53 protein-coding genes, 1 tRNA gene and 2 pseudogenes (2 of these 56 only partly in view) are annotated in these 57,671 nt (G+C 50.2%); 28 read left to right on the forward strand and 28 right to left on the reverse strand.

Annotation, left to right across the window (positions count from 1 at the left end):
- Window positions 1–42 carry the end of a c-type cytochrome gene (locus tag FHS77_RS05450; protein ID WP_184221095.1) on the forward strand. 870 nt of this gene lie to the left of the window's left edge, so only the last 42 of its 912 coding nucleotides appear in the window; its start codon lies beyond the left edge, outside the window; it ends in the stop codon at window positions 40–42.
- Between the two features lie 51 nt (window positions 43–93).
- On the opposite strand, the gene FHS77_RS05455 is transcribed toward FHS77_RS05450, so the two are convergent.
- The 4 genes and pseudogenes from FHS77_RS05455 to FHS77_RS05465 all read right to left on the reverse strand — a co-directional run.
- Window positions 94–1,368, reverse strand: a complete 1,275-nt coding sequence (locus tag FHS77_RS05455) for a DUF4147 domain-containing protein (RefSeq protein ID WP_184221097.1) — start codon at window positions 1,366–1,368, stop codon at window positions 94–96.
- A 37-nt stretch (window positions 1,369–1,405) separates the two neighbouring features.
- The gene (gene guaD, locus FHS77_RS05460; protein ID WP_184221099.1) at window positions 1,406–2,734 is read right to left on the reverse strand and encodes a guanine deaminase; all 1,329 of its coding nucleotides are present in this window, start codon (window positions 2,732–2,734) and stop codon (window positions 1,406–1,408) included.
- A pseudogene (locus FHS77_RS16475) lies at window positions 2,731–2,994 on the reverse strand (urate hydroxylase PuuD); the annotation flags it as partial. The gene guaD and the pseudogene FHS77_RS16475, both read right to left, overlap by 4 nt.
- 68 nt (window positions 2,995–3,062) lie before the next feature.
- Window positions 3,063–3,972 (reverse strand): annotated as a pseudogene (locus FHS77_RS05465) (urate hydroxylase PuuD); the annotation flags it as partial.
- Between the two features lie 134 nt (window positions 3,973–4,106).
- On the opposite strand from FHS77_RS05465, the gene FHS77_RS05470 reads away from it, so the two are divergent.
- Entirely contained in the window at window positions 4,107–5,024 is a 918-nt protein-coding gene (locus FHS77_RS05470; protein WP_184221103.1) for a LysR family transcriptional regulator, read from the forward strand.
- Here the strand turns inward: FHS77_RS05470 and xdhC are convergent.
- Genes xdhC through uraH form a run of 4 tightly spaced genes read right to left on the reverse strand, consistent with a single transcriptional unit; the run spans window position 5,014 to window position 10,114 of the window.
- Window positions 5,014–5,892, reverse strand: coding sequence for a xanthine dehydrogenase accessory protein XdhC (xdhC, locus tag FHS77_RS05475; protein ID WP_184221105.1), 879 nt, complete (start codon window positions 5,890–5,892; stop codon window positions 5,014–5,016). The two genes, FHS77_RS05470 and xdhC, sit on opposite strands and share 11 nt — an antisense overlap.
- Before the next feature lie 12 nt (window positions 5,893–5,904).
- Window positions 5,905–8,238, reverse strand: a complete 2,334-nt coding sequence (xdhB, locus tag FHS77_RS05480; protein ID WP_184221107.1) for a xanthine dehydrogenase molybdopterin binding subunit — start codon at window positions 8,236–8,238, stop codon at window positions 5,905–5,907.
- A gap of 23 nt (window positions 8,239–8,261) precedes the next feature.
- Window positions 8,262–9,737, reverse strand: a complete 1,476-nt coding sequence (gene xdhA / locus FHS77_RS05485) for a xanthine dehydrogenase small subunit (RefSeq protein ID WP_184221109.1) — start codon at window positions 9,735–9,737, stop codon at window positions 8,262–8,264.
- 5 nt (window positions 9,738–9,742) lie between these two features.
- Window positions 9,743–10,114 (reverse strand): hydroxyisourate hydrolase, encoded by a 372-nt coding sequence (uraH, locus tag FHS77_RS05490; RefSeq protein ID WP_184221111.1) that lies wholly within the window; start codon window positions 10,112–10,114, stop codon window positions 9,743–9,745.
- Between the two features lie 166 nt (window positions 10,115–10,280).
- Here uraH and puuE point away from each other — a divergent pair, with 166 nt between their 5' ends.
- From puuE to FHS77_RS05505, 3 genes are read left to right on the forward strand one after another with little or no spacing between them, the layout of a single operon-like run.
- Window positions 10,281–11,708 carry an allantoinase PuuE gene (gene puuE, locus FHS77_RS05495; RefSeq protein ID WP_184221113.1) on the forward strand — a complete coding sequence of 476 codons (1,428 nt, stop codon included), beginning with the start codon at window positions 10,281–10,283 and terminating at the stop codon, window positions 11,706–11,708.
- A gap of 5 nt (window positions 11,709–11,713) precedes the next feature.
- Window positions 11,714–12,565, forward strand: a complete 852-nt coding sequence (locus tag FHS77_RS05500) for a bifunctional allantoicase/(S)-ureidoglycine aminohydrolase (protein WP_184221115.1) — start codon at window positions 11,714–11,716, stop codon at window positions 12,563–12,565.
- Between the two features lie 6 nt (window positions 12,566–12,571).
- On the forward strand, window positions 12,572–13,063 hold the full coding sequence (locus FHS77_RS05505) for an ureidoglycolate lyase (protein WP_184221117.1): 492 nt from the start codon (window positions 12,572–12,574) through the stop codon (window positions 13,061–13,063).
- 95 nt (window positions 13,064–13,158) lie between these two features.
- Here FHS77_RS05505 and FHS77_RS05510 read toward each other — a convergent pair whose 3' ends face one another.
- The gene (locus tag FHS77_RS05510) at window positions 13,159–14,451 is read right to left on the reverse strand and encodes an NCS2 family permease (RefSeq protein WP_184221119.1); all 1,293 of its coding nucleotides are present in this window, start codon (window positions 14,449–14,451) and stop codon (window positions 13,159–13,161) included.
- Window positions 14,452–15,100: 649 nt separating this feature from the next.
- Here FHS77_RS05510 and FHS77_RS05515 point away from each other — a divergent pair.
- Complete coding sequence (locus FHS77_RS05515) at window positions 15,101–15,550, forward strand: YcgN family cysteine cluster protein (protein ID WP_184221121.1); 450 nt, start codon at window positions 15,101–15,103, stop codon at window positions 15,548–15,550.
- Between the two features lie 127 nt (window positions 15,551–15,677).
- On the opposite strand, the gene FHS77_RS05520 is transcribed toward FHS77_RS05515, so the two are convergent.
- Window positions 15,678–16,448 carry an SIMPL domain-containing protein gene (locus tag FHS77_RS05520; RefSeq protein WP_184221123.1) on the reverse strand — a complete coding sequence of 257 codons (771 nt, stop codon included), beginning with the start codon at window positions 16,446–16,448 and terminating at the stop codon, window positions 15,678–15,680.
- 126 nt (window positions 16,449–16,574) lie between these two features.
- Between FHS77_RS05520 and FHS77_RS05525 the strand changes: the two genes are divergently transcribed.
- From FHS77_RS05525 to FHS77_RS05535, 3 genes are all read left to right on the forward strand, one after another.
- Window positions 16,575–16,651: transfer RNA gene (locus tag FHS77_RS05525), tRNA-Ile, on the forward strand.
- Between the two features lie 88 nt (window positions 16,652–16,739).
- Window positions 16,740–17,447, forward strand: coding sequence for a pentapeptide repeat-containing protein (locus FHS77_RS05530; RefSeq protein WP_184221125.1), 708 nt, complete (start codon window positions 16,740–16,742; stop codon window positions 17,445–17,447).
- An 81-nt stretch (window positions 17,448–17,528) separates the two neighbouring features.
- Window positions 17,529–17,921, forward strand: coding sequence for a VOC family protein (locus tag FHS77_RS05535; RefSeq protein ID WP_184221127.1), 393 nt, complete (start codon window positions 17,529–17,531; stop codon window positions 17,919–17,921).
- Window positions 17,922–17,930: 9 nt separating this feature from the next.
- On the opposite strand, the gene FHS77_RS05540 is transcribed toward FHS77_RS05535, so the two are convergent.
- A complete protein-coding gene (locus tag FHS77_RS05540) occupies window positions 17,931–18,272 on the reverse strand; it encodes a two pore domain potassium channel family protein (protein WP_184221129.1) in 342 nt (113 codons plus the stop codon).
- Between the two features lie 213 nt (window positions 18,273–18,485).
- Here FHS77_RS05540 and FHS77_RS05545 point away from each other — a divergent pair, with 213 nt between their 5' ends.
- From FHS77_RS05545 to FHS77_RS05575, 7 genes are all read left to right on the forward strand, one after another.
- Window positions 18,486–19,487 (forward strand): LacI family DNA-binding transcriptional regulator, encoded by a 1,002-nt coding sequence (locus FHS77_RS05545; RefSeq protein ID WP_246431234.1) that lies wholly within the window; start codon window positions 18,486–18,488, stop codon window positions 19,485–19,487.
- A 122-nt stretch (window positions 19,488–19,609) separates the two neighbouring features.
- Complete coding sequence (gene ada, locus FHS77_RS05550) at window positions 19,610–20,710, forward strand: bifunctional DNA-binding transcriptional regulator/O6-methylguanine-DNA methyltransferase Ada (RefSeq protein WP_184221131.1); 1,101 nt, start codon at window positions 19,610–19,612, stop codon at window positions 20,708–20,710.
- A gap of 182 nt (window positions 20,711–20,892) precedes the next feature.
- Window positions 20,893–21,966 (forward strand): ABC transporter substrate-binding protein, encoded by a 1,074-nt coding sequence (locus tag FHS77_RS05555; RefSeq protein WP_184221273.1) that lies wholly within the window; start codon window positions 20,893–20,895, stop codon window positions 21,964–21,966.
- 1 nt (window position 21,967) lies between these two features.
- A complete protein-coding gene (locus FHS77_RS05560) occupies window positions 21,968–23,032 on the forward strand; it encodes a FecCD family ABC transporter permease (protein WP_184221133.1) in 1,065 nt (354 codons plus the stop codon).
- Window positions 23,029–23,787, forward strand: a complete 759-nt coding sequence (locus FHS77_RS05565; protein WP_184221135.1) for an ABC transporter ATP-binding protein — start codon at window positions 23,029–23,031, stop codon at window positions 23,785–23,787. Before FHS77_RS05560 ends, FHS77_RS05565 begins: the two co-directional genes overlap by 4 nt.
- A complete protein-coding gene (locus FHS77_RS16100) occupies window positions 23,784–25,091 on the forward strand; it encodes a hypothetical protein (RefSeq protein ID WP_210307038.1) in 1,308 nt (435 codons plus the stop codon). The genes FHS77_RS05565 and FHS77_RS16100 overlap by 4 nt, the downstream gene beginning before the upstream one ends.
- Window positions 25,084–25,590: a hypothetical protein gene (locus FHS77_RS05575; RefSeq protein ID WP_184221137.1), complete on the forward strand. Its 507-nt coding sequence runs from the start codon at window positions 25,084–25,086 to the stop codon at window positions 25,588–25,590. The genes FHS77_RS16100 and FHS77_RS05575 overlap by 8 nt, the downstream gene beginning before the upstream one ends.
- Window positions 25,591–25,653: 63 nt before the next feature.
- Here the strand turns inward: FHS77_RS05575 and FHS77_RS05580 are convergent, their stop codons facing one another.
- From FHS77_RS05580 to katA, 8 genes are all read right to left on the reverse strand, one after another.
- Window positions 25,654–26,478, reverse strand: a complete 825-nt coding sequence (locus tag FHS77_RS05580) for an aspartate dehydrogenase (protein WP_184221139.1) — start codon at window positions 26,476–26,478, stop codon at window positions 25,654–25,656.
- A 206-nt stretch (window positions 26,479–26,684) separates the two neighbouring features.
- Window positions 26,685–27,395, reverse strand: a complete 711-nt coding sequence (locus FHS77_RS05585) for a phosphoribosylaminoimidazolesuccinocarboxamide synthase (RefSeq protein ID WP_184221141.1) — start codon at window positions 27,393–27,395, stop codon at window positions 26,685–26,687.
- Window positions 27,396–27,472: 77 nt separating this feature from the next.
- Window positions 27,473–29,032 carry a glutamine-hydrolyzing GMP synthase gene (gene guaA, locus FHS77_RS05590; RefSeq protein WP_184221143.1) on the reverse strand — a complete coding sequence of 520 codons (1,560 nt, stop codon included), beginning with the start codon at window positions 29,030–29,032 and terminating at the stop codon, window positions 27,473–27,475.
- A 134-nt stretch (window positions 29,033–29,166) separates the two neighbouring features.
- Window positions 29,167–29,622: a PaaI family thioesterase gene (locus tag FHS77_RS05595; RefSeq protein WP_184221145.1), complete on the reverse strand. Its 456-nt coding sequence runs from the start codon at window positions 29,620–29,622 to the stop codon at window positions 29,167–29,169.
- Window positions 29,623–29,741: 119 nt separating this feature from the next.
- Entirely contained in the window at window positions 29,742–31,028 is a 1,287-nt protein-coding gene (locus tag FHS77_RS05600; protein ID WP_184221147.1) for an RsmB/NOP family class I SAM-dependent RNA methyltransferase, read from the reverse strand.
- 144 nt (window positions 31,029–31,172) lie between these two features.
- Window positions 31,173–31,778 (reverse strand): disulfide bond formation protein B, encoded by a 606-nt coding sequence (locus FHS77_RS05605; RefSeq protein ID WP_246431235.1) that lies wholly within the window; start codon window positions 31,776–31,778, stop codon window positions 31,173–31,175.
- Window positions 31,779–31,795: 17 nt separating this feature from the next.
- Window positions 31,796–31,969, reverse strand: coding sequence for a hypothetical protein (locus FHS77_RS05610; protein WP_184221149.1), 174 nt, complete (start codon window positions 31,967–31,969; stop codon window positions 31,796–31,798).
- 254 nt (window positions 31,970–32,223) lie between these two features.
- Entirely contained in the window at window positions 32,224–33,723 is a 1,500-nt protein-coding gene (gene katA, locus FHS77_RS05615; protein WP_184221151.1) for a catalase KatA, read from the reverse strand.
- A 173-nt stretch (window positions 33,724–33,896) separates the two neighbouring features.
- On the opposite strand from katA, the gene FHS77_RS05620 reads away from it, so the two are divergent.
- Window positions 33,897–34,832: a hydrogen peroxide-inducible genes activator gene (locus FHS77_RS05620; RefSeq protein ID WP_184221153.1), complete on the forward strand. Its 936-nt coding sequence runs from the start codon at window positions 33,897–33,899 to the stop codon at window positions 34,830–34,832.
- Window positions 34,833–34,897: 65 nt separating this feature from the next.
- Here the strand turns inward: FHS77_RS05620 and guaB are convergent, their stop codons facing one another.
- On the reverse strand, window positions 34,898–36,388 hold the full coding sequence (gene guaB / locus FHS77_RS05625) for an IMP dehydrogenase (protein WP_184221155.1): 1,491 nt from the start codon (window positions 36,386–36,388) through the stop codon (window positions 34,898–34,900).
- A gap of 364 nt (window positions 36,389–36,752) precedes the next feature.
- Between guaB and FHS77_RS05630 the strand changes: the two genes are divergently transcribed.
- The 7 genes from FHS77_RS05630 (at window position 36,753) to FHS77_RS05660 (ending at window position 45,174) form a co-directional block, all read left to right on the forward strand.
- Window positions 36,753–39,062: a bifunctional salicylyl-CoA 5-hydroxylase/oxidoreductase gene (locus FHS77_RS05630; protein ID WP_184221157.1), complete on the forward strand. Its 2,310-nt coding sequence runs from the start codon at window positions 36,753–36,755 to the stop codon at window positions 39,060–39,062.
- Between the two features lie 14 nt (window positions 39,063–39,076).
- Window positions 39,077–39,859, forward strand: coding sequence for an SDR family NAD(P)-dependent oxidoreductase (locus tag FHS77_RS05635; RefSeq protein ID WP_184221159.1), 783 nt, complete (start codon window positions 39,077–39,079; stop codon window positions 39,857–39,859).
- A gap of 2 nt (window positions 39,860–39,861) precedes the next feature.
- Window positions 39,862–40,725, forward strand: a complete 864-nt coding sequence (locus FHS77_RS05640) for an enoyl-CoA hydratase family protein (RefSeq protein WP_374786205.1) — start codon at window positions 39,862–39,864, stop codon at window positions 40,723–40,725.
- A gap of 4 nt (window positions 40,726–40,729) precedes the next feature.
- On the forward strand, window positions 40,730–41,899 hold the full coding sequence (locus FHS77_RS05645) for an acyl-CoA dehydrogenase family protein (RefSeq protein ID WP_184221161.1): 1,170 nt from the start codon (window positions 40,730–40,732) through the stop codon (window positions 41,897–41,899).
- 72 nt (window positions 41,900–41,971) lie between these two features.
- Window positions 41,972–42,367, forward strand: a complete 396-nt coding sequence (locus tag FHS77_RS05650) for a RidA family protein (protein ID WP_184221163.1) — start codon at window positions 41,972–41,974, stop codon at window positions 42,365–42,367.
- 24 nt (window positions 42,368–42,391) lie between these two features.
- A complete protein-coding gene (locus FHS77_RS05655; RefSeq protein WP_184221165.1) occupies window positions 42,392–44,356 on the forward strand; it encodes a 3-hydroxyacyl-CoA dehydrogenase NAD-binding domain-containing protein in 1,965 nt (654 codons plus the stop codon).
- A 113-nt stretch (window positions 44,357–44,469) separates the two neighbouring features.
- Complete coding sequence (locus tag FHS77_RS05660; protein ID WP_184221167.1) at window positions 44,470–45,174, forward strand: class I SAM-dependent methyltransferase; 705 nt, start codon at window positions 44,470–44,472, stop codon at window positions 45,172–45,174.
- A gap of 63 nt (window positions 45,175–45,237) precedes the next feature.
- Here FHS77_RS05660 and FHS77_RS05665 read toward each other — a convergent pair whose 3' ends face one another.
- Window positions 45,238–46,641 carry an MATE family efflux transporter gene (locus FHS77_RS05665; protein ID WP_184221169.1) on the reverse strand — a complete coding sequence of 468 codons (1,404 nt, stop codon included), beginning with the start codon at window positions 46,639–46,641 and terminating at the stop codon, window positions 45,238–45,240.
- Between the two features lie 151 nt (window positions 46,642–46,792).
- On the opposite strand from FHS77_RS05665, the gene FHS77_RS05670 reads away from it, so the two are divergent.
- The gene (locus FHS77_RS05670) at window positions 46,793–47,047 is read left to right on the forward strand and encodes a tautomerase family protein (protein WP_184221171.1); all 255 of its coding nucleotides are present in this window, start codon (window positions 46,793–46,795) and stop codon (window positions 47,045–47,047) included.
- Window positions 47,048–47,115: 68 nt separating this feature from the next.
- On the opposite strand, the gene FHS77_RS05675 is transcribed toward FHS77_RS05670, so the two are convergent.
- Window positions 47,116–47,889 carry a ferredoxin--NADP reductase gene (locus FHS77_RS05675; protein ID WP_184221173.1) on the reverse strand — a complete coding sequence of 258 codons (774 nt, stop codon included), beginning with the start codon at window positions 47,887–47,889 and terminating at the stop codon, window positions 47,116–47,118.
- A 478-nt stretch (window positions 47,890–48,367) separates the two neighbouring features.
- Between FHS77_RS05675 and FHS77_RS05680 the strand changes: the two genes are divergently transcribed.
- On the forward strand, window positions 48,368–48,973 hold the full coding sequence (locus FHS77_RS05680) for a helix-turn-helix transcriptional regulator (RefSeq protein WP_210307050.1): 606 nt from the start codon (window positions 48,368–48,370) through the stop codon (window positions 48,971–48,973).
- Here FHS77_RS05680 and FHS77_RS05685 read toward each other — a convergent pair.
- Window positions 48,970–50,427, reverse strand: coding sequence for an MFS transporter (locus tag FHS77_RS05685; RefSeq protein WP_184221177.1), 1,458 nt, complete (start codon window positions 50,425–50,427; stop codon window positions 48,970–48,972). The genes FHS77_RS05680 and FHS77_RS05685 overlap by 4 nt on opposite strands.
- 383 nt (window positions 50,428–50,810) lie before the next feature.
- Between FHS77_RS05685 and nspC the strand changes: the two genes are divergently transcribed.
- Window positions 50,811–51,908 carry a carboxynorspermidine decarboxylase gene (gene nspC / locus FHS77_RS05690; protein WP_184221178.1) on the forward strand — a complete coding sequence of 366 codons (1,098 nt, stop codon included), beginning with the start codon at window positions 50,811–50,813 and terminating at the stop codon, window positions 51,906–51,908.
- Window positions 51,909–51,981: 73 nt separating this feature from the next.
- The gene (locus FHS77_RS05695; RefSeq protein ID WP_184221180.1) at window positions 51,982–53,223 is read left to right on the forward strand and encodes a saccharopine dehydrogenase family protein; all 1,242 of its coding nucleotides are present in this window, start codon (window positions 51,982–51,984) and stop codon (window positions 53,221–53,223) included.
- Between the two features lie 63 nt (window positions 53,224–53,286).
- On the opposite strand, the gene nadC is transcribed toward FHS77_RS05695, so the two are convergent.
- From nadC to FHS77_RS05720, 5 genes are all read right to left on the reverse strand, one after another.
- On the reverse strand, window positions 53,287–54,138 hold the full coding sequence (gene nadC, locus FHS77_RS05700; protein WP_184221182.1) for a carboxylating nicotinate-nucleotide diphosphorylase: 852 nt from the start codon (window positions 54,136–54,138) through the stop codon (window positions 53,287–53,289).
- 20 nt (window positions 54,139–54,158) lie between these two features.
- Window positions 54,159–55,133, reverse strand: a complete 975-nt coding sequence (gene nadA / locus FHS77_RS05705) for a quinolinate synthase NadA (protein ID WP_184221184.1) — start codon at window positions 55,131–55,133, stop codon at window positions 54,159–54,161.
- A gap of 66 nt (window positions 55,134–55,199) precedes the next feature.
- Entirely contained in the window at window positions 55,200–56,093 is an 894-nt protein-coding gene (locus FHS77_RS05710; protein ID WP_184221186.1) for an NrtR DNA-binding winged helix domain-containing protein, read from the reverse strand.
- A gap of 181 nt (window positions 56,094–56,274) precedes the next feature.
- The gene (panC, locus tag FHS77_RS05715; RefSeq protein WP_184221188.1) at window positions 56,275–57,126 is read right to left on the reverse strand and encodes a pantoate--beta-alanine ligase; all 852 of its coding nucleotides are present in this window, start codon (window positions 57,124–57,126) and stop codon (window positions 56,275–56,277) included.
- A 120-nt stretch (window positions 57,127–57,246) separates the two neighbouring features.
- Window positions 57,247–57,671 carry the 3' end of an alpha/beta hydrolase gene (locus FHS77_RS05720; RefSeq protein WP_184221281.1) on the reverse strand. The gene runs 787 nt beyond the window's last position, so only the last 425 of its 1,212 coding nucleotides appear in the window; the start codon falls outside the window, past its right edge; it ends in the stop codon at window positions 57,247–57,249.

Below are 57,671 nucleotides of genomic sequence, written 5' to 3' on the forward strand. Positions count from 1 at the left end.
GACTGGCCAACGGTTAAAAAGCCGAAAGACGCCCGCTACTAAAGATTACAAAAAAGGCCGGTATCAGATTTGATACCGGCCTTTTTATTAAGCTCAATCCGTGATTAAAATAGCGCGAAAATCATTGACATTGGTGCCGGTGGGGCCGGTCACATAAAGATCATTAAGTGCTGAAAACGCACTCCACGCATCATTTTTCTTTAAAAAATCAGCGCCGTTCAGCCCTTTTTCCCGCAATCGCTCCATGCTCGTTCCATCGGCAAAGCCACCGGCATTATCCTCTGAACCGTCAATGCCATCCGTGTCGGCGGCAAGCGCATAAATCCGGTTATTGCCGGCAATATCGAGTGCGAGCGACAACAAGAATTCGGTATTGCGGCCACCCTTGCCTTTATGGCGCACGGTGACAGTAGTTTCCCCACCCGACAATAAAATTACCGGTTTTGGAAACGGACGGTCACGCATCGAAATTTCTTTGGCGATTGCGCTATGAACATGCGCCACTTCGCGCGCTTCGCCCTCTATTGCATCGGATAAAATCACCGCCGGAATATTATATTGCGCGGCGCGTGTCACTGCCGCTTCCAGCGAAATAGCAGCAGATGCAATTACATGAGTTTCGTGATTTTTAAAACAATCATCATCGGCAAGCGGTGCATTGGCTGCATCTTTTTGCAAATGCTGGATCACATTATCCGGCAATTTTAAGCCATATTGCTCAATGATTTTCAAAGCATCATAGCGCGTTGAGCTGTCAGGCACAGTGGGGCCGGAAGCAACATAAGCCGGATTATCGCCCGGAATATCCGAAACAATCAGGCTCACCACTTTTGCCGGAAAACAAGCAGCCGCCAAGCGCCCGCCTTTAATTTTGGAAATATGTTTGCGGATGACATTCATCGCGCTGATCGGCAGACCAGAGGCAAGCAAAGCCTCATTGACCGCCACTTCATCAGCCAAGGTCAGGCCATCGGCAGGGGCTGGCAGCAAAGCCGAGCCACCACCAGAGACTAAAGCAATCACCAGATCATCGGCGCTTAAATTTTCAACGGCTGCGAACAAGCGTTTGGCCGCTAGTCTCCCCGCTTCATCAGGCACCGGATGCGAAGCCTCGATGATCTCAATCTTTTCGCAAGGCACACCAAAACCATAGCGCGTCACCACAACACCGCTGAAATCGCCATCCCAGCATTGCTCAAAAGCGCGTGCCATTTGCGCAGACCCTTTGCCCGCACCAATGACAACCACTTTGCCTTTAGGTTTTTCAGGCAAAAAAGCTTTAATTCTCTTAAGCGGATCTGCCGCTTCAACGGCTGCTTCAAACAGGGATGTTAAAAGAGCACGCGGCTCTGCTTCATGCTGCGACACGGTTTGATATCCCCTTAAATTTTGATGCTCAGCTTATTTATAAAGCTGATTTCATCGCTTTTCCGGCAATATAAACTTCAGAGACACAGCGGTCATCCCCCATTGTCTGCAAAATGAATAATTCATCTTCCAGCGTCGCAGCCACATCCATGCGTAAATCCATCGCTGGTTTGGCGCGTGCATCAAGCACGACAATATCGGCATCCGCACCCACATGCAGCGAGCCGATTTTATCTTGCAAACCCAGTGCGCGGGCATTGCCAAGCGTCAGCATATAATAAGACTGCAAAGGCGATAATTTCTGGCCTTGCAGCGCCATAATTTTATAAGCCTCGCTCATGGTTTCCAGCATCGAAAAACTGCTACCGCCGCCCACATCCGTTGCCACGGAAATACGCGCACCAAGTTTTGCAAAGCGATCATGATCGAAAAGTCCGCTGCCTAAAAAGAGGTTTGATGTCGGGCAAAAAGCGGCAACCGCCCCCCTCTCCGCCATCAGCGACACTTCACGGTCGCACATATGAATACAATGACCGAGAATGGTTTTCGGCGTCAGCAACTCATAATGGGCATAAATATCGATATAGTATTTTGCCGCCGGATAAAGCGAGGTGGCAAAGGCAATTTCATCGCGGTTTTCAGACAAATGCGTCTGCACATAGCAATCAGGAAATTCCTGCACCAGCGCCTTGCTCATCTCCAATTGTTCCGGTGTCGAAGTAATGGCAAAGCGCGGGCTGATCGCATAATAATTGCGCTGATCGGGCTTATGCCATGCTTCAATCAGCGCTTTGCTGTCATCATAGCCGGATTGCGGCGTATCGCGTAAAGCCTCCGGCGCATTGCGATCCATCATCACCTTACCGCCCACCATCAGCATATTGCGCTGACGTGCGGCAGCAAACATGGATTGCGCACTTTGTTTATGCACAGAGCAATAGGCGACAGCCGTCGTGGTGCCATTGCGGATCAGTTCATCGAGAAAGCGGCCAGCAATAAAATCGGCATGGGCGGCACTTTCAAATTTTTGTTCTTCGACAAACACATATGTGTTGAGCCATTCCAGCAATTGCGCGCCATAAGAGGCAATCGCCTGCGTTTGCGGAAAATGTAAATGCGTATCAATAAAACCCGGCATAATCAGATGCGGACGATGATCAACGACAGCAACTTCAGCCCCCAGATTAACACTGGCGCGCGCCTGCACATCGGAAAAATCACCAACATCGGCGATCTTGCCATTAGCGATCAGCAAAGCCCCGTCTTCATAAAAGTGATATGCCGAAGCAGCACTTTCCTGAGACGGATTTTCTAAAAATGTGAGGATACGCCCCCTGATAAGACGGGGAGTGGTTTGAGCACTCATTGCGTTTTTCCTCCCTTAACACTCGTCTCATACCAAGCAGCCAGCATGCGACGTTCTTCATCCGAAACAGCCGTTATATTAGCAGGAGGCATGGCATGAGAACGCCCCGCCTGCAAATAAATCTCGCGTGCATGGGATGCAATTTCGCGGTCTGTCTCCAAAATCACCCCTTTGGGCGCAGTTATGATACCATCCCATGCCGGTTCTTTGGCATGACACATCGAGCAACGCCCCAAAATCGTATCACGAACTTGCGGGAAATTCTCAGCCACCACAAAATTCTGCTGCGCCGGTGTCATTGGCAAAGCCTGACTTTCATCCGGCAATGGTTTTTGTATGCTCGAAAGCCAGATAATCGCAATGAATAGAAGAAGGGTTACAATCCAAGTCCAGGTTGGCTTACCTTTGCCCGCATGGCGGGTATTGAACCAATGGCGGATGGTGACACCCATCAAGAAAACCAATGAGGCGATAATCCAGTTATATTCGGTGGCAAAAGCCAGCGGATAATGATTGGAAAGCATCAGAAACACGACCGGCAGCGTCAGATAGTTATTATGGGTCGAGCGTTGCTTGGCGAGTTTGCCATATTTCGGATCAGGAGTTTTTCCGGCAATCAGGTCGGCTACTACGATTTTCTGATTAGGAATAATCAGCATAAACACATTGGCAGCCATGATGGTCGCGGTAAATGCCCCCAAATGCAGAAAAGCCGCGCGTCCGGTGAAAAGCTGCGTGTAGCCCCATGATACAGCAACGAGCACGCCATAAAGCAGCACCATAATCACCGTATCATTTTTGCCTAAACCGAATTTGCAAATCAGATCATAAATGAACCAGCCCAGCACCAGCGAGGCAATGGAGATAAAAATAGCAACCGGTGCAGAAACATCCAGCACCGCCGGATCAATCAGATAAAGATCGGCACCGGCATAATAAACAAGGCACAAGAGCACAAAACCGGAAAGCCATGTGGCGTAAGATTCCCATTTGAACCAGATCAGATGCTCCGGCAAATGCGGCGGTGCGACCAGATATTTTTGAATATGATAAAAGCCGCCGCCATGCACCTGCCACTCTTCACCATGCACACCTTGCGGCAGATCGGGGCGCTGGCGCAGGCCTAAATCAAGCGCCACAAAATAAAATGACGAGCCGATCCACGCAATCGCTGTCATCACATGCAGCCAGCGGGCGGCAAAACTCAGCCAGTCCCATGCAACCGCAAAATCATACATGCGCCCCTCCCATTATGTCTTTGTTCCCATTGTTAGACAGTGCATTATGTGCCAAGGAAGGGTTGGGGGAAATGAGTGCAACTCAACGAGCACTTTCAAAAAAATATAAATAATCGGGAGCTGTTTCAGATCATATGTCGTACATAAAAAATCTGCGCGTCTTCATTCGTGTAGTGGAACTGGGCAACCTGTCTGCCGCAGGGCGTGATCAGCGTGCCTCGCCGGCTGTGGCCAGCAACCGCATCAAAGAGCTGGAAAAACATTTAGGTGTCCGGCTTTTTAACCGCACCACCCGCAAACTCACGCCAACCGAACACGGACGTGTTTTCTATGAAGGTGCAGTGAAAATTATTGAAGCGGTGGAAGAAGCCGAAGCCGCGATTACCGATATTTTGCAAAACCCGAAAGGTGCCTTGCGCATCACAGCGCCCTTAAGCCTTGGCCGAACGTTGATTGGCCCGAGCATCCCCGATTTTCATGCCAAATATCCTGATATTGAAGTGCGCTTGCGCCTTTCCGATCATGAAGTGGATATTATGAGCGAAGGTGTGGATGTCGCTTTCAAGCTGGGCATTCTGGAAAACTCCAACTTGCGGATGCGCGGCATCATGAATTGCGAGCGCGTCATTTGTGCGGCACCTGAATATCTGGAACGACGCGGTACGCCGCAAACACCCGACGATCTCATCAATGACAAACATGATTGTTTGCTGCTGCGTTTTCCCGGCTCCAAAGAATATTACTGGACGCTGCAAACACCTGAAGGTTTGCGCAAATTTGAAATTGCAGGGCCTTATGATTCCGATGACAGTGATGTTTTGACCCAATGGGCATTAAGCGGCCACGGCCTCATCAACAAGCCGTTGTTTGAGGTCAAACAATATATCAATGAAGGTAAGCTGGTGCCGGTTTTAACCGATGCACCACCGGCATCCATTCAACTTGCAGCGATCTATCCGCATAAGCGTTTTCTTGATCCGAAAATCCGCCTTATCATTGATTATATGGCTGACCGCTGCCATCGCCGGATTAATGAAATTCTTAAAAGCTGACGGGTATCTCTTCGGTTTCAGATTGATAATTGAGCGCCGCGGTCAGCACTTCAGCCGCAACCAAAGCCGCAATTACCGAGGGCCGTTTGTCTTTCACGGCCACTCCGCCCACCGGACAAACAAGACGGGAAAAATTATCTCGCGCCAGACTTTGCTCTTCAGCCTCTTTCAAATACCAGCTACGGAATGTGGCACGTTTTGACTTAGAGCCGATCATGCCGACATAGGCTGCATCTTTTCGTGCCAGGGCTTCCGAGACAATCAGAAAATCCAGTGCATGATCATGCGTCAGGATGATAAAAGAACTGCCCGCCGGTGCCGTGCGCACCACTTGTTCGGGCAGTGCAGTCAGGCAGGTTTCAATGCCGGTGGCCTGACTATTAATAAGCTCCTGCTCGCGCGTATCCACCAGCACAACGCGCAATGGCAAAAGTGCAAGCGCCAAGCTCAGCGCATCGCCCACATGCCCTGCACCAAACACATAGACCTGTGGCCGCATGGCAATTTCGGCATCCACACTGGCAATCAACGTGCTCGCCAGTTTCTGATCCAGTTTCCGCAATTTCAGCCCGACACGCCCGCCGCAGCATTGGCCGATTTCAGGCCCCAAAGGTACATCCATATGGGGCACATCCATATCTGGCTTATCGGGCACACTCAAAGCACCGCATAATAACTTGCGTGCCTGATCAATCGCCATATATTCAAGCTGCCCCCCGCCAATGGTGCCGAAAATTGCATCCCTTGCCACCAGCATCCATGTGCCTGCATCACGCGGCGCAGACCCTGCCACATTGCTCACTTCCACCAGCATAACCTGTGAGCGGGTTCCCAAAAAAGCTCTGATATCGTCTTTAAATGCCGACATCTGATGGCTCCTTTATGCGCTCTGCTGCTTTTTCAAGCGTTGCAGCGCCATCAAAATCCGCTCCGGCGTGGCTGGTGCGTCAAGGCGCGGATTGACACGGTAATCAGCCGTGCTGGCCACCGCCATCGACAAGGCCTCAAACACCGAAATCGGCAGCATGAAAGGCGGCTCGCCGACAGCTTTCGAGCGGCGGATTGTTTCCTCCCGATTGACCGACCATGAAGCCAGATTGACATTGAAAATACGTGGCCGATCAGAAGCGAGCGGGATTTTATAGGTTGATGGGGCATGAGTGCGCAAACGGCCTTTATTGTCCCACCACAATTCTTCTGTGGTGAGCCAGCCCATACCTTGCACAAAGGCACCTTCCACCTGCCCGATATCAAGCGCCGGATTGATGGATTTGCCGACATCATGCAAGACATCGGCACGCTCGACCTGATATTCGCCGGTCAGCGTATCAATGCTGACCTCAGAAACCGACGCACCATAGGCATAATATAAAAACGGCCGGCCTTTACCTTCATCCCTGTCCCAATGGATTTTCGGTGTTTTGTAAAAGCCTGCTGCCGAAAGTTGCACCCGCGCGGCATAGGCCGCCTGTATAAATTGCGGGAAGGTCATGACCTGTGCGCCAAGCCGTACGTTGTTTGGCTCGAAAACCACCTCTTCGGGCTGAATCTTATAGGTTTCACAAGCAAAATTTACCAGTCTGGCTTTAATCTGGCGCGCCGCATCTGCCGCCGCCATACCGTTTAAATCAGTGCCCGATGAGGCGGCTGTGGCAGAAGTGTTCGGCACTTTGTCGGTACGTGTGGCCGTGGCTTTAATATGCTTCAGATCGATCTGAAACTCTTCCGCCACGATCTGCGCAACTTTGGTGTAAAGCCCCTGCCCCATTTCGGTGCCGCCATGGTTCACCTGCACCGAACCATCGGTATAAATATGAACCAGCGCCCCTGCCTGATTGAACTCGGTTTTGGTGAACGAAATACCAAATTTCACCGGCGTCAGCGCAATACCGCGCTTGATGACGCGGCTGTTACGATTAAACTCCAGCACTTTTTCGCGTCGTGCCGCATAATCGGAGCTTTCCTCCAGTTCTGCCACCACACGCTGAATAATATTATCTTCAACAGTCTGATAATAAGGCGTCAGATTGCGATCATCCGTCCCATAAAAATTGACTTTTCTGATCTCTAACGGGTCTTTGCCCAAATAATAGCCGATCTCCTCCATGATCCGCTCGGCACCCACCACCCCTTGCGGACCACCAAAACCACGAAAAGCGGTGTTGGAAACCGTGTTGGTTTTTTGCGGGCGTGAGACAAGCCTTACATTGGGATAAAAGTAAGCATTATCAGCATGAAACAATGCACGATCCGTCACCGCACCGGACAAATCAGCACAAAAGCCGCAGCGCGCCATAAAGCTGGCATCCACTGCTTCAATGCGGCCATCATCATCAAAACCAACCTGATAATCGACATAGAAATCATGGCGTTTGCCAGTTGCTTCCATATCATCATCACGATCGAGACGAATTTTAACCGGAGCACGATATTTCTTCGCGGCAATCGCGGCCACACAAGCAAAAAGATTGGCTTGCGTTTCTTTGCCGCCAAAACCGCCACCCATCCGGCGCACCTGAATGGTCACCGCATTGGATGGAACATGGAGCGCATGGGCTACCATATGCTGCGTTTCGGTGGGGTGCTGGGTGGATGAATAAATCGTCACATCATCATCTTCCCCCGGCACAGCAAAGGAGATCTGCCCCTCCAGATAAAAATGATCCTGCCCGCCGATCTGCATCGAACCGGACACAATATGTTTGGCGGTTTTAAAGCCCGCTGCAATGTCTCCGCGCTCCAGCTTCATCGGCGAAACCACCATCGGATAATCGGCCGCTTTTGCTTCGCGCGCATCCAGCTGATGGGGCAAATCGTGATAAGTGACCTTGGCTTTTCTCGCAGCTAAACGCGCCTGCGCCCGTGTTTTGGCAATCACTGCAAAAAGCGGCTGACCGAAAAATTCAACTTTGTCGGTGATGAGAATAGGCTCATCATTCAAACCCAGCGGGCTTAAATCATTAACGCCCGGAATATCTTTATGAGTGAGAATGCCAACCACACCCTCACAGCTTAAAACATCGGCGAAATCCATATCCGTTACATTGGCATGGGCGCGTTCTGAAAAGCCTAAATAGGCATGCAAAGTGCCAGCCGGTTCAGCAATATCATCAATATATTCGGCTGTCCCCGCCACATGTTTATGGCCGGATTCGTGGCTTTGATTTTCATGAGCGCCGCCTTGGATGCGTGCAATTGTCTGCATTTTATTCATAACAACCTCCCGGATCGCGCTGCTCAAGCCACCGCTTCACGGCTTAACCGCAACTCTGTCTCGCCCGTTGTTTCCAGATAAAAGCGACGCAGCAGATTTTGCGCGACCAGTAAACGATAATCCGCACTCGCGCGCCAATCACTCAAAGGTGTAAAATCTTGCGGCAGAGCTGCAATTGCTTCCTCTATCGCTGCCTCGTCCCAAACTTTGCCAAGCACAGCAGTTTCAGCATTTGAGCCACGTTTTGGTGTGCCGGCCATGCCGCCATAGACAAAAATGGCTTCAGCCACACGGCCTTCCGCATCAAGTTTGACAGAAAAACCACCGCAAACCGCCGAAATATCCTCATCCATCCGCTTAGTGATTTTATAAACCGCAAATCGCGTATTTTCGGCAAGTTTCGGGATTTCGATCGCCTCAACAAATTCAGATTTTTCACGATCCTGTTTGCCATATTCAATGAAATAATCTTGCAGCAGCACTTTGCGCCGTGACGTATTTTTACGCAAAATAATCGACGCTTGCAGCGCAATCAAAGCGGGCGGCGTATCGCCAATCGGTGAGCCATTGGCAATGTTGCCGCCAATCGTACCCATATTTCGTACCTGTTCGCCACCGATACGGTTCCACAACTCCCGCACTTGCGGCACATGCTGACAAATCAACGGATAAAGCGCCGAATAAGTCACGCTTGCGCCAATATGAATATGATCAGCTTCTTGCCTGATCTGGCAAAGCTCTTCCAAACCGCCAATGAACACCGCCGGTGTGATGGAACGCATAAATTTCGTCACCCAAAGCCCGACATCGGTTGAACCCGCAACCAGCACAGCATTGGGATTTTCTTCCAGCACAACGGCCAGATCATCCACATCGGCAGGGATTATCAGCCGCTGGCCGTCATGCTCGACCTCGACACGGCAGCCATCTTTCAACGCCTTTAATTTTTCGATCATGTCGGCGCGGTGCTTAACCAGCAAATCACCGTTTAAATCACCCGAGCGCACAACGCTTTCAGCCGCACGGATAATGGCAGCATAACCGGTGCAACGGCATAAATTGCCCTGCAAGGCTTTTTCAATCCGCGCAACACTGGGTGATGTTTCCTGCATCCAAAGCCCGTAAAGCGACATGACAAAACCGGGTGTACAGAAGCCGCATTGCGAAGCATGGGTATCCACCATTGCCTGCTGTACAATATGCAAACCACCGTTTGATGCTTTCACCGCCTCGACAGTGACGACATGGCAGCCATCTAATGACCCGACAAAACGAATACAGGCATTGACCGATTCATAATGTAATTCGCCATTGAGCAAGCGCCCGACCAGCACTGTGCAAGCGCCGCAATCGCCCTCGGCACAGCCTTCTTTGGTGCCGCGCATCTGCCGGTCAAGCCGCAAGAAATCAAGCAAGGTTTGATCGGCAGCAACCTGATCCAATCTCACCAGCTGATCATTAAGATAAAAATGAATAAATTTACGAATTGCAACGCTCATGAGCCTTAGCTCCCGCGATAAGTGGAATAAGAAAAAGGCGATACCAAAAGCGGCACATGATAATGCTGGGCAGCATCACTAATCCCAAAGCGCAACGGCACCTGATCTAAAAAGGCAAAATTTCCGTTGTCGCGCTTGACTTGAAAATAATCGCCGACATGAAAGACCAGCTCATATTGGCCGGTCTGCATCGTCTCGCCCGCCAATAGCGGCTCATCACAACGCCCGTCATCATTGGTGCGGACATCTTTGAGTTTTTGATGTTTATCATTATCAAGGCGGTAAAGCTCGATACGGAGATCACGCGCCGGAACACCTTTCGCCGTATCAAGGACATGAGTCGTCAACCGCCCCGCCTTTTGCTGTTCAGCGCTCATACAAATTCCTCCCCGTATAGTCTCCCTATCCTACAGTATCACTAAATCTGTCTTATAATGAAAGCATGCTTATCAATGGATGACTTTCAAATATTTCAATGGGAATATAGCTTTTAAAATCAGCATATCATGACCTCATATTTATTGTTCGTTTCGGGAAAAACGCATGAAATATCCACGTGATCTGATCGGTTATGGTGCTAATCCGCCCCATCCGCAATGGCCGGACAATGCCAATATCGCAGTACAATTTGTCATCAATTATGAGGAAGGCGGCGAAAGCTGTATTCTGGATGGTGATCCGGCATCTGAATGTCTGCTCTCCGAAATTGTCGGGGCGCAAGCATGGCCCGCTCAGCGCAACCTCAATATGGAATCCATTTATGAATATGGTGCGCGTGCCGGTTTCTGGCGGCTGCACCGCGCTTTTACCAAACGCAATATGCCGGTAACCGTTTATGGTGTCACCCAAGCCATGGCGCGTAACCCGCAAGCCGTGGAGGCGATGAAATCTGCCGGCTGGGAAATTGCCAGTCACGGACTGCGCTGGCTCGAATATAAAGATTTTGAAGAAGAGATAGAGCGCCAGCATATTCGTGAAGCCGTGCGCCTTCACACAGAACTGACCGGGGAACGACCGCTTGGCATTTATCAAGGCAAGCCATCACAAAACACATTGAAACTGGTGATGGAAGAAGGCGGCTTTGTCTATTCTGCCGATTCCTATGCCGATGAATTGCCCTATTGGGTGGAAGGAGAAAACGGCCCGCATCTGATTGTGCCTTATACATTGGATGCCAATGATATGCGCTTTGCGACCCCGCAAGGGTTTAATGCCGGTGATCAGTTTTTCAATTATCTTAAAGATAGTTTTGATGTGCTTTATGAAGAAGGTCAGGATGGCGCGCCAAAGATGCTGTCGATCGGCCTTCACTGCCGTCTTGTCGGCAGACCGGGGCGTATGGCAGCGCTCAACCGCTTTCTTGATTATGTGCAAAGTTTTGACAAGGTCTGGGTGGCACGCCGCATTGATATTGCCCGTCATTGGATCAAACATCATCCGGCACCCAAAGCGGCCAAACCCACGAACCATCCTTCAATGATGGAAAAAGCAGCCTTTGTCGAAACATTTGGCAGCATTTTTGAACATTCTCCATGGATTGCTGAGCGGGCTTTTGCGCAAGGCTTGGCAAGCGCCCATGACCATGCAGCTACGCTGCATGAAGCAATGGCTGCAATTTTCCGTCAGGCAAGCGAAGAAGAGCGTCTGGGCGTTTTATGCGCGCATCCGGACTTGGCCGGAAAGCTGGCACAAGCCAAACGCCTCACCGCAGAATCCAGCGCCGAACAAGCATCTGCGGGACTAGACGCTTTAACGGATGAAGAGCGCAGCCTCTTCAGCGAGCTTAACCAGCGCTATGTCGAACGCTTCGGCTTTCCATTTATCATTGCGGTCAAAGGGCTCGATAAAGCTCAAATTCTGCAAGCTTTCCAAGCCCGCATCGATCACGAGCGCGCACAAGAATTCGAGACCGCCTGCCAGCAGGTTGAGCGCATCGCTTTATTGCGTTTGAACAGTATTTTACCGGAGTGATCCCCATGTCTGACAATAACCTTAAAACCGCTCACTATTATGCCCCGCATGGTGGCCAGCCTCCGCAGACACAAATCATGACCGACCGTGCGGTTTTCACCGAAAGCTATGCGCTGCTGCCTAAAGGCACGATGATGGATATCGTCACCAGCTATCTGCCTTTCTGGGATAAAACGCGGGCATGGGTTTTATCGCGTCCGCTCTCCGGTTTTGCCGAAACTTTCTCGCAATATATTATGGAAGTTCAGCCACAGGGCGGCAGTGATAAACCGGAGCTTGAAAAAGGTGCGGAAGGTGCCATTTTTGTGGTGGAAGGCGAACTCACCATTACACTGTCCGGCCAGCAGCACATCATGAATGAAGGAGGCTTTGCCTTTATTCCACCCGCCAGCGACTGGCAGGTGAAAAACAACAGTGACAAGCCGGTGCGGTTCCACTGGGTGCGCAAGCTTTATGAGCAGGTGGAGGGCATTGATGTGCCGAAAGCCTTCTTCACCAATGAAAAAGACATCACCCCAAGCCCGATGGCGCACACTGAAGGCAAATGGGCAACCACCCGCTTTGTTGATCCGCAAGATCTGCGCCATGATATGCATATGACGATTGTCACTTTTGAACCGGGTGCTGTTATTCCTTTTGCCGAAACCCATGTGATGGAACACGGCCTTTATGTGCTGGAAGGCAAAGCGGTTTATCGTCTGAATAAAGACTGGGTGGAGGTAGAGGCCGGCGATTTCATGTGGCTGCGTGCTTTTTGCCCGCAGGCTTGCTATGCAGGTGGCCCGGGTAAATTCCGCTATCTGCTTTATAAAGACGTCAACCGTCACATGAAGCTTGGCTCACCTTTCGCGCGGTAAAATCTCATGCAAAACACCATCAAGATCAGTCCGCTGACGGCCGCAGCCTTTGCCCCTTTCGGCGATATTTTATGCAAAACACAAGCGCCCTCTGCTTATCATATCAATCAGGGCAATTGTCTGCGCCATCATGATCTGGCCAAGATAGAAGCCACAGGCACCAATGCACGTGTGTTGATCAATATTTTCAGCGCCAAGCCTTATAGTCTGCCTTTACTGCTCAATATGGTGGAACGCCATCCTTATGGCAGTCAGGCTTTTATGCCGCTGTCACCTGAGCCGTTTCTGGTGATCGTTGCCCATGACACCGGCGAAGGTCCGGCGCGTCCACAGGCTTTCATCACCCAAAGCGGCCAAGGCGTCAACATTCACCGCAATGTCTGGCACGGGGTTTTAACGCCATTGAACAAGCCATGTGATTTTCTGGTGGTCGATCGCGGCGGCGACGAGAATAATTTACAGGAGTTCTTTTTCCCCACCCCCTACCTCGTAGAATAAGTCTTCGCAGAAGCCGACAGGCTCTGACATTATACAAAAAAAGCCCCGCCGGTCATATGACCCGCGGGGCTCTTTAATGCCAATCTTAACTGATTTTACTCAGGGAAGAAAGCGAAGCGAATTACGAAAAGTGCCGCTACAATCCATGTTGCAGGATGCACATCACGCGCTTTACCGGAAACTGTTTTCAACACAACATATGAAATGAAGCCGAAAGCCAGACCGTTTGCAATGGAGTATGTCAGCGGGATCGCCAGCACAGTCATTGCAGCAGAGCTTGCATTGGTAACATCATCCCACTCGATTTCTGCCATTTCACGCATCATCAAGCAAGCAACATAGACCAGTGCCGGTGCAGTTGCGACAGCCGGAACAGCTGAAGCAAGAGGAGAAATGAACAGAGCTGCGAGGAAGAGAACTGCAACAACAGCAGCAGTCAGACCTGTACGGCCGCCAGCCTGCACACCGGCAGCGCTTTCAACATAAGCAGTAGTCGAGCTGGTACCGATCAGCGAACCACCGATGATGGCGGTGCTGTCTGCAAACAAAGCTTTGCTCAAACGGTTTGGCTTGCCTTCAGGCATCAGGCCAGCGCGCTTGGAAACACCGATCAGAGTGCCGGTCGCGTCGAAAACTTCAACCAGAACAAAGACGATGATCACCTGAATGAACCCGACATGCAGAACACCCATGATGTCGAGCTGCAGGAAGGTGGAAGTGATGCTTGGCGGTGCAGAGAAAATGCCGTTGAATGAGCTCACGCCCAAGATCATGGACAGAATGGTGATTGCCAGAATACCGATCAGGATCGAACCACGAACCTTCAGGGCATCAAGACCCGCCATAATGAAAAAGCCGAGAATTGCAAGCAAGGTTCCGGTCTGCGTCAGATCACCAAGACCAACCAAAGTGGCCGGATTATCAACAACAATACCGGCATTTTTCAAACCGATAAGACCAAGGAACAGACCGATACCGGCAGCAATCGCGCTGCGCAACGACATCGGAATACCTTCAATCAACCAACGGCGCACACCAGTGACAGTCAACAACAGGAAGATGATACCTGAGATGAAAACTGCACCCAGTGCCTGCTGCCAGGAAAAGCCCATGGCACCAACGACGGTGAAAGCGAAGAACGCATTAAGCCCCATACCAGGAGCCATACCGATCGGCCAGTTTGCAACCAGCGCCATCACGATGGAACCGAGAGCTGCAGCCAAACAGGTTGCAACAAAAATCGCGTTTTTGTCCATACCGGTTGACGACAGAATGTCCGGATTAACGAACAGGATGTAAGACATTGTCAAGAACGTGGTGATACCGGCAACGACTTCTGTCCTTACCGATGTGCCGTGTTCTTTAAGCTTAAAAAGCTTTTCCAGCATATTAGCCTCCTGGCATATTTGCCCAATACAGTGCTAGAATATCATGCGCCACTACAAGCGTTATTTCATATATGACCTGTATTTTTCCGTCGCTCTACTGTCAGTTCATACCGAAGCAGACAAAACTCCGTCTAAATACTTAATTACCAGCATTATATTCATTGGAACATTTGCAAATTTGCATTTGAGCCAAGTGACCTGCCGGTTAAGCCGCAGACAATCGCCACTGAAAATACCGATCACCTTATTGCCTTGATTTTGCCATTATCAGATAGGTGCGTCTACGTAAATCAGTCTGAATGCGCTTTTGCCTGAGCGCTAGCCCCTTATTCCACAACTATTATTGAAACTGTTTAAGTTTTAGCCTGATAATAGCAGGTATCATGCCTTATTTGCCGCATTATCGGCTTTTATCAAAAATAGCCGAGACTCAGCTGCCCGCCTTTGCTACAGTGATTAAAAGAATTTTGGCCATAGTAAAACAGCAGACCATTTCAGGTATTACTTATACATAAAATGGCTCTTTTCGTATCAGCACACCGGCCACATACTCTCTTTGCCGTTGCAATATGTCGCCTTCACAAAACCATATGTGAAGACTATGCAACCAGCACCGTAACACCAGCTTAAAAGTGACCATTTCCATAGCATGACCCAACAACCCTTCTGGCAGCGCAAAACCCTTGAAGAAATGAACCGACAGGAATGGGAAAGCCTGTGCGATGGTTGCGGTCAGTGCTGCCTGCATAAATTGCGCGACTTCGACACCGACGAGATTTATTTCACCACCGTTGCCTGCACCTTGCTCGACAACAACACCTGCCAGTGTTCGGATTATACCAACCGCAAGAAAATCGTGCCGGATTGTATTTTTCTAACCCCCGAAATCGTCAATGAAGTGGATTGGCTGCCACCAACCTGCGCATATTTATTGATTGCTCAGGGGCAGGATCTGCATTGGTGGCACCCGCTTGTGTCGGGCAGTTCAGAAACCGTGCATGAAGCCGGCATTTCCGTTAAAGGCAAGATCACTGCTTACGACCATGAAATGGAAGAAGACGAAGATTATATTCCGCATATGGTTGGTGTGTCCGGCTGAAAGTCCCTTGAAAACAAGGTGACACTTCAGGCAACCGGCATCGCCATTTTGCTTTTATTAATTTTTGCATAAAAAAGCCTGACTGGCGATAACCAGTCAGGCTTTCTTGTTTGGTATTGTCAGAAACTTACTGCTTCAGCGCAAATGTGACCGTGACGGAAACATTATATGAGTTTTCACCGGCCGACATTGGCACGGAATCAGATGGTGCAGCAGCTTCAATCGCCATCATTTTACCGCGCATCATCGGAACCGGAGCCGGCCGGCGTGATGATTCATTGATTTCCAACACATCACCAAGGCCAACTCCTGCAGCATCGGTCAGGGTTTTAGCCTTTGCAATCGCATCGGCAACAGCACGCTTGCGCGCTTCGGTGATTGTTGCTGACGGATTGTCATTAACAAAAGTTACGTTACCGCCCTGATTAACGCCCAGCGTGACAGATGTATCGAGAATATTGCCAAGTTTGGTCAGATCGCGCACGCGTACGCTCAAAGTATTGGACACCGAATAACCGGAGATTTTCGGCTGGGTCAGACCATTTTTGTCATCAGGATAAATATAGCGTGGCTGAATATTGAAGCCACCGGTTTGCAGGTCGCGTGGCTCAACACCTGCTTCTTTCATCGCCGACAGAACTTTGTCCATCGCTTCATTGTTTTGGGTCAGCGCATCACGCGCTGTTTCTGCTTCACGCAGGACAGACAGATTGAGGAGAGCCATATCAGGCGCAACATTCATTTCGCCTTCGCCAGTGACGGTAATACGGGAAGTTCTTTTTTTCATTTGATTCTCTTGAGCAATTGCTGAAGCGGGAAAAACGCTGACCAGCGCAGTTGCCGCCACTGCAGTGAGCGACAATGAAGCAACTAAAAAAACTTTCGCACGTGTTGTCATAATGTCTCCTGTTGGAAAATTTGTCTCAATTTTCAGTTTTGCAATTGATTATGTGCGGATTAGGGCAATTGTTACAATTGCCAGCTTGTCTAACATATATTTTTCGTTTAGGTCAGTTGGTGCGTGGGGCCTGTAGCTCAATTGGTCAGAGCCGGCGGCTCATAACCGCTTGGTTGGGGGTTCGAGTCCCTCCGGGCCCACCATTTTTCATTTACATTTCTTTTTTGATTCAAGAGGGCGTGCTTTTAGGTAAGCTTCTCTCAAATAAACTGTAAGCTGTCGAAAGATGTAATGGCGATGCATAACCTTTTTCCTGATATTTCAGATCGTTGCATCAATGGCGCCTCTCTCTCGCGCGCTGAATTGACAAAGCTTGCAGCCAAAAGTCAGCCCTATAAAATCTATGACTGCAATCTGGAGAATATTGATCTTTCTAATCTAAACCTGACCGGCTGGGTGTTTGAAAACTGTCAGTTAAAACAAGCTGATTTTACCAGCGCTCTTCTGGAACAATGCTGGTTTAAAAACTGCCGCGGGGCCTATGCCAACTTTACCGCTGCCTTTTTACTCGAAGCCCATTTCGTCGACAGTGATTTTAATAATACAAATTTTGTCGGCGCCATGTTGTCGGAAGCAAGTTTTAACGGTTGTAAATTAACCGGTGCCGATCTCACCCGCGTCAAAACAACCGGCACTTTTATCAAAGACACAACATTATCCGCCGCACGTCTGCCCCGTTTTTCTTTTCGTAAGGCAGAATTGGAAAATGTCGATTTCAGTTTTGCTGATTTATTTGAATGTGATTTCCGTGAAGCCGATTTTGACAATTGCCGCTTAAGCGAAGCCAATCTTGTTGACGCTAAATTTGATGGCGCAGATTTACGCGGTGCTGATCTTGGCGGCTTGCGCCTCAATGATGCCAGACGTTTTAAAGGCGCGATCATTTCAAAAAGTCAGGCGAGTGAAATTTTAGCCGAAATGGGACTGAAAGTTCTTTAGTAATCTCAGAAATCTATTTACAAAAAAGCGAATGCATTAGAAAATATTTGCATCAATATTTTTCAAATTCGGAGCGTTATCATGAAACTTGGATATACGATCATTTACGTTCCGGATGTGGCTGCTTCTGTAAAATTTTTCTCCGAATGCTTTGGCTTTCAGGTAGGTTTCCTGCATGAAGGTGGTGATTATGGCGAGCTGGAAACAGGTGAAACGACACTTGCCTTTGCCAGTGTCACTTTAGCCGACACGAATTTTAAAACCGGCATTGTGGCAGCGCACGCGTCTGATAAGCCACTTGGTATGGAGGTTGCATTCGTTACAGACGATGTTGCGGCGGCGCACGCAAAAGCCTTGGCAAACGGCGCGCAGGAACTGGCAGCTCCGAAACAAAAACCGTGGGGACAGACGGTCTCTTATCTCCGCAGCCCGGACGGCACTTTGATTGAGTTATGCACGCCTGTAGGTGGCTAAGCGTCTTTATCAGCCCTCATCAAGATGAAATTTATGCAGGATGCGATGCACAACCGGCGCGCAGAGAAAGCTGACTGACGCCAGGAAAAACAAATTGGCATAAAGGCCAAACAAGCCGATAAATAATTTGCCGCTCAAACTATCCGGCATTTGTACAATCCCAAATCCACCGAGCAGAAAGGCCGAATGGATCATCGCATTTTCAAGCGTTATCTCTTCAAAATATAAAAGCCCTGTCGCACCAACCAAAACGGAAAGCCCCAATACGCCGACAACCCAACAAAAGTGTTTCAATAGACGGGCTGCAAATGCCCCTTTTGACAATAATTTATCACTTGCGCGTTCATACATGGTTTTTCCGCACTCAATCCACCCGTTAACCGCTCCATTATAGCGAGCACAGCCAAAAGCAAAGCTATTTAAAAGCTATCCGAGAAGCAACCAGCACGACTGTCATATGAATGCAGCATTACTGCTGCAAAAGGCACATATTCGTAGCTTTAAATATCTGGCCATGTCACGCGTTTTCAAAGACCTGGCCGCGGATGGAAACCGGATCTGCCTTTGTCAAAACCACAACGTATGCCTATCAGCGCCCTCAAAGTTGCCGAGCGCGCCGGCGTTTCCCGTTCAGCTGTATCACGCACTTTTACCGAAGGTGCCAGTGTTTCCCCTGCCACCCGTCTCAAGGTTTTAAAAGCCGCCGAAGAACTGGGCTATCATGTCAACCATCTGGCACGCGGACTTATCCGCCATCAGTCTGGCATTGTTTGTCTGATCGTTGCCGATATTAACACTCCGCATCAATCAGTTTTTTTGGAAGCGACCACCCGTCACCTGCAAGCCACCGGCAAAGTCGTCATGGTGCTCAACACCTCCGGCGAACAACATACAATCGAAAATGCACTGCGCCAGACGCTCAATTATCGCGCTGATGCCACGGTTGTTATGTCGGGCCGCCCTTCCCGCTCATTGGTCGAAACCTGCATTCATAACGGGCAGCGGGTGATCACCATCAACCGCGATGATCTGCCAGAAGGCACTGAGCAGATCATCGTTGATAATGCCGAGGCAACCAAGGAAGCTTTTTTGATGCTTGAGAGAGCCGGCTGCAAAAATCTGGCCGTTATCAGCTCCACCGCCGGCTCGCCCAGCATTTTAGCGCGTGAGAAATTTTTCATGGAAGCTGCCGTCAAAGCCGGAGTTCCAGCACGTCTTTGTCGCGTAGGGCCGACCAATTATCAAACAGGCATTGAAGCGGCACGCCAAATATTGGCAGGCTCAAACCGCCCTGATGGCATCTTCTGTGTTACGGATTTGCTTGCACTTGGCTTTATGGATGCAGCAAAACGGGATTTTTCTCTGCATATACCGCAAGATCTGTGCATCATCGGTTTTGACGATATACAGCAAGCAAGCTGGCAAGCCTATGAATTGACCACCTTTCGCCAACCATTGGAAGAAATTGCCCAAACAATCGCCACCAGCCTGCAAGACAATACCAGCCTGCCACCACAGGTTAAATTTCCGCTACAAACGATCTGGCGGCGCTCTGTTCGTCCCTGATCCTTTATTGCTCATCCATCAGACACGCAAAATGCCTCGCAATATATAATTTAACAGCAAGAATCGGGATGCGCTTGTTCTTGCTTGGCGCTATGTCATGATAGACAGGATGAGGCTTCCAGATGTACCAGCTTGATAAAAAAAACGACGACCATACACGGCTTGTTGAAAATGATCCGCGCTGGCAAAAAGTGATGAGCCGCGATAAGTCAGCCCGTGATTTTGTCTTCGCCGTTCAGTCTACCGCCATTTACTGTCTGGCTTGCTGCCCTGCACGCCGCCCAAATCCTGAAAATATCAGTTTTTACAACACGCCCGCAGAGGCAGAAGCGGCGGGTTATCGTGCCTGCAAGCGCTGCAAACCCGATCAGGCCGATGCGGGCGACAAAATACGTAATCTCATTGAACAAGCCTGCCGCCGCATTGAACTCGCGGAGGAAAACATCCCATTGGCAGAGCTGGCAAAAGCCGCCGGATTAAGCCCATTTTATTTCCAGCGCCAATTTAAAGCCATAACCGGCCTGACGCCTAAACTTTATGCGCGAACTGAGCGCGCACGACGTATGCGCGAGGCATTAACGGATAAGGACAGCAACGTGACACAAGCTATTTATGATGCCGGTTTTCAATCATCAAGCCGCTTTTACCACCATGCTGACGACATGCTTGGCATGAGCCCGACAGCCTTTAAAAAAGGCGGAAAAAACATGGAAATCCGTTTTGCAGTGGCTGAATGTTCATTGGGTTCCGTGCTGATTGGCGCTACATCAAAAGGTATTTGCGCGGTCACACTCGGCGATGATCCTGAAGAACTCGTGCAAAACCTGCAAGACCGCTTTCCGCAAGCAGAGCTTTTCGCAGGCGACAAAGAATTTGAAACCCATATCGCCGCCGTGATTGCGCATATCGAAAATCCGGCACAGGATTTTGATCTGCCGCTCGATATTCAGGGCACGATCTTTCAGCAAAAGGTCTGGCAGGCTTTGCGTGATATTCCAAGCGGCCAAACCACCAGTTATTCAGATCTGGCCAGTCGTATCGGCCAGCCCAAAGCCAGCCGTGCGGTGGCCGGTGCGTGCGGTGCCAATAAAATTGCTGTCATCATCCCGTGTCATCGTGTTGTGCGCAATAATGGCGACCTCTCAGGCTATCGCTGGGGCGTAGAGCGCAAACGCGCCCTGCTCATCAAAGAGCAGCAAAAGGCGCAAACAAAACCTGATTAAAAAACTCCATATTAAACTTGACACACATACTCACCATTATGTACTAGCCTGAAATTGTAAGTGTGGTTGCGTACAGAAACCACGCATTCACTTTTTAAAGCCGCGCTTTAAGCACATTCCTCCCAAGACTGTTTAAAAGTGCCGCTGGCTATCATTGAGGTCGTATCGTGTTCAACGTGAAGATGTTTGCCGCCACCGTCTCTGTTGTCTTACTTGCCGGATCATCATCCGCTGCATGGGCAGAGCCGATTACATTAAAAGATCATGGCGGACGCACCGTCACCCTGCCAAAGGCGGCACAGCGTATTGCTTCCATTCCCATTCCAATGGCATCCACCATCATTTCCATTGATGGCAGCACCTCCAAGCTGGTCGGTATGAACCCCACCGCTAAATCTGCCATTATGGAAGGCGTATTGGGTAAAATCTTCCCGGAAGCCAAAGACATTCCGTCTGATATTACCGCGCCAAACTTCATCCCTAATATTGAAGAACTGGCTGCAACCAATCCTGACCTTGTTATCCAATGGGCGGATTACGGCGCTGATCTGGTTGATCCTTTGACCAATGCGGGCCTTAATGTCGCTCTCATTTCTTATGGCACTGAAGAAAAAGCCCGCTACTACCAAAACATGGTAGCAACAGCCATTGGCAAGCCGGAACGTGCCGCATTGATTAATGGCTGGCGCGATCAGGTGGCACAGGAAATGGCGGCAAAAACCAAAAATATCGCCGCCGACAAGCGTCCGAAAGTGCTTTATCTTGGCCGAGCAATGGAAAAACTCACTGCTTCCGGCAATGAGGGCAATTATAATGCCTGGTATATTGATTTGACCGGCGGCCTGAATGCGTCTGCGGATGTCAAAGGCAATGGCACCACCATCAGCCCTGAACAGATTGCCGAATGGAACCCTGATGTCATTCTGCTTAATAGTTTTGAGGCCAAGCTTGGCCTTGAGCGCATCATGGATGACCCTATCCTGTCGCTGACCAAAGCCGCGCAAGACAAGAAAGTCTATAAGCTGCCGCTTGGTGGCTATCGCTGGGATCCGCCAAGTCAGGAAAGCCCGCTGACATGGATGTGGCTGGCCAATATTCTGCATCCTGAGGTTTTCCAATATGACCTGCGCGGTGAAATGAAAAAAGCTTATAAGTCGCTTTATAATTATGACTTAAACGACGCAGACATCGACGGTATTTTGTGGATGGACATGCAAGGCAATGCTGCAAATTACGCACAATTTGCGAGCAAATGATATGAGCTCTGTGGTCACAGAGACTGTTACAAACACGATACGCCGTCACCGGACGGCGTATCGTTTTGGCAGTTTTGGCTTGATGATTGCAGGTCTCATTGCCGTCATGTTGCTTTCCATCGGAGCGGGACGTTTTTCTGTCAGTGCCGCACGTATTCTTGAAATTCTAACCAATAGCCTTATCAACCCGTCGGCCGCGCCGGAAGCGATGGATGAGCGCATTGTGCTGCTCGTGCGTCTGCCACGCGTATTGCTGGCAGCTTTATCCGGTGCAGCGCTTGCTGTGGGTGGTGCGGCATTGCAGGGTGTGTTTCGCAATCCCCTTGTATCACCACAAATTCTCGGTATCAGCCAGGGGGCAGCCTTTGGCGGCGCATTGGCGATTTTCTTCGGCTTTTCAGGCTTTATCCTGCTAGGCATGGCCTTTTCGCTCGGGCTTGTTGCACTCATTATTGTTGGCGCTTTAGCGCGCATCAATGGCCGCACCGAAGTCATTACCGTCATTTTATCCGGCACAATTATCGGCGCTCTTTTTGGTGCTCTGGTTTCCATCGTCCAGTTTCTGGCTGATCCCAACACGTCGCTGCCAGCCATTGTGTTCTGGCTGATGGGTTCATTTTCCACCGCCACATGGGCGCGTTTGGGATTGGCCGTTCCCGGCATGGCTATCGGCCTGCTGATTGTCTACATGCTGCGCTATCGCCTCAACCTGCTGGCACTGGAAGAAAGCGAAGCACGATCTCTGGGCGTGAACCCCGACAAAGAACGCTGGTTTATTTTTGCTGCTATCTCATTGATGACCGGCACATCCGTTGCCGTTGCCGGCATTGTCGGCTGGATCGGCCTTGTTGTGCCACATGCAGCACGCATCATCGTTGGTGAAGATCACCGCGCTTTGATCCCTGCATCGGCCATTTTAGGTGCTGCCTATCTCACCTTTATCGACACATTGGCACGCACATTAACCGCAGCAGAAATTCCGCTTGGTGTGTTAACGGCACTGATCGGCGCGCCGGTTTTTGCTGTGCTTTTACGTCGTCATTTCAGCGAGGCAAACCGCACATGATCGGCTTGGAAGCAGCATCCGTTGTCTTCGGCAAACGGACATTATTTCAAAATATCAGTTTTACTGTTCCGGTCGGGCGCTCGCTCGCTATTCTTGGCCCCAATGGACGTGGAAAAACCACCTTATTACGTGCATTGCTTGGCTTTCAGGCTTTGCATCAAGGCACACGCCATGCACCTAAAATTGCCGGCTATGTGCCGCAGCATGGCGCGTCGCAAGCCAAGCTCACCGGCCTTGAAGTTGTCACCATGGGCAGAGCCGCGCATTTGGGCCTGTTTGGCCATCCAAGCCCAAAAGACCGCGAATTTGCCTATCAGGCGATGGAAGAAGTGGGCGCAAACGCCTTGGCTCAATTGCGCTATGACCGCATGTCCGGCGGTCAGCGGCAATTGGTGCTGATTGCCCGCGCCCTTGCCACCGGATCGCCTGTGCTGGTTTTTGACGAACCTACATCCGCACTTGATCTGGGCAATCAGGACAAAACCCTCAAACTTCTCGACAGATTACGCCGCAAGCGTGAATATGCGATTATTTTCACCACCCATGATCCAAATCATGCGCTGGCTGCCGCCGATGATGTTTTGCTGATGCAGCCGCAAGGTCGCGAAGAACATGGTAGTGTCGGCGATATGATTGTGCCTGAAAAACTGGCCGAACTTTACGGTGTGCCGATGTGCTGGGTTGATGTAAGCGGCTCCGATGAAGAAGCCCGCAAAGCCATTCTCCCCGCTTTTGCCGGAAAAGAAGCAGCATGAGTGTACTTTATTTAAAATCTGCCTTTGGCGATGTTTCAACCGTCATTCAAAAAGCCGCAGACACCGGACTTGTCACCATTGTTGAACAGGCCAATTTTGATGCGCAAATCCTCGCGCAGCATCAAGGGCTGATTACCGGTCAGCAATGCGACCAAGATGTTCTGCTGCAACTCAAACCGGCACTTGAAACTTTCATGAACAAAGGTGGCCGATGGTTTTTCAACGGTCATATTGTGCGTCCGTTTTTGGATGGCTTGCATCAATATCAGCCAATTTCCGCACCAAAACGTGCAGATTTTGATCTCAATTCGCTCAATTTCCATCCCATTTTTGCAGAAATTGACCTCAAAAAGCTCGAAACCAACAAAAATGTTGCAGGTTTTTACGGTCGTGGATGCAATCCTTTGCCGGAAAATGCTGTCGCCATTAATGGTCTTGGTGCAAAATTTGTACCCGTTGACTGGGTTTGGCATCGTGCCAAAGGTGGCAGGTTTTTCTCCCATTCCGGCAATGATCTGGCATCAATGGGGCTTGAGTGGGGGCTTGCGCCTTTATTGAGCGAACGCATTCTGGAATGGGTGGCAGGTGGCGCTTGTCTTGATGAAAGCACCACACATTTTCAGCAGCCGCAAACTGATTTACCATTGGCCAAAGCGCAGAGCTATCAAGGCGCACGGATAAGTAAAGCAACCAATGCGCCGCGCATTGTCGTGCCATCCAGCGGCAATTATTACCATATTCACAGCCTCGAAGGTGACGCCTATAGCCATGCTTTTGATGTCATCACCACACCGGAAGAGCTTGGCACCATACTCACGCCAACAGATGTTCTCTGGGTGCCATGCCGCACACCGGCACAAAGGATGATTGCGCAAAAGCCGGTTATTGCCAGGCATTTAGAAAATGGCGGCACGGTCATTGCTTTGGGCGAAAGCCGCTCAGACCTGTGGCTGGATCATATCACTTTCCACGAAACCCCTACCAATTGGTGGTGGTGGCTGGATGAGAAAGCCGACCTCGGAGTGAGGGTAACAGACCCCAAACACCCGCTCATGAAAGATATGACCACCCAAGATGTAACCTGGCATTTGCATGGCTGGTTCGAGCCACCGGCAGGTGCTCAAATTTTGGCGCGCGATGGTGACAACCGCCCGATCCTTTATGTGGATGACGTCTCGACCAATGGCCGGATGATTATTTCCTCCCTTGATCCGATGTTCCATCACGGCTCGCATTTCATGCCTGCCACCACCCGTTTTTTAGACCGTTTTATCCCCAATCTGAAAGCCATGATCCATGCATGACATTATCACCGTTGCCGAAAACGGCATGAAGCTCACCTTCTCGTTTCACGATATCAACACCTATCATGGTGGTGGTTTTCCAGGGGGGGTAACCCATGCGCTCAAAGCCATGCAGGCAGGTTTTGCGCTGTTTGATCAACCGGTTGAGCGTCGTGAAATTGTCATCAACACCGCCTTTTCAGGCCCGGGCGGACGTGATGCCATGGAAATGGTCACCCGTGCCCTGACCGATAACCGCCTCACCATTGATAAATCTTTAGGCGGCAAAAACGTCATCGACGAATTTCCGGGGCCTTATGTCTGGCATTTCACCTATCGCGGCAAAACCGTTGAAGCCGTGATCAAGCCCGGCCATGTGAGGGAAGAGTTTGTGCGCCTTGGTGCAAAGGCTGATAAAACACCGAAAGAAGCAGAACAACTGGAAGACCTGAAAGCCGAAATGGCCAACCGTCTTTTGCCACTATCGGCAAATGAAATTTACACCACCCGTTTTCTTTAAAAAACAAAAAAAGCGGCGCACTTAAAATGCGCCGCTTTATTTAAATCAAACACACTTTAAAGCTTAAATAACCACTGGTTGAATGCGGTTCATCACCGCGCGCAACACGCTATAAACTGTTGTTACAGAGGTTTTGGCATTACCTGCCGATGGCTTGTTTTCAATCTCGATACGATAATTGGCAACCGGCGATTCCACATGATATTCATGCACATTGCCCGGCGCTTGCGGATCAGCCACCAGCTCCACTTTCGTGGCTTCAAAGCCTAAACCTGCCAGCGCCAATGTTGCCGCCACATTGGCATTTTTCGGATATTGCTGCGCTGCATCACGCGCATTGCCCTTGAAAAAAACCACCGCTTCTTTGACATTTGGCAGATCCAGAATGTCTTCAGCAGGTGTGCCAGACCAAGCCACAGGTGGCTTGCGGCCACGATAGGTAACACTTGTCAGACCTGTCGGGCGAAGAGCCGACAGAATATCCACACCACCAATAGCCCCAGCCGGCAAGATGATCTGACCACCGCCCGTTTCAGCCGCTTTGCGCAAACGTGTTTCCAGTTCCTGATCAGCCAGCGCACCGATTGAGACGATAATTGTATCAGTGCCACGGCTTAAAAATTCCGGCACATAAGCAGAAACGGCGGAATGGCCTGCGCATTCGATCACCAGATCAAAAGAAGCTCTTAAAAATTCTTCACCATTATCAACGACGGTTAGTTCACCGGCAACTTTCTTGCCCTCTTCCGCCAATTGCTGGCGTGTGGTTTCTGCAAATTCCGGCAGGCTCAAAACGGTCAGGGAGGATAAAGGAGCGGCTAATTCATCACTCAGCAACTTCATTAAGGTGCGTGAAATATTACCATAACCGATTAAACCGATACGCATTCATTTTCTCCCTGAAATAAAGTGGCGCGCATGCCCATAAACTGCTGCTGGTGTTTACACCCAAAATGCCCTTCGTGAAAACTGTTCAGGGCAATTTCCCTGATAATTTACCAGACAGTTCCAACGTGCTTTTAAATAAAAAACACCGCCACGAATGGATAATCGCGGCGGTGTTTTTCTCATCACAATCCGATATGGATGATCAATCAGCCGATCAGTTTTTCATAGACTTTGGCGTGTTCCAGCACTTTGCCGGTTTCGTCCATAACGCGCATGGCATCAGCAGAGATTTCATCGATCACCACAACTTCACCATCGATCAGGCCGATTTCAATTTTCATATCAATCAGTGTCAGACCGAGGCCGCGCAGGTCAGCCTCAACAATGCGGCATACATTGCGGGTAATGTCTTTAGCTTTTGCAAGATGCTCAGGGCTCAAAAGACCAAGAGCTACGATTGTATCATCATTGATCAGCGGGTCGCCGCGTTCATCATCTTTGACAGTGATCTCGACAAGATTGTCAAACTTCTGCTCGGTATCACGAATATATTGCTGATAACGACGAATGAAGCTGCCCCAAGGGCGTGTGCGGCAAACAAATTCAAAACCGCCGGTGCCGTTAATATCCTTGCCCAGAGGTTCGGCGCGGCGCACTTCCATGGTGCCTTTTTCCAGATCAAGATTGACCAGATGGGTCGGCACATCGGCAGCATGCAAACGTTTGAAGAAATAATCCGTCATAGCGAGAGACTTGCGACCCTTGCCTTCAACCTGACCAATAACGGTGTTTGCACCCGGATCGATCACACCGTCTGCGCCGGTTACATCATCCTTGAACACCAGAAGAACGTTGCCATTCTCTAGCGCGTAGAGGTCTTTGGTTTTGCCGGAATAAATCTTTTCGCTGCTGTTCATTCGTTTGCTCGCTAAGGTTTATGCACTTGTTATATCTAGAAAAAAACAATGCGCCGATTGGCGCATTGTTCTTTAACTTATTCCCACTCGATGGTGCCCGGAGGCTTCGAAGTGATATCATAGACCACGCGGTTAATACCGCGCACTTCATTAATGATACGGGTGGCGGCCTTCGCCAAAAAGTCCATATCGTAATGGTAGAAATCTGCTGTCATACCATCCACGGAAGTGACTGCACGAAGCGCACATACGAATTCATAGGTACGGCCATCGCCCATCACGCCAACGGTTTGCACCGGCAGCAGCACGGCAAAAGCCTGCCAGATGATGTCATAAAGACCGGCTTTGCGGATTTCATCCAAGTAAACCGCATCGGCTTCACGCAGGATTTCCAGCTTCTCACGGGTGATGCCACCCGGGCAGCGAATAGCAAGACCCGGACCCGGGAACGGGTGACGGCCAATAAAGCTATCCGGCAAACCAAGCTCTTTACCCAACACGCGCACTTCGTCTTTAAACAATTCGCGCAATGGCTCGACCAGCTGCATATTCATGCGCTCAGGCAAGCCACCCACATTGTGGTGCGATTTGATTGTAACCGAAGGGCCACCGGTGAAGGAAACACTTTCAATCACATCCGGATAGAGTGTGCCCTGTGCGAGGAAGTCAGCGCCGCCAAGCTTATTGGCTTCTTCTTCAAAGACTTCGATGAAGAGACGGCCAATGGTCTTGCGCTTCTTCTCAGGGTCAGTTTCGCCTTCCAGAGCGGAGATGAAACGATCCTGTGCATTCACCAAAATCAGCGGCAGGTCATAATGTTCTTTGAACATTGCAACCACATCAGCTGCTTCGTTTTTGCGCATCAAACCATGATCAACCAGAATACAGGTCAGCTGATCGCCAACGGCTTCATGGATGAGAAGAGCTGCAACGGAAGAATCCACACCGCCTGAAAGCGCGCAGATCACTTTGCCCGAACCAACCTGCTTGCGGATGGCTTCCACAGCCTGCTGGCGGTATGCGGTCATTGTCCAGTCCGGCTTGATGCCAGCAATATTGTGGACGAAGTTTTGCAGGAGTTTTGCACCATCGGGTGTGTGCACCACTTCCGGATGGAACTGCACGCCGTAATATTTGCGCTTTTCATCAGCGATAGCAGCATAAGGCGCGTTGGTGGAGGTTCCGATAACTTTAAAGCCTTCAGGCAGCGCAGTTACGCGGTCACCATGGCTCATCCAAACCTGATGACGTGTGCCTTTTGCCCACAGACCGTTGAACAGCGCGCTGTCTTCCTGAACGTCAAGGAAGGCACGACCAAATTCACGGTCATGGCCGCTTTCAACTTTGCCGCCGAGCTGTTCGCACATGGTCTGTTCACCATAGCAAATGCCAAGCACCGGAATACCGGCTTCAAACACTGCCTGCGGCGCACGCGGGCTGCCAATATCAGTGGTTGAGTGCGGGCTTCCGGACAGGATGACAGCACGCGGATTGATCCGCTTGAATGCGTCACCGGCCAGCTGGAAAGGCACGATTTCGGAATAAACTCCGGCCTCACGGACACGACGCGCTATCAGCTGCGTGACCTGACTTCCGAAGTCGATGATAAGGATTGTGTCGGGATGATTGGTGCTCATGTGAAGCATCTAAAGAAAAAATGTCCATGTTGCAATGGTCATTTTCGTCGCTCTTAACAACAGTTATGAACGAAGCACATTTAATGTAACGCAGATGATAAAAAGGCTCTTAACTTATGCCGTATGGATACGGATCAGCCCTGCAAGCCTTTGCGATCCTGCACCACCATCACGGTAGCAGTCATCGTCGCAATCAGCCGCACCTCGGTGTCGGTCACCGCAAAAGCCTGACCATCGCTCACCATAATGGTTCGGCCAGGCTTTGTTACCTCGCCACGGAATAAAAACCTGTCGCCCTGCCCCGGTGCCAGCAAGTTGACCTTGAACTCAATGGTCAAAACGGCGGCATCGGCTGGCATCAGCGTGAATGCTGCATAACCGCAAGCAGAATCAAGTGCTGCCGAAATAATGCCCGCATGCAAATAGCCGTGCTGCTGGGTCAGATCATTGCGAAACGGCAATTCGATTTCCACAATGCCCGGCTCGCAACGCGTTAAATCCGCGCCGATCAGCTTTAAGGCCGGCTGCCTTGCGAAGCTCTCCTCAACACGCAGCTGAAAATCAGCCTCGGCTATTCTTGCATCCGACATAAACCCTCCCAGAAACGCCCATGACTACATAAGACAATTTCATATTTATGCTGCTCAATTGTTAAAGAAGCCAGTTATTCTTTTACTATTTTGCGTGGACGAGAATAAATAATCTGTTGTCAGGCCTGTTTTTTAAGAATTGCCACATAAAAACCGTCAGTCATGGTTTGTTTTGGTGAGAAGACACAGCCATGGGACAAGAAAACCGGCTGCACATCACCAAACTCAGCGCCCGCAATTGATGCGAGATCAATTTTCTCTTCCGAGAAATTGCTGTTTTCAGCCAGAAACTTCTCAATTTGCCGGTTGTTTTCACTGTCGAAAATCGAGCAGGTCACATAGACAAAGCGGCCGCCAGCTTTTAGATAATGTTTAGCGCTGTTCAGCACATCCTGCTGATCCTGCTCACGGCGCTCCAGTTGCTGTTCGGTCAGGCGCCATTTGGCATCAGGACGGCGACGCCATGTGCCGGCACCCGTGCAAGGCGCATCGGTCAAAACCAAATCCATCTGGCCTTTGAGCGGCTCCAGATCAGCTTGTTTATTATAACCTTGTGTGTTGCGCACACCAGCGCGCTGCAAACGGTCATAGATCGGTGACAGGCGTGCTGCCTCTGCGTCAAACGCATGGATCTGGCCACGATTTTCCATGGCTGCCGCCAGTGACAGGGTTTTGCCGCCAGCACCGGCGCAATAATCAAGCACCTGCTCACCAGCCTTGGCATTGGCAAGTTTTGCTGCAATTTGCGAGCCTAAATCCTGCACCTCGAACCAGCCATCCTGAAAAGCCTGTCCGGTCTGCACATTAGGATGGCGCCCCAAAGCCTCAATCGGCGGAATGCGAACAGCATCATCAAGAAATGGTGCAGAGGCCGCGCCTGTGCCTTCCAGCGCTAGCAAGAGCTGATTGCGTGTCGCCTTCAGCCGATTAACGCGCAGATCCACCGGCGGGCGATCAGCCAAAGCTGCGGCCTGCGCCACCCAATCATCACCAAATGTCCCGCGTAATTTATCGACACACCATAAGGGCACATCAGCCTGAATATAATCTTCGGCCTTAGTGATATCGTTGTTTTGCCAGTTTTTAAGCTGATCGTCTGATAATTCCACGGGGCTGAATTTATCATTAGCGATAGCCGCCATGATATCTTCATAAGGCAAACCGCCATCACGCAGCAATGCGCCATAGGCAAGGGAAGATGCGCTGTCGCTGCCCATCAGCCAGCCAAGCGAAAGCTTGCGGCGCAAAGCATCGTACACAATATTGCCAATCACAGCGCGATCCCCCGCGCCGGCAAAACGATGCGAAGAACCCCAATCTTTTAAAGCATCGGAAGCGGGGCGTTTCTTGGCCTCAATATCTTCCAGTACTTCTATCGCCGCCTGCAGGCGTCCGCCAAGCCGCATTATTTTTCCCTAGCCGTCCTTTTATTACTAAAACTCACCGTCCCGCATAACCATGCCCGACAGCAAATGGCAACATAAAAGACAAACAGGATAAAACAATCAGACAGTTTCAGCCATGTAGCTGACCCGTAACAGCATGACTACTTATTGGAGCAGCACATAAGCAGTTGTATGACACTGACCTGTACCACATTGCACCAGAACAGAAGCGGTATTAACGGCTGCGATCAGCAGCACATAAAGACTTAAAACAAATGCTGCCTTATACAGTAACGGAAAAGCCTTGATCTTGGCATTGCTGCGATAGTGCACACCGCCCCATACTATCATTTGCAAAGACGTAGCCAGTATGAGCGCGAGCGCAATGAGAACCGACCATACCGGCATATGCAGCCCCAAAACAGCGCTGCCGACATAATCGTGCCCCGGACGGACATAAATATCCAGCAAAGTCTGCCGCACCGAAACGATCAGCAAAAAAACTGCAAACAGCAGACTAATGCCCGCATAACGGAAAGTGAGGCCGTATCGAAATTGCAGCATCACACCAAAACACACACCCAACATGGCAAGGCGTTGCAACAAACAAAGCGGACATGGCAATTCATTAAAGCCATATTGCAATATCATCGCAGCCGTTAAAATAGATGCAAGAACAAACATCATGCCCAGCAAATACAAGAAATGAAGCGCTGTCCATTGATGCTGTTGATAGGCACTATTTTGATTATCTGTTTTAAAAATACTCATCGTCACTGGCTCCCACATCACAACTGAAGCCAGGGCATGCTGTAGCCATAATCAGCACTGTGTATTTCCCACAAAAATTCCTTTATCGCGACAACCAAGCATGAAGTGACAAAAGCCAGCGACAATGTCCGGTAGCCAAACCAATTAAAACCAAGTGCGAGCATCATCAGAAAAAACAAAAGCAGCATCATCTTATTCGCCCCTCAACGCAGAATCAAAAGCGACTGCACAATCAAGATGATTCAAACAACAATAAAATTACACGAACATTGAATACAAATTCAAAAGAACACAAACAATAAAGATATTTAAATAAATATTGATTAATATTTCAAAATAGAAAATTTCAATTAACCAGTTAAAATCAGAATAATATACATCGATATAATCAATATAAAAAAGGAGGGGTTGCCCCCTCCTTCAATAAAACAAATCATTGTTGCCTTCAGCCGTTAATGCCTGCTTTTTCCTCATTGGAAATCGTATTGGCATCATATCCATGCGCTTCGTGGAGAGCTTTGCGCACACCCGCCTCATAATCTTGATGGATCAGCTTGAAATGCCCAAGCTGACGCTCAATGATGAAAGCCGGTACGCCGCCCATTGCCGCAGCAATATTGGAAAACAGACGTGCTTTTTCACCATCATTGAAGAGATTAAACAAAGCGCGCGGCTGTGAATAATCATCATTACCGATGCGGTGATTGTAACGGTCAGCATCACCACTAATTTTCAACGGCGGCTCTTTAGCAGCAGGCTGCTCAACCGGACCATTAAACGAATTCGGCTCATAATAAGCATCCGGGTTGCCGGTTGCGATACCGCCAAATGTATTCATCTGGCCATCGCGGTGATAGTGATGCACAGGGCATTTCGGCTGATTGACCGGAATATGCTCATAATGCGTGCCCAAACGGTGGCGATGCGCATCCGCATAAGAGAACAAGCGCGCCTGCAACATTTTATCCGGCGAATAGCTGATGCCCGGCACAATATTGGATGGTGAAAAGGCTGCATTTTCAACTTCCGCAAAATAGTTTTCCGGATTGCGGTTCAGCTCCATCACACCAATATCAATCGGCGGATAATCCGCATGCGGCCAGACTTTAGTCAGATCAAACGGGTTATAAGCTGTCTTATCGGCATCCGCTTCAGGCATAATCTGCACCTGAACTTTCCAACGCGGGAATTCGCCCTTTTCGATGGAGCCGTAGAGATCTTCCTGTGTCGATTCACGGGTTTTACCCACGACATGCTCAGCTTCCATATTGGTCCAATGTTTGTGGCCCTGCATGGTTTTAAAGTGGAATTTCACCCAGTAGCGCTCGCCCGCGTCATTCCAGAAAGAATAAGTGTGCGAACCATAACCATTGATGTGGCGCACATCGGTCGGCAGACCACGGTCAGACATCAGGATTGTTACCTGATGCAGGCTTTCCGGTGACAGTGACCAGAAATCCCACATGGCGGTGGCTGAGCGCAAATTGGTTTTCGGGTGACGCTTTTGCGTATGAATAAAGTCAGGGAATTTGATCGGATCACGCACGAAAAATACCGGCGTATTATTGCCAACCAGATCCCAATTGCCTTCCGGTGTATAAAATTTCAACGCAAAGCCACGCACGTCGCGCTCGGCATCCGCTGCTCCGTGCTCACCGGCAACAGTTGAAAAACGCGCCAGCATCGGAGTGACTGTGCCCGGCTGTAACACGGCTGCCTTGGTATATTTGGAAATGTCGCCGGTAATGGTCAGCGTGCCATGTGCGCCCCAGCCTTTAGCGTGAACAGCACGTTCAGGAATACGCTCACGGTTTTGATGTGCCAGCTTTTCAATCAGCTGATAATCCTGCATCAAAACGGGCCCGCGCTCACCGGCGGTCAATGAATTCTGATTGTCTGGAACAGCTGCGCCACCGGTTGTGGTCATAATCGGGCGATCGGTCATAAATGGTCTCTCCCTTTTGATATAAACATGGAAATGCCCCTGATGAGGGCTAAAAGGCACGCCTATCTTTTCAAGTCTCTCACAGACGCGCTGTTTGATAAAGCCAATTTAGAACTCTTCTTATAATAATTTCTAATTGCATTTTCATGAAACATTGATAGCATTTTCTTATCATGTTTACAGTCAGACAAATGCGCTATTTCGAGGCGCTCGCCACCACCCTGCACTTCCGCAAAGCTGCCGAAACAGTGCATGTTTCGCAGCCAGCCCTCTCAGCGCAGATCGCCGAAATGGAAGATCTCGCCGGTGCGCCGCTTTTTGAGCGCACTCAAAGAAGCGTGATCATCACGGAACTGGGGCAAATATTGCGCCCGCGCATTCAGGCCATTTTGCTGGATATTCAGGCGCTTGAAGATATTACCGCGATTAATAAGGGCTTGCTCAGCACGCGGATGCGGCTTGGCATTATCCCGACCATCGCACCTTATATTGTGCCGCTGCTGATCCCGTTACTACGGGATAAATATCCGCAATTCCGGCTTGAACTACGCGAAGCAATGACGGCGCGCTTGCTGGAAGATCTCAACAATGGCGAACTGGATGCGGTTGTAGCAGCGCTTCCTATTGAAGATGATCGTTTGGCACATACGCCGCTTTTTAATGACCGCTTTCTGATTGCTACCGCCAGCAATGATACCGATATTCTTGACGGGCCCATGACACAGGATCGGGTCGCACTTGACCGCCTGTTGCTGTTGGAAGAAGGCCATTGCCTGCGTGATCAGGCATTGGAATTTTGCACCAAGCCGCACCAGCGCCAATTGGTGAAATATGGCGCCACCAGCATGACCACTTTGCTGCAAATGGTCAGCCACGGCATGGGACTGACGCTTATTCCTGAAATTGCCGTTCGCGCCGAAGCCTCTCACATGAAAATGCGGATTATCCCGTTTGAAGGTGAGCAGCCATCCCGCGAAATCGGTATGTTATGGCGCCGCCAAAGTTTGCGCCGCGCTGATTTCATGGCACTTTCCCAATGTATTGCACAAACGGTCGCGCAGCTCAAAGTGACAGATCAGGAGCTGCAAGCCCTCTCACAAACACCATAGAGAAGACATAAAAAAAGCCCGCCTGAAGAGGCGGGCTTTTTAAATTCAACAATCAAACAAGCTGATTATGCGCTTGGATAGTTCGGGCTTTCACGGGTGATGGTTACACCATGGGAATGGCTTTCACGTAAGCCTGCATTGGAAATGCGCACGAAAGTTGCCTTTTCGCGGAATTCAGCCAAGTTTTTCGCACCCACATAGCCCATCGATGCACGCAAACCACCAGCAAGCTGATGCAGCACATTGCCGACAGGGCCTTTATAAGCAACCTGACCTTCAATACCTTCCGGCACCAGCTTCAGCTCGTCACGTACTTCCGCCTGGAAATAACGGTCAGCAGAACCGCGAGCCATTGCACCAACCGAGCCCATGCCGCGGTAAGCTTTGAATGAACGACCCTGATGCAGGTAAACTTCGCCCGGGCTTTCTTCTGTACCAGCCAGCAGCGAACCAGCCATGGCAGCAACCGCACCAGCGGCCAGTGCTTTGGCGAAATCGCCGGAGAACTTGATACCGCCGTCAGCGATCACCGGAATATTATGCTTTTGTGCCACTTCAACAGCCGACATAATGGCTGAAAGCTGCGGAACGCCAACACCTGCAACAATACGGGTGGTGCAGATGGAGCCTGGTCCGATACCAACTTTAACAGCATCGGCACCTGCATCAATCAATGCCAGTGTACCGCCAGCAGTTGCGACGTTACCGGCGAGAATGCGAACACCGCTGGAGAGTTTTTTGATGCGGGTCACTGCATCGAGAACGCGCTGTGAGTGACCGTGGGCTGTATCAACAACCAACAGATCAACACCGGCATCGATCAGACGCTCGGCGCGTTCAAAACCATCTTCACCAACGCTGGTAGCAGCAGCCGCACGAAGACGACCCTGCGCATCTTTAGCAGCATTCGGATTCAGCTGGGTTTTTTCGATGTCTTTAACAGTGATCAGACCAACGCAACGGCCGGCATCATCAACAACCAGCAGTTTTTCAATACGATGTTGGTGCAGAAGACGCTTGGCTTCTTCCTGATCTACATTTTCACGCACAGTGATCAGGTTTTCATGGGTCATCAGCTCATGAATTTTCTGATCAGGGTTGGAAGCAAAACGCACATCACGGTGGGTCAGGATACCAACCAAACGGCCTGGTGTACCGCTTGTGCCTTCAACAACCGGAATACCGGAAATGTGATAAGATGCCATCAAAGCCTGTGCTTCAGCCAAAGTTGCATCCGGGCCGATAGTAACCGGATTGATAACCATACCGGATTCAAACTTCTTGACGCGGCGAACTTCTTCAGCCTGACGTTCCGGTGTCAGGTTACGGTGAATAACGCCGATACCGCCAGCCTGTGCCATCGCAATGGCCAGACGTGATTCGGTTACGGTATCCATCGCAGCTGAAAGCAGCGGCAGGTTCAGTTCAATATCACCGGCAATAATTGTGCGCAGATCTGTCTGACCCGGCATCACTTCCGAGTGACCCGGCTGCAGCAGCACATCATCAAATGTAAGGGCTAAATGTCCTGTAGGCGTTTCAATAATTTTTGCCATTGCCAGTTCCTTTAAATAACAAAAGGCTGCTCGGTCTAACATTGGGAGGTTAAACAACCATGGGGGGCAGAGCAGCACATTCTCAAGTATTTTTCCTTGGATTGGCACGGGCTGGTAACACGAATATGGCAAAATGAAAAGTCAAGAATAAAAACTATTTGTTGTAACTCCCGATTTTGTGAAAATTCCCCGAGAAATCCGTGCATATCGGCGTGACCTGGTGCCAGCAACTGCCTTTTATTTTTTTAAACGGCAATGAATTTTAAAAATGGCGCTTGACGTGGGAACATTCCCGCCCAATACTTTAAGCATAAACTATTTCCAAAACCGGCGTAGATCGGTGCGGCACAAAAGGGAACATATCATGCGTATCGTCTGCATCGGCGGTGGTCCGGCAGGGCTGTATTTTGCACTTTTGATGAAGAAACTGCACCCCGAACATCATATTCGTGTGGTTGAGCGCAACCGCCCCTATGACACATTCGGCTGGGGCGTGGTGTTTTCTGACGCGACCATGGAATCCATGCAGGAATGGGACACGAAAAGCGCCAATGAAATTCAGGATGCTTTCAACCATTGGGACGATATTGAGGTGCTTTTCAAAGGCACCAGACAGCGCACATCCGGCCACGGCTTTGTTGGTATCGGCCGCAAAAAGCTGCTTAATATTTTGCAGCGCCGCTGTGAGGAACTGGGCGTCGAGCTGATTTTTGAAACCGAGGTTAACAGTGACCTTGATTATCCCGATGCAGATCTGATCATTGCCAGTGACGGCGTAAATTCTAAAATCCGCAATCATTATGTCGATATTTTCAAGCCGGATATGCTGAAACGGCCAAACCGCTTTATCTGGCTTGGCACTGACAAACTCTATGATGCCTTTACCTTTGATTTCCGTAAAACCGATCACGGCTGGTTTCAGGCGCATATTTATAAGTTTGACGACCAGACCTCGACATTCATTATCGAAACCACCGAGGATACCTATCAGGCTTCCGGTTTTGACAAAATGGATCAGGATCAGGCCATCCATTTTTGTGAAGACCTGTTTGCTGAAGTGCTTGAAGGCGCATCACTTAAAAGCAATGCCCGCCATTTGCGCGGCTCGGCATGGCTCAATTTCAACCGGCTGATCTGCGAAAAATGGAGCCATTTCAACGGTCAGTCGCATGTAGTGCTAATGGGTGATGCGGCACATACCGCGCATTTTGCCATTGGCTCAGGCACAAAACTTGCCATAGATGATGCGATTGAACTGACCCGTCAGTTTGAAATTCACGGTCATGACAAAAGCCATATTCCGGCAGTACTGGAAGATTACGAAGAAATCCGCCGCGTTGATGTGGCACGTATTCAAAATGCGGCACGCAATGCGATGGAATGGTTTGAAGTGGTCGGCCACCGTTATGCCGATGTACTGGAACCGGAACAGTTCATGTATTCTATGCTGACCCGCTCGCAGCGCATCAGCCATGAAAACCTGCGTCTGCGCGATGCCACATGGCTGGAAAATTACGAGCGTTGGTTTGCAAAGCATGCAGGGCTTGCCGTGACGGATGAGCGCGCGCTGCCGCCGATGTTTACGCCTTATACGATGCGAGGCACAACACTGCCAAACCGCATCGTCATGTCGCCGATGGCAATGTATTCAGCGGAAGATGGCCTGATTAATGACTTTCACATGGTGCATTTAGGCAGCCGTGCCATTGGTGGCGCGGGGTTGATTTTTGCCGAAATGACCTGCGTATCACCCGATGCCCGCATCACGCCGGGATGTCTGGGGCTGTGGAATGACGAACAGACCGAAGGCTGGAAACGCTTAGTCAATTTCATCCATCAAAACAGTTCGGCCAAGGTCGGCATTCAGCTTGGCCATGCAGGGCGCAAAGGCGCTACTAAAGTGGCGTGGGAGGGCATTGACCAACCCTTGGAAAGTGGTGGCTGGCCGCTCTATTCCGCTTCGGCAATGCCTTATCTCACACATGGCGTGACACCAAAGGCGATGGATCGCGCCGATATGGACCGCGTAAAAGCCGACTTTATCGCCGCCACCAAACGAGCCGCCGCAACCGGTGCTGACTGGTTGGAGCTGCACGTTGCGCACGGTTATTTGCTGGCAAGCTTCCTGTCGCCGCTGACTAATATTCGTGACGATGAATATGGCGGCAGCCATGAAAACCGTGCCCGCTATCCGCTGGAAGTGTTTGAGGCTGTGCGTGCCAATTGGCCGGAAGACAAGCCGATTTCCGTGCGCCTTTCCTGCCATGACTGGGTGGAAGGCGGCAACACACCGGATGATGCTGCAATCTTTGCGAAAATGTTCAAAGACGCCGGTGCGGATATGATCGACTGCTCCTCCGGTCAGACATCAAAGGCGGGAAAGCCGGTCTATGGCCGTCTGTTCCAGACGCCATTCTCTGACAAAATCCGCAATGAAGTGGGCATTCCGACTATTGCTGTCGGTGCGATTTCCGAAGCCGATCACGCCAATTCCATTCTGGCAGCAGGGCGTGCCGATCTTTGTGCGGTAGCGCGTCCGCATCTGGCCGATAATGCATGGATTTTGCATGAAGCAGCCAAAATCGGCATCAAAAACATTCCTTGGCCGAAGCAATATCACTCGGCCAAATATCAGTATGAAGCCAATCTTGAACGAGCGGCGGCGCAAAAATAACAACAGGAAATGTCATGCAAAAAGGTGAAGCCATGCTGAACGGCCATCATGCACTGATCACCGGTGCCGGTTCGGGCATCGGTGAAGAAATTGCACGCCAGCTTCACGCGGCTGGTGCCAGGGTAACGCTTGCCGGACGCCGCAGCGAGCCACTGCAAAAGCTGGCACAAGAATTGGGCGAAAACAGTTTTGCACTTGGCAATTTTGATGTGACCTCTGCTGCCTCCATCGGTGCGGGACTTACAAAAGCTCGCGACCAGTTTGGTGCTATTTCCATTCTTATCAACAATGCCGGACAAGCGCCCACCGCTCCTTTTGAAAAGATGAGCGATGAGCAATGGGACGAAATAATTGCGGTTAATCTGACCAGTGTTTTCCGGCTGTCGCGTGCTGTGCTGCCGGATTTAAAACACTATGGCGAAGGGGCAAGGCTTATCAACATTGCCTCCACCGCAGGGCTTAAAGGCTATAGTTATGTGTCGGGCTATTGCGCAGCCAAACACGGCGTTATCGGCCTGACCCGCGCATTAGCACAAGAACTTGCCAAAACCGGCATCACCGTCAATGCAGTTTGCCCCGGCTTTACCGACACGCCGCTTATTCAGCAATCAATTGAAAATATCGTCAATAAAACTGGGCGCAGCCCGCAAGAAGCCTTGGCAACATTTACCCAAACCAATCCGCAAGGCCGCCTTATTCAGCCGCAGGAAGTTGCCAATTGTGTTTTATGGCTTGCGAGCCCTGCCAGCGGCTCCGTCAACGGACAAGCCATCAGCGTCTCGGGAGGAGAAATATAATCATGGGCTCACTAAACAGTATGGGGCAAAGCAGTATGGCCGCGATGCAAAAGCCTTTTAAAGACTATAAGGCTAAGCATTTTCTGTGGTCGGTAAGTGATGATGGTCGCGTGGCGACATTGACCCTTAACCGGCCGGAGCGCAAAAACCCGCTGACTTTTGAAAGCTATGCCGAGATGCGCGATCTGTTTCGTGATCTTGTCTATGCCAGTGACATTCGCACGGTTATTTTAAAGGGATCGGGTGGCAATTTCTGTTCCGGCGGTGATGTGTTTGAAATCATCGAACCGCTGACCAAAATGACCATGCCAGACCTCCTAGCCTTTACCCGCATGACCGGCGACCTCGTCAAAGCAATGCGCAATTGCCCGCAGCAAATTATTGCCGCTGTTGATGGTGTTTGTGCCGGTGCCGGTGCGATACTTGCTATGGCCGCAGACTTGCGTCTCGCCACCCCTGAGGCCAAAACCGCATTTCTGTTTACCCGTGTTGGTCTGGCCGGTGCGGACATGGGCGCTTGCGGAATTTTGCCGCGGCTGATTGGTCAGGGACGCGCCGCCGAACTGCTTTATACCGGACGCTCAATGAGCGCGACGGAGGGCGAAACATGGGGCTTTTACAATGCGCTTCATGCACAAGCAGAGCTGGATGCAGCGGCTGAAAAGCTTGCCCGCACCATTGCTGACGGCCCGTGGTTTGCCCATGGCATGACCAAAAACATGCTCAATCAGGAATGGTCGATGGGCCTGAATGAATTGCTGGAAGCCGAAGCTCAGGCGCAAGCCATCTGCATGGCCACACAGGATTTTACCCGCGCCTTTGAAGCTTTTGCCAATAAGCAACGACCTAGTTTTGAAGGAAATTAAGGCAATGGATAAAACCAGCCTTTCCCCTTCGACTGACCATTTAGAATGGCCGTTTTTTAATGAGAGCCATAAGGCTATTCATGCGCAACTGCATAGCTTTGCCACCAGTGGCGCGTTTGATCATGTCAATCATGAAGATACCGACAATAGCTGCCGTAAACTGGTGAGACAACTTGGCGAAGCCGGGCTTTTAGCCATTGCGACAGGCAATGCAGGGAAGGCTGAAATTGATTCACGCGCTGTCTGTCTGGCACGCGAAACATTGGCCTGGCATGATGGCTTGGCGGATTTTGCTTTTGCCATGCAAGGACTTGGCACCGGCGCTATCGGCCTTGCCGGTTCAGATCAATTGAAACAGGACGTCTTACCAAAAGTCACCAGCGGCGAATGGATTGCGGGCTTTGCACTCTCGGAAGATGAGGCTGGCTCTGATGTTGCAGCCATGCAGTGCGCCGCCACCCGCGAAGGCGACTACTATGTGCTGAACGGCGAAAAAACATGGATTTCTAACGGCGGCATCGCCGATGTCTATACGCTTTTTGCCAGAACCGGCGAAGCACCGGGCACAAGAGGCATTTCAGCTTTCGTCGTCTATGCCACGGATCCGGGTTTTTCGATTACCAAACGCATTGATGTGATTGCTCCGCACCCATTAGCAACCATCCGTTTTGACAATTGCCGCATTCCGGCTAATCGATTGCTGGGCAATGCCGGTGAAGGCTTTAAAATTGCCATGCGCACGCTCGATATTTTCCGTGCGTCTGTTGCTGCTGCCTCATTGGGCTTTGCCCGCCGTGCCTTGGATGAAGCGCTTAACCACGCCAAAAACCGCAATATGTTTGGCGCGAAACTCATCGATTTACAGCTCACCCAAGCAGCGCTGGGCGATATGGCAACCGACATTGATGCGGCAGCCCTCCTCACCTATCGCGCGGCATGGCGGCGCGATGTGCAAAGACTCCCCACCACGCGTGAAGCGGCAATGGCAAAAATGCAGGCTTCTGAAATGGCACAACAGGTGATTGACCGCGCCGTACAGATGTTTGGCGGGCGCGGTGTCGCACGGGGCGAAGTGGTTGAGAGCCTCTATCGCGAAATACGCGCTTTGCGCATTTATGAAGGGGCGACGGAGGTGCAAAAGCTCATCATCGCCCGCGAATTGATGAAAGCTTAGAACTAAAAACCTGCTCGCATGAGCGCCGACCAATCCTTGGCCGTGAAGGCTCTTAATTTATCCGGAGTAGATATGAAAAAAATCTTGCAACCTGAAGGTTGGGCAGCACCAATCGGCTATGCCAATGGCATCGAAGCCAAGGGACGCACCATTTTTGTCGGCGGACAAATCGGCTGGAACGGTCAATGCGAATTTGAAACCGATGATTTTGTCGGTCAAGTACGCCAGACATTGCAAAATATCGTCGATGTATTGGCAGTGGCCGGTGCAGGGCCTGAACATCTGACCTCGATGACATGGTATTTTATCGACAAGAAAGAATATCTCGAGAATATGAAAGGCATTGGCCAGGCCTATCGCGACGTGATCGGCAAAAACTTTCCGGCCATGGCCGCCATGCAGGTGGTGGCGCTCATTGAAGACCGCGCGAAAATCGAAATTCAGGCAACTGCGGTTATTCCTGAGTAAGCCAAATTGACGAAAGGCTGCCTGATGACGAGCTCCCATTCAAGCACACAATTTTCCGATACGATCAGCGCGATAGTTGAAGATCATGTCATGCTGATTACCATCAACAACCCGCCGGTTAACGCAATCAGCGCCTCGGTGCGACAAGGGTTAATGGTAGCTCTGGATTGGATTGAAACATCAGACGCCGTTCAGGGTGTTGTAATATCCGGCGCTGGCAGCACATTTGTTGCCGGTGCCGATATTAAAGAATTTGGACAACCCGTCACCGAACCAACTCTCCCGCAAGTGACTGAGCGGCTGGCAGGTTTTAACAAAACCATCATTGCCGCCGTCAATGGGGCAGCTTTGGGCGGCGGGGCTGAAATCGCCATTGCCTGTCATGGCCGTGTGGCCAGTGGAAGAAGCAGTTTTGGGATGCCGGAGGTGAAGCTCGGGCTGGTGCCCGGCGCAGGCGGCACGCAAAGGCTGCCGCGCCTTATTGCTGCTGACCTAGCACTTGATATGATCGGCACCGGCCGCACGCTCAAAAGCGCTGAAAGCTTGGAAATCCAACTGATTGATGAACTTGCTGATGAAGATACGCTGATAACCCGCGCAAAAAATGCAAGCCTCAAACCAGCCGCAAAGCGCGTAACACCGCACTATGATGCACAAAAATTCGCAAATATTAAAACCGCTATTTTGCGTAAAAGCCGCGGGCAAAATGCGCCATTAAAGGCAGTTGAGCTGGTGGAACTCAGCCAACAGCTAGATTTAAGCCAAGGCTTGAGCCAAGAGCGTCAAATATTCCTGCAATTACGCGACAGTGATGAAGCCAAAGCACTGCGCCATGTTTTTTTTGCGGAGCGTAGCGCTAAAAAACCAGCAATGCTGGAAGGTGTGAGCCCGAAAGATATTAAAATTTTAGGTGTTGTGGGTATGGGGCTGATGGGCTCCGGTATTATCGTCTCAGCACTGAATGCCGGTTATCAGGTGATCGGTGTTGAACAAACAGAAGAAGCAGCGCTCGCCGGACATCAGCACATCTTGAGCATTTTGGAGAAAAACCTGCAATCCGGCCGTTTGAATACAGATGCCTTTGAGCGTCAGAAAAAAGCGCTGACCATTGCCGGAAGTCTGGAAAGTTTGGGCGTAGCTGATCTTGTCATTGAAGCGGTGTTTGATGATTTTAACGTCAAGGTAAAACTATTTCAGGCACTTGATCAGATTGTTCGTGCCAGTGCCATCCTTGCCACCAATACCAGCTATTTAAACCCGAATGAAATTGCCGCCGCCACACTTTATCCGCAGCGCGTTATCGGCATGCATTTCTTTTCGCCAGCCCATATCATGCGGTTGGTGGAAGTCATTCACACCCAATATTCAAGCCTTGAGGCTGTTGCCAGTGGCTTTGCAGTCGCCAACAAACTTAAGAAACTACCGATTTTAAGTGGTGTGGTTGAAGGTTTTATCGGCAACAGCATTTTCTCAGCCTATCGGCGTGAGGCAGAGTTTTTGCTGGAAGACGGCGCCTACCCGCATGAGATTGATGCGGCCTTGGAAGACTATGGTTTTGCCATGGGTCTCTTTGCCGTTTACGACATGGCCGGTCTGGAAATCGCCTGGGCAAAGCGCAAGCGTGAGGCGCTTAACCGTGATCCGCAATTGCGCTATGTCAAAATTGCCGATCAGCTTTGCGAGCTTGGTCGCTTTGGCCAAAAATCCGGTCTTGGCTGGTATCAATATGTAAATGGCAAACGCGAGATTGATCCGGTCGTCACGGAACTCATTGATGCTGCGCGCCGTGAAAAAAACATCACACCGCAAAGTTTCACCAAAGAGCAAATACAGCAGCGTCTGTTGCAAGCGATGCAAACCCAAGGCAATCTGCTAATGCAAAACAAAATTGCAGCCAGTGCCAGCGACATTGATCTGGTGATGATCAATGGCTACGGTTTTCCTGCCCATAAAGGCGGGCCAATGTTTGCAGGCGGCATGTTGAATTAAAATCATGCTTTAAACAGTTTTCTGTCCCAAGTGACAAACTCACTCATTGCACGTTTACTTTTATGCTTTATTGGATGAAATAATTCTATTTCAGCCGATACAGGGATCATATCATGGCCAATAATGCGCAACTGCCTGAAGGGGAAGCTCAATCCCGCGACCCGTATAAGGATCGCAAAAGCCTTGAATTTTCATTTCGTGCCAAGCGCTTTGCACATATCCGACAATTAATTGAAGCAGCACTGGCTGAAAAAGAGAAAGTCGAAATTCTTGATCTCGGCGGATCGGAAAAATATTGGCTGATCGGTGAAGACTTCATCAATCAATATCGCGACCGTTTGCATTTCACCCTGATCAATCCTGAAAAACAGGAAGAAAAGAACACTGATCTTTTCACTTTTATGATAGGCGATGCAACAGCGCCGGATTTGTTTGCCGGCCAGAGTTTTGACATCGTTCATTCAAATTCGGTGATTGAGCATGTGGGCGACTGGGATGCCATCACCCGTTTTGCCGAGAATACCCGCCGGCTGGGCAAGCGTTATTATATGCAAACACCAAACTATTGGTTTGCCTATGAGCCGCATTTCCGCTTTATCGGTTTCCATTGGCTGCCGGTTTCGGTTCGTGTCTGGCTGATGACCAAAATGCGTCTTGGCTTTTTCCCGCGCATGGAAAGTGTTGAAGAAGCACGTTCGCATGTGGAATCCATCCGGCTGCTGGACAGAAAACAAGTCAAAGAACTATTTCCTGATGCCAAGATTGAATATGAAATGATTGCCGGTATGGCAAAATCCATCATGGCTATTCGCGGCTAATTCCAGACACTAAAGAACATTAAAAAAACGCCACCAGATCAATCTCTGGTGGCGTTTTTTAATTCAACCAAGCTGGCTCAACCGGTTCGTTTCACTTTCAAGCCGCCGTATCCAGCGCTGCGTCATTAAAACAGCAACCATCGCCAGACCTGCGGCCAGCCCTACCCAGATACCGATACCTTTCCAGTCTGCCCAGAAAGCAAGTGCTGCCCCCAGCGGCAAACCAATACCCCAATAGCCCAGCAATGCCAGAAACATCGGAATGCGCGTATCTTGAAGCCCGCGCAACATACCGGCCGCAACCACCTGCCCGCCGTCAAAAATCTGGAACACCGCTGCCAAAACCAAGAAAGATGCCGCTAAAGGTATCACATCCACATTGACCGGATCATGCAAGTTCAAGAAAGCACTGATAAAGAAATTAGGCATAATCGTCATCAGCAGCGCCATCAAAGCCATAAAGCCGATGCCTAAAATATAAGCACTCCAACCGGCATAATAGAGCCCCTTGGCATCCCGCGCCCCATAGGCGCGCCCGACGCGCACTGTCGCCACCTGCCCGAAACCAAGCGGCACCATAAAGCTCAAACTTGCAATCTGCATCGCAACCGCATGGGCAGCCAGCGATGTCGGGCCAATTTTACCCATCATCAAAACAGCCGCATAGAAGATCGAGGATTCAAACACGAAGGTCAGCCCCATCGGCAGCCCCAAGCGCCACAGCTCCAGCAAGCGTGGCCAGTCAGGTCGCCAAAAACGACCAAACATGGCATAACGACGGAACTTCTTATGGGTGACAATCACCAGCGCCAACCCGAAAAACATCATCCAGCTGGACATGGTGGTGGCAATGCCAGCCCCGCGCAAGCCCAGTTCCGGCAGGCCAAAATGGCCAAAAATCAAACTCCATGCCGCAAGCGCGTTAAAGGCAATCGCCATCATTGCAATCAACAATGTCCAGAGCGGCTTTTCCAGTGCTGCCAAAAACGAGCGCAGCACGATGTAGCCAAGATAAGGCAGCAATGCCCATTGCAGCGTGTGCATCAACTCGATCGAGCGTGCTGCTACATCGTGGCGCTGACCAAGGGCTATAAAAATATGTTCCGCATTCCACAACATGATCCAAAACGGCACACAGATCATGATGGCTGTCCACAAACCCTGACGCACAGTGCGGCGAACTTCGCGCACCGAATGTCTGTTTTTACCCAAAGTGATCGCCACCATCGGCATAACGGCCGTGACAAGCCCCATGCAGAAAATCATGGTGGTGTGGTAAAAGCTGGTGGAAAGCACCGCCGAAGCCAAAGTATCCGGCCCCAAACGGCCGATCAGAATGACGTCCGTTGCGGTGAGAGCTGCTTGCGACAAATTGGTGAGGATAAGTGGCCAGCCAAGTTTCATCGCGCCGATAAATTCAGCGCGCCAGCGAGCAGTGCCACTTACGGGCATTCCTGATGTTGTCATGCAGACGGCCTCCGGCACTGTACCTCACAAATTGCGATTTACAGGTGAGCAATGCCATTATAAAAAATGTTCATCAAAGGACTGATAAATCTTCAGAACCTAACCGTTATCAGAGCCATTGAGATAATCAACACAGCGTTTAAATTTTCTCATGCTAATAAAGCATCAGAACACTATTTATCTGCATTACGGATTACCATATATCAGGCAGGAATGCACAATGCCATTAGTTAGAATCTCCATGTTATCTGGTCGTAGTGACGAGAAAAAACATGAGCTCGCACAAGAGATAACAAAAAGCTTCGAGCGGGTCTGGAACAATAAACCCGAAGCCATCACCATTATTTTTGATGAAGTGGAAAAGGCAGATTGGGTTGTCGGCGGCGTACCGTACTCCAAAAAATAATCGCCCAATAAAAACACCCCTGTTTTGAGTAAAACAGGGGTGTTTGATCATTGAGAATGACGAAAAACTTACTTTTCGACGAAAGCCTTTTCGATCACGAAATGACCGGCTGAGCTCTGGCTGCCTTCTTCCAGTCCCTGACCTTCCAAAATCTCACGCATTTCCGCAAGCATTTCAGGACTGCCGCACAGCATCATGCGGTCTTTTTCCTTATCAAAAGCCGGCATATTGATGTCGGAGAACAATTTACCAGAGCGGATCAGATCGGTCATGCGACCCTGATTTTCATAAGCTTCACGGGTGACGGTCGGGTAGTAAATCAGCTTTTCACGCACCATTTCGCCCAAAAACTCGTCTTCCGGCAATTCTTTAGTGATGAAATCTTTATAAGCCAATTCGGCCACTTCACGCACACCATGCACCAGAATGACCTTATTGTAGCGCTCATATACTTCCAGATCACGAATGATCGAAAGGAAAGGTGCAAGGCCGGTGCCGGTGGACAACAGCCAGAGGTTTTCACCTGGCAGCAGATTGTCATAAAGCAATGTACCGACCGGCTTTTTACCGGCCAGAATCTTGTCACCCACCTGCAAATGCTGCAAGCGTGATGTCAGCGGACCATTTGGAACTTTGATGGAGAAAAACTCCATCTGTTCATCATAAATGCTGCTGGCAATGGAATAAGCACGCAGCAATGGTTTGCCTTCGACCTCAAGGCCGATCATGATGAACTGGCCGCTTTGGAAACGGAAACCCTGATCACGCGTGGTGCGGAAAGAAAACAACCGGTCTGTCCAGTGGTGAACTTCAAGGACGGTTTCCTGATTGAAATTGCTCATGGTGGAATGTGTCTCTGCTTTGCTACCAGATTGATACCTGCGGGCTTGGGAACCCCGTCAGGCAGACGAAATATTCAAAAAATAAGCGCTGTTTCATGAATGATGAAAACAGAGCTTAAGTTTAAGTTCTCAGACAGTGTCCGAAACATGCGAGCTATTGCGCTCCGGCAATCTCGATGCGCTTGTTCGAACCATTGATGAACATCAGCGCCATTACCAATCCGGGATAATGTCTGATGCGGAAATAATCTTTATCAGCGCAGACATCAAGCCTTTATGCCTTTTAGCCCTTGATCGATAAAAGCGACCTGTCATCGCTTTACGACGTATTCTTTTTTCCTTCCGGCTTGCGCCCTTAACGCCAATCGTTTATTTTACAAGGAATGTCTTTTTAAAATAGATTGCGTTGAAGATGTCAAGAAATGACCTGCTAAATTCCGAAACTATCTTAGCACGTTCACCCGGGCAGCGGATTTTGATGCTGTTGAAAATGCACGGTGCCAATACGGCTGCGGTGCTGGGCAAAAAACTGGGCATCACCGGCGAAGCAGTGCGCCAGCAATTGGTAAGGCTCAACGAAGAAGGTCTGGTCGCCTCTTATTCACAAAGCCGAGGCGTGGGCAGACCTTCGCAATATTGGGATCTGACACCGCTCGGACATTCAAGATTTCCTGACACACATGCACAACTGACCGTGCAGCTACTAAGCTCGGTGCGCGATTTATTGGGGCAAGAAGCGCTTGATACACTGATTGCTGCACGTGAAAACCAAACGCGCGAGCTTTACTCAGCCGCTTTAAACCAGAGCGACAATTTAAGCGACCGCCTGCACAGATTGGCAGAATTACGCACCGCAGAAGGCTATATGGCAGAAGTGGAAGTCGATAAAAACGGCACGTTTTTATTCATTGAAAATCATTGCCCGATTTGTGCTGCGGCCACCGCCTGTCAGGGCTTCTGCCGTGCGGAACTCAACATTTTCCGTGAGTTACTGGGCAGCGATGTAAAGGTTGAACGAGAAGAGTATATTCTCTCGGGCGACAGACGCTGCACCTATTCGGTACAGCGTCCGGACGCACATTAAGCTGCCTGCTGTACTACTTCTTCTGCGATTTTCACCTGCGTATGCGCTTGGCGCAAACGCACCACAATGCGGGTCATGACGATCGCCAGCACTGGCAGAGCAGTCAGAGAAACAAACAACCAAAGCGCGGCATTAGACACACCGGTCGCACCACCTGGATTGCTTAAACCGGCCAGATTAGCGATTGTTCCGGCCAGTGCCGCACCAAAGGCGGTGGTAACCAGCTGAACCGTAGTGAGCGAGGCAGACGCAATGCCCTGCTCATTTTGAGGCGTGATCTGCAAAACATTTGCAAGCAGATGCGGCCATGTCAGACCAACACTATAGCCAACCATGAAAAGGCTGAGGCACATCGGTGCCAGATCAAGCCAGCCACCCAGACTTCCGCCCGGCACCAGCAATGCCAACACGATCAGACCAGTCAGCCCAATGAACGGCGCTGTTACGATCACACGATTGGTCATCTTAGCCGAAAGACTGGAGGTGGTGAGTGAACCCAATGTCCAGCCAAGCCCCATCAAAGCTGCCAGATAACCGGCAACCAATGGTTTTTGCCCATGCAATGTCTGAAAAAACAGCGGAATGAACACTTCGCTACATGTCACCATCAGGCTGAGCAGCGTCATGGTGATATAAAGCGGCGCCAGTTTTTTCATGTTGAAAGCATCACGTGGCAACACATGGTTGGGCGACTTGCGCTCAATGGTATAAGTCACCCCCAGCAGCACCATTGCGGCCAGAATGCCCAGCGCATTATAGAAAAATGACGGCGAAAGACTTGCCCATGACACCAGCAAGACCGCAGCCGTCAACAGCACCAATTGCGCCCATGGCAAACCACCGGTTTTATCGCCTTTACCGGCCTCTTTAGGCATGATGAAAACGGCGAGCAAACCAAATAGTACAATCACCGGAATGATTGAGCCAAAGGCCATGCGCCAATGTCCATATTGCGCAAATACGCCGCCAATAGCCGGCCCCACCAATGAGGCTACGCCCCACATACCGGAAATGAGTGCAATGGCGAGTGTCCAAAGCCGTGGCTCAAACACCAGACGCACCATAGAGAAAGACAAAGCCAGCAAAAAGCCGCCGCCAAAGCCCTGAACACTACGGCCAAACAACATGACCGGCATTGAAGGCGCAACGGCGCAAAGGGCGGTGCCAATTGCAAAAATAACCGCTGCCACCAGATAAGCGTAACGCGGCCCCACCTGCCCCAGCAAGCGCGGCGCCATCATCGAGCCTAAAATGGAAGCCGCTACAAAAAGCGTCGTGTTCCACGCATAAAAATCAATACCGCCAATATCCTGAATGACCGTCGGCAAAATTGTCGTTGAGATAAATACGTTAATGGCATGAAGCGCCACACCACCAACCAATGTGAGTGTACGAACTGCATTGGAGCCGGAAAAAAGCTGACCCCAGCTTCCTGCTTGTTCTTGAGTTTGCATAATATGTCCTTTAAACCAGCCCTGCTGGCATAAAAGCCCTATCGCGATTGATATTCATCAATAGTCGCGGACTGCAAAAAGCAGTAAGAGCAATGTTGACTGCCACTAATCCCGACATAACATTTTGTCAAGACATCCCTTGGAAAATTAACATTGGGAAATTTCAAAAAAATGCTTATATAGACTTCAGCGCAGCGCTTAATAATTTTTGTATAAGTCAAAATCGCATTACAGCTCTGCAAAGGTTAGTATTGCGGTTTTTGAGACTTATATATATTGCGTAAAGCAAATTAAGCGGCTGCATATTTGTAAATACGTCACAAGCTTCCTATAAGCTTCAGACCAAGTGCAGCAATTAACATTTCTTTCCCGATGGAATGCTCATGATCCAGACCCCTTATTACCTGATCGATAAGTCGAAGCTTTTGCGCAATATGGAAAAGATTGCTTATGTGCGCGAAAAGTCCGGTGCCAAGGCACTGCTGGCGCTGAAATGCTTTGCCACATGGTCTGTGTTTGATCTGATGAACCAATATATGGACGGCACCACCTCTTCATCTTTGAATGAAGTGAAGCTCGGCCATGAGAAATTCGGCGGCGAAACCCATGCCTATAGCGTGGCTTATGCCGATTATGAAATTGAAGAAGTGATCGAAAATGCCGACAAGATCATTTTCAACTCAATCAGCCAGCTGGAGCGCTTTGCCGACAAGGCTGCCTCCATCACCCGTGGTTTGCGCCTCAATCCGCAGGTCAGCACATCCAGCTTTGATCTGGCCGATCCGGCACGCCCTTTCAGCCGCCTTGGTGAATGGGATGTGGCAAAGGTCGAAAAAGTCATGGATCGCATCAGTGGTTTCATGATCCACAACAATTGTGAAAACAATGATTTTGCGTTGTTTGACAAGGTATTGAGCCAGACAGAAGAAAAATTCGGCGCATTACTGGAACGCGCTGAATGGGTAAGCCTTGGCGGCGGCATCCATTTTACCGGCGATGACTATCCGCTTGATGCTTTCTGCGCCCGCCTGAAGCAATTCTCCGAACGCTTCAATGTGCAGGTCTATCTGGAACCGGGTGAAGCCTCTATCACTAACAGCACAACGCTGGAAGTGACCGTGCTTGATACGCTGTTCAACGGCAAAAACCTGGCCGTTGTCGACAGCTCCATTGAAGCACATATGCTTGATCTGCTGATCTATCGCGAAACCGCTAAAATGGCACCGAATGACGGCAAGCACAGCTATATGGTTTGTGGTAAATCCTGCCTTGCCGGTGATGTTTTCGGTGAGTTCAACTTTGAAAACGAATTGAAAATCGGCGATCGCCTGTCTTTTGAAGACGCTGCCGGTTATACTATGGTCAAGAAAAACTGGTTTAATGGCGTGAAAATGCCCGCTATAGCGGTTCGCGAATTAGACGGTCAAATCAATGTGGTCCGCGAATTTACCTTCGCAGACTTCGAGCAGTCTCTTTCTTAAACAGCAGGCTAAAACCCTTGCTTTTAAGAGACTAGGTAACTGGTGTAAGTAATTAAAAGGTGCATCAACATAAATGAAGAAGAACGTTCTCATCATCGGCGCCGGTGGCGTAGCACAGGTCGTGGCGCATAAATGCGCTCAAAACAGTGATGTATTGGGAGATATACACATTGCGTCCCGGACGGTTGAGAAATGCCGCGAAATTATTAAATCCGTGCATGAAAAGAAGAACCTGAAAACTCCGGTTAAGCTTGAAGCTCATGCGCTGGACGCACTCGACATTGAAGCCACCAAAGCTCTGATTACCAAGCTTGGCGTCAATATCGTGATCAATGTCGGCTCGCCCTTCCTCAATATGTCTGTTTTGCGCGCTTGTATCGATACGGGCGTGGCCTATATGGACACCGCTATTCACGAAGATCCTAAAAAGATCTGCGAGACCCCGCCGTGGTATGGCAACTACGAATGGAAACATGCGGCTGAATGTGAAGAAAAAGGCATCACAGCCATTCTCGGCATCGGCTTTGATCCGGGCGTAGTCAATGCCTATGCGCGTCTGGCGGCTGACGACTATATTGATGAAGTTAAATCCATCGATATCGTTGACATCAATGCCGGTTCGCATGGCCGTTGGTTCTCGACCAACTTCGATCCGGAAATCAACTTCCGCGAATTTACCGGTACGGTTTATTCCTGGCAGAATGGTCAGTGGCAGTCGAACAAAATGTTTGAAATCGGCAAAACCTTTGACCTGCCAGTCGTGGGTCCAAGCAAGGCCTATATGACCGGTCATGATGAAGTGCATTCGCTGGCGAAACACTATCCGAATGCCGATGTGCGTTTCTGGATGGGCTTTGGCGATCATTACATCAATGTTTTCACCGTGCTTAACAATCTCGGCCTTCTGTCCGAGCAGCCGGTTAAAACCGCTGAAGGTCTGGAAGTTGTACCGCTTAAAGTGGTCAAGGCTGTGTTGCCTGATCCGTCATCGCTGGCACCTGACTATACCGGCAAAACCTGCATCGGCGATTTTGTGAAGGGCACGAAAGACGGCGTTGAACGCGAAGTCTTTATCTATAACGTTGCTGATCACAAAGATGCTTACAATGAAGTGGGCAGTCAGGGTATTTCCTATACCGCAGGCGTTCCGCCGGTTGCTGCAGCTATGCTGATTGCATCGGGTGAGTGGGACGTGAAGAAGATGGTCAATGTGGAAGAGCTAAATCCAAAGCCTCTGCTGCACATCATGAACCACATCGGTCTGCCAAGCCGCATCAAAGATGAAAATGGCGACCGCGCTTTGAGCTTCGAATAAAAAAATAAAAAGCCCCCGACATGTTCGGGGGCTTTTTCTTAACTCGGAGCTTAACCACTCCGCTCAGGCTTCAAAATCCAGACCAATATCAAGGTTTGGTGCGCTATGGGTCAGCCAGCCGATTGATAAGAGATCAACACCGCTTTCAGCAATTGCCACTGCCGTTGCCGGTGTAATGCCCCCTGAAGCTTCCGTGATCGCACGACCATCAACGATTTTCACCGCTTCTGCCAGCATTTCAGGCGGCATATTATCGAGCAACACCGCATCAACACCCACAGCCATTGCCTCATGCAATTGCGCAAGCGTATCGACTTCCACCTCGATTTTGACCATATGGCCAACATTGGCACGCGCCCGCTTAATCGCTTCGCCAACACCACCTGCCACGGCCACATGATTGTCTTTAATCAGCACCGCATCATAAAGCGCAAAGCGGTGATTTTTGGCGCCCCCTGCCCGCACAGCATATTTTTCCAAGGCACGTAAACCCGGCATGGTTTTGCGGGTGCATGTCACATGTGCTTTGGTGTGGCTGACGGCTTGCATCAAATCATGCGTCACAGTTGCAATGCCGGATAAATGCCCAAGCAGATTAAGCGCCGTGCGCTCTGCCATCAAAAGACTGCGCGACAAACCGCTGACCTTAGCGATAACAGCGCCCGCCTCCAGCACATCGCCATCCTGACAAACTGCGCTAAATTTCACGCTTGGATCAACCAGCTCAAAGCTTAAAGCGGCAAGATCCAAACCGGCAATCACCCCTTTTGAGCGGCTGCGGAAAACCATTGTTGAGCGATGATCAGCCGGAATAACGGCACTGCTGGTGATGTCACCGGCAAGGCCTAAATCTTCTGCCAAAGTTGCACGCACCAATGGCTCGACGATAAAACGCGGCAAAGAACTTAATGTCATGATGATCTCTCCCCCGTCTCTTATTTAACCGCCAGCATCCGCTCAACAGCAAGACGCGCAGGCGCTGCAATCGCCGGATCGATTGTCACTTCATGACAATTATTTTCCAAAGCATCACGGATATTTTTCAAGGTAATCAGCTTCATATGCGGGCAAAGATTGCACGGGCGGATAAAATCCACCTCCGGATGCTGCACCGCCACATTGTCACTCATCGAGCATTCGGTCAAAAGCACCACGCGCGCCGGTTTTTCTGCACCGACAAAATCCGACATCATCGCAGTTGAACCAGAAAAATCAGCCACTTCAACCACTTCCGGCGGGCATTCTGGATGCGCCAAAATCACCACGCCCGGATGACTGTCACGAAGCTCGGCGATATCGGCCGGCGTAAAGCGCTCATGCACCTCACAGTGGCCTTTCCATGCAATGATTTCGACATTGGTTTCACGCGCAATATTTTGCGCCAGAAACTCGTCCGGTATCATCAGCACTTTTGGCACACCTAAAGACTCTACCACTTTTTTGGCATTGCCCGATGTGCAGCAAATGTCAGAAGCCGCCTTCACTGCCGCCGATGTGTTGACATAAGTGATGATCGGCACGCCCGGATGCGTTTGGCGCAAAAGAGCGACATCTTCAGGCGTGATGGAATCAGCCAGCGAGCAACCCGCGCCCAGATCAGGGATCAGCACCGTTTTGGACGGATTGAGCAATTTGGCAGTTTCGGCCATGAAGTGGACACCCGCCACCACAATCACATCAGCATCCGCATTGGCAGCCTCACGCGCCAGCGCCAGACTGTCGCCGACAATGTCGGCAACACCGTGGAAAATCTCTGGTGTCTGGTAATTATGCGCGAGAATAACCGCGTTGCGGGTGCGTTTAAGCTCTAAAATCGCCGCCACATCATCCTCAAAGGACAACCATTCGGCTTTCGGCAAAACCCGCGCCACGCGATCATAAAGCTGCGATACTGATGCTAATTGATTCATAATCCCTCCTTATACTCAATACGAGTATATCATGGGCGTGCAGATATACTCGTATTGAGTATAATGTCAACCGCGTGAGAGAGGTAATTTAGATCCGGCCAGAGCGCGCTCTTCAAGAATGGTGTGACGGAAGCGGAAAAGCTTGGCCGGACGACCGCCGGTTTCGCTGTCGCTGTCACCGGTTTCTTCCACCAAATTCTGCTGTTCCATCAGGCGGCGGAAGTTTTGCTTGTGCAAACGCAAGCCTGCCAGCGCCTCAACAGTGCGTTGTAATTGCAGCAAAGTGAAGGTTTCAGGCATCAGCTCAAACACCACAGGGCGATATTTGATCTTGGCGCGAAGCCGTGCAATCGCGGTTGCCAAAATGCGGCGGTGATCGGCAAACATGCCTGCACCAAAACCATCTTCATTGCCGGCTTCTTTGACCAGGCCAGCCTCAAATAATAATTCATAGCGCTGCAATGTCAGATCTTCGTTCCAGCCGCCTTCATCAAGGCCAAAAGCAAAAGCAATACGGCGATGGCGATAGCTTGCCTGTTCGGCATCATCAGCCGTATTTGCCCAGTTTTTGAGCGCTTTGATAATAGCGTCAAAGCAAGCAGGCTCCCCCTGACGATGATCTTCCCACGGAAAATAATCATACCACCCACGCCAGCCCGCACCGCCTTGCGCTGCCGGATTTTCACGCCCCAAGCCCAGATAGCTGATCGAAATCGTGCGCTGACCATCAGGGTGGCGATCACGGTCGGCAAATGTATAAAGCTGCTCCAAATAGCCAAGCGGCAACATCGTTTGCGCCTGTACCCAGGCACGCAAACCGGATTGCAACGAGCGATGGCCGGTTTCAAACGGGCCCGAAGGCAGTGCACTGCCCTGACTTATGGTCATCACGCGCGGTTCTTCCAAAGTGACAGCAACAAGAACGGCTATCAACTCAGTATGGGCAATGTCGCTTGTCACGTTAATGATCAATATCCTGCATGAAACGATTAAATAAGAGGTGTGATCATAACCCGAACAGGCCGCTAAAACAAACTATTGCCCACATGAAAGCAGCCGGTTCGGTCAAGTTTTCAACCGTTCTGAAAGGTGGAAACCATTAGCGATGCATTACTTGCACAATTTTCAGTCAAAGCCTTGATTATGACCGTTTAAAAACACGGTTATCCAGCAGCTTGGTTGTGCCGACACGCACAAAAAGCGCGACCAGTAATTCCGCACCATCCAAAGAGCTAACACGTTCTAATGTATGAGGATTTCTGACCGCCACCACTTCCGGTACGGCCAATGGTTCAGCTTTAATAAAGTCAGTTAAAGTCTGCTCCAGTCCGGCGGCATCAAGCTTTCCTTCAGCAATCAGTTTTTCCGCCAATTGCAGCGCTTGCGGCACGATAATAGCAGCCTGTCTTTCCGCTTCGCTCAAATAGCTATTGCGGGAAGAATAGGCCAAACCATCAACCTCGCGCACAGTTGGCACCGCAACCACTTCCACCGGTATCAGCAAATCTTCCACCATGCGCTTGATGATCACAACCTGCTGAAAATCTTTCTCGCCGAAATAAGCGTGATCCGGTTGCACAATGTTGAATAATTTGGCGACAACCGTTGTCACGCCTGCAAAATGACCGGGGCGCACTTCGCCCTCCAACTGCGCACCAAGGGTCGGCACATCCACCACTGTTTGCATCGGCTGCGGATAGATTTCAGCAACCGCTGGCGCAAATAACACATCCACACCACCAGCGCTCAACAATGAAGCATCACGCTCTAAGTCACGCGGATATTTCGACAGGTCTTCATTGGCACCAAATTGCAGCGGATTAAGAAACACGGAAACAACGGTGAAGTCATTATTCTCGCGGGCATGACGCACCAGCTCCATATGCCCTGCATGCAAATATCCCATTGTCGGCACAAAACCGACAGAAGCGCCATTTTTGCGTTGAGCGGCAATCAGGCTACGCAGCTCAGCGATGGTATGGATAATGTGCATTGTGCCCCCGCAATATGTTTATGCGTGCATCTGGTAGCTATTTTTGTACCCGAAAACAACAAAAAGTCCGGTATAAATGAATATACCGGACTTAATCTATTAAGCTTTCAATACGAAAACTTACTGGCCTGTCGCGCTTTCAAACGTACCGCCGACGGCTTGGCCAAAACGATCGATCTGCTGGTTATAAGTACGTCTAGTCGTCGGATCGAAAATCGCAATCGGCGCACTAACCGCAACCGATGCGGCACTGCCGACACCCTGCCCGACACCCAGTGCCACAGCACCAATACGCTCACCCAAACCAATATCGGAATCGGTGATGGTTTGGCCGGCAACCAGACGCTTGCCGATCAGCTGCACTACTTCTGGACTTTCAGCAAATTTACCGTGATTGAGACGGTCGCCGACTTTCAGTTTGGTGAGATCAATCACCGTAATACCGGTTGCTTCCAAAGCAGAACGGTAAGGCTCTTCACCCGGATTGATCTGGCCAAGACGGTCAATATTACCCGCAATACGGCGCGACACTTTCAATGCGCGGT

This window comes from Paenochrobactrum gallinarii (genome assembly GCF_014205685.1).
In the GTDB taxonomy this organism is placed as follows: Bacteria; Pseudomonadota; Alphaproteobacteria; order Rhizobiales; family Rhizobiaceae; genus Paenochrobactrum; species Paenochrobactrum gallinarii.

What these genes read in the sequence shown, in the direction of transcription:
- FHS77_RS05575 (WP_184221137.1), top strand. Translation starts at nt 25,084, where the DNA reads ATGCATGACATTATCACCGTTGCCGAAAACGGCATGAAGCTCACCTTC.
- FHS77_RS05595 (WP_184221145.1), bottom strand. Translation starts at nt 29,622, where the DNA reads ATGTCGGATGCAAGAATAGCCGAGGCTGATTTTCAGCTGCGTGTTGAG.
- xdhB (WP_184221107.1), bottom strand. Translation starts at nt 8,238, where the DNA reads ATGAATAAAATGCAGACAATTGCACGCATCCAAGGCGGCGCTCATGAA.
- FHS77_RS05500 (WP_184221115.1), top strand. Translation starts at nt 11,714, where the DNA reads ATGTCTGACAATAACCTTAAAACCGCTCACTATTATGCCCCGCATGGT.
- FHS77_RS05515 (WP_184221121.1), top strand. Translation starts at nt 15,101, where the DNA reads ATGACCCAACAACCCTTCTGGCAGCGCAAAACCCTTGAAGAAATGAAC.
- FHS77_RS05670 (WP_184221171.1), top strand. Translation starts at nt 46,793, where the DNA reads ATGCTAATAAAGCATCAGAACACTATTTATCTGCATTACGGATTACCA.
- FHS77_RS05510 (WP_184221119.1), bottom strand. Translation starts at nt 14,451, where the DNA reads ATGCTGGAAAAGCTTTTTAAGCTTAAAGAACACGGCACATCGGTAAGG.
- uraH (WP_184221111.1), bottom strand. Translation starts at nt 10,114, where the DNA reads ATGAGCGCTGAACAGCAAAAGGCGGGGCGGTTGACGACTCATGTCCTT.
- guaD (WP_184221099.1), bottom strand. Translation starts at nt 2,734, where the DNA reads ATGAGTGCTCAAACCACTCCCCGTCTTATCAGGGGGCGTATCCTCACA.
- FHS77_RS05505 (WP_184221117.1), top strand. Translation starts at nt 12,572, where the DNA reads ATGCAAAACACCATCAAGATCAGTCCGCTGACGGCCGCAGCCTTTGCC.
- FHS77_RS05580 (WP_184221139.1), bottom strand. Translation starts at nt 26,478, where the DNA reads ATGCGTATCGGTTTAATCGGTTATGGTAATATTTCACGCACCTTAATG.
- FHS77_RS05530 (WP_184221125.1), top strand. Translation starts at nt 16,740, where the DNA reads ATGGCGATGCATAACCTTTTTCCTGATATTTCAGATCGTTGCATCAAT.
- FHS77_RS05470 (WP_184221103.1), top strand. Translation starts at nt 4,107, where the DNA reads ATGTCGTACATAAAAAATCTGCGCGTCTTCATTCGTGTAGTGGAACTG.
- nadC (WP_184221182.1), bottom strand. Translation starts at nt 54,138, where the DNA reads ATGACATTAAGTTCTTTGCCGCGTTTTATCGTCGAGCCATTGGTGCGT.
- FHS77_RS05600 (WP_184221147.1), bottom strand. Translation starts at nt 31,028, where the DNA reads ATGCGGCTTGGCGGACGCCTGCAGGCGGCGATAGAAGTACTGGAAGAT.
- FHS77_RS05540 (WP_184221129.1), bottom strand. Translation starts at nt 18,272, where the DNA reads ATGTATGAACGCGCAAGTGATAAATTATTGTCAAAAGGGGCATTTGCA.
- nadA (WP_184221184.1), bottom strand. Translation starts at nt 55,133, where the DNA reads ATGAATCAATTAGCATCAGTATCGCAGCTTTATGATCGCGTGGCGCGG.
- xdhA (WP_184221109.1), bottom strand. Translation starts at nt 9,737, where the DNA reads ATGAGCGTTGCAATTCGTAAATTTATTCATTTTTATCTTAATGATCAG.
- FHS77_RS05630 (WP_184221157.1), top strand. Translation starts at nt 36,753, where the DNA reads ATGCGTATCGTCTGCATCGGCGGTGGTCCGGCAGGGCTGTATTTTGCA.
- puuE (WP_184221113.1), top strand. Translation starts at nt 10,281, where the DNA reads ATGAAATATCCACGTGATCTGATCGGTTATGGTGCTAATCCGCCCCAT.
- FHS77_RS05565 (WP_184221135.1), top strand. Translation starts at nt 23,029, where the DNA reads ATGATCGGCTTGGAAGCAGCATCCGTTGTCTTCGGCAAACGGACATTA.
- FHS77_RS05585 (WP_184221141.1), bottom strand. Translation starts at nt 27,395, where the DNA reads ATGAACAGCAGCGAAAAGATTTATTCCGGCAAAACCAAAGACCTCTAC.
- FHS77_RS05605 (WP_246431235.1), bottom strand. Translation starts at nt 31,778, where the DNA reads ATGAGTATTTTTAAAACAGATAATCAAAATAGTGCCTATCAACAGCAT.
- FHS77_RS05555 (WP_184221273.1), top strand. Translation starts at nt 20,893, where the DNA reads ATGTTTGCCGCCACCGTCTCTGTTGTCTTACTTGCCGGATCATCATCC.
- nspC (WP_184221178.1), top strand. Translation starts at nt 50,811, where the DNA reads ATGATCCAGACCCCTTATTACCTGATCGATAAGTCGAAGCTTTTGCGC.
- ada (WP_184221131.1), top strand. Translation starts at nt 19,610, where the DNA reads ATGTACCAGCTTGATAAAAAAAACGACGACCATACACGGCTTGTTGAA.
- katA (WP_184221151.1), bottom strand. Translation starts at nt 33,723, where the DNA reads ATGACCGATCGCCCGATTATGACCACAACCGGTGGCGCAGCTGTTCCA.
- FHS77_RS05680 (WP_210307050.1), top strand. Translation starts at nt 48,368, where the DNA reads ATGCTGTTGAAAATGCACGGTGCCAATACGGCTGCGGTGCTGGGCAAA.
- FHS77_RS16100 (WP_210307038.1), top strand. Translation starts at nt 23,784, where the DNA reads ATGAGTGTACTTTATTTAAAATCTGCCTTTGGCGATGTTTCAACCGTC.
- FHS77_RS05635 (WP_184221159.1), top strand. Translation starts at nt 39,077, where the DNA reads ATGCAAAAAGGTGAAGCCATGCTGAACGGCCATCATGCACTGATCACC.
- FHS77_RS05695 (WP_184221180.1), top strand. Translation starts at nt 51,982, where the DNA reads ATGAAGAAGAACGTTCTCATCATCGGCGCCGGTGGCGTAGCACAGGTC.
- FHS77_RS05665 (WP_184221169.1), bottom strand. Translation starts at nt 46,641, where the DNA reads ATGACAACATCAGGAATGCCCGTAAGTGGCACTGCTCGCTGGCGCGCT.
- FHS77_RS05520 (WP_184221123.1), bottom strand. Translation starts at nt 16,448, where the DNA reads ATGACAACACGTGCGAAAGTTTTTTTAGTTGCTTCATTGTCGCTCACT.
- FHS77_RS05655 (WP_184221165.1), top strand. Translation starts at nt 42,392, where the DNA reads ATGACGAGCTCCCATTCAAGCACACAATTTTCCGATACGATCAGCGCG.
- FHS77_RS05650 (WP_184221163.1), top strand. Translation starts at nt 41,972, where the DNA reads ATGAAAAAAATCTTGCAACCTGAAGGTTGGGCAGCACCAATCGGCTAT.
- FHS77_RS05535 (WP_184221127.1), top strand. Translation starts at nt 17,529, where the DNA reads ATGAAACTTGGATATACGATCATTTACGTTCCGGATGTGGCTGCTTCT.
- FHS77_RS05640 (WP_374786205.1), top strand. Translation starts at nt 39,862, where the DNA reads ATGGGCTCACTAAACAGTATGGGGCAAAGCAGTATGGCCGCGATGCAA.
- panC (WP_184221188.1), bottom strand. Translation starts at nt 57,126, where the DNA reads ATGCACATTATCCATACCATCGCTGAGCTGCGTAGCCTGATTGCCGCT.
- guaA (WP_184221143.1), bottom strand. Translation starts at nt 29,032, where the DNA reads ATGAGCACCAATCATCCCGACACAATCCTTATCATCGACTTCGGAAGT.
- FHS77_RS05620 (WP_184221153.1), top strand. Translation starts at nt 33,897, where the DNA reads ATGTTTACAGTCAGACAAATGCGCTATTTCGAGGCGCTCGCCACCACC.
- guaB (WP_184221155.1), bottom strand. Translation starts at nt 36,388, where the DNA reads ATGGCAAAAATTATTGAAACGCCTACAGGACATTTAGCCCTTACATTT.
- xdhC (WP_184221105.1), bottom strand. Translation starts at nt 5,892, where the DNA reads ATGTCGGCATTTAAAGACGATATCAGAGCTTTTTTGGGAACCCGCTCA.
- FHS77_RS05675 (WP_184221173.1), bottom strand. Translation starts at nt 47,889, where the DNA reads ATGAGCAATTTCAATCAGGAAACCGTCCTTGAAGTTCACCACTGGACA.
- FHS77_RS05645 (WP_184221161.1), top strand. Translation starts at nt 40,730, where the DNA reads ATGGATAAAACCAGCCTTTCCCCTTCGACTGACCATTTAGAATGGCCG.
- FHS77_RS05560 (WP_184221133.1), top strand. Translation starts at nt 21,968, where the DNA reads ATGAGCTCTGTGGTCACAGAGACTGTTACAAACACGATACGCCGTCAC.
- FHS77_RS05660 (WP_184221167.1), top strand. Translation starts at nt 44,470, where the DNA reads ATGGCCAATAATGCGCAACTGCCTGAAGGGGAAGCTCAATCCCGCGAC.
- FHS77_RS05610 (WP_184221149.1), bottom strand. Translation starts at nt 31,969, where the DNA reads ATGATGCTGCTTTTGTTTTTTCTGATGATGCTCGCACTTGGTTTTAAT.
- FHS77_RS05685 (WP_184221177.1), bottom strand. Translation starts at nt 50,427, where the DNA reads ATGCAAACTCAAGAACAAGCAGGAAGCTGGGGTCAGCTTTTTTCCGGC.